The following is a 57,671-nucleotide window of genomic DNA, read 5'->3' on the forward strand; positions in this document are numbered from 1 at the left end:
AGTTTTCCCTGTGGGTTTACCGTCTGAAAATGCAATCCGCGCAATACGCCTCTGGCCGAACGGGAATGATTATCCTGTACAAAATCCAGGTCGATATCCAACATCTCCTGATAGCGTTTTTTCTCAAACGTTTCCAGAAAAAAGCCTCTGGCATCACCAAACACCTTGGGTTGGATAATTTTGACGCCCTGTATAGCGGTATCATGAACTTGCATATCATATCCCTGTCAACAACTGGGCCAGATACTGGCCATAATGGGTTTTAGCGAGATAACGGGCTTCATCCGCCACCTGTTCACGGGTCAGCCAGCCTTTGCGAAACGCAATTTCCTCAAGACAGGCGACCTTAAAACCCTGACGTTTCTCGATAGTACTGATGAACTGGGAGGCCTCCAGCAGGCTGTCATGGGTACCGGTATCCAGCCAGGCAAAACCACGCCCCAGTACTTCCACATTCAGCTTGCCCTGTTGCAGGTACATCTCATTAAGTGTGGTGATTTCCAGTTCGCCACGTGCAGAGGGTTTAACCTGCTTAGCCATTTCCACCACCTGATGGTCATAGAAATAGAGCCCGGTTACCGCCCAGTTAGACTTTGGCTTGCTGGGTTTTTCTTCCAGCGAAATGGCCTGTTTATTATCGTCAAACTCCACTACACCAAAACGTTCTGGGTCCATCACCTGGTAACCGAACACCGTCGCCCCGTCAGTACGGGCAGCGACGCTCTCCAGTTTCTTACCAAAGCTCTGCCCAAAGAAAATATTGTCACCCAGTACCAATGCGCAGGTATCACCGTCGATAAAGGTTTCGCCAATCAGAAACGCCTGTGCCAAACCGTCCGGTGACGGTTGCTCGGCATAGCAGAGATTCAACCCGAACCGGCTACCATTACCCAGTAACCGACGATACGCGGGCAGGTCCTCTGGCGTGGAAATGATCAGGATATCCCGAATGCCGGCCAACATCAGTACCGAAATCGGATAATAAATCATCGGCTTATCGTAGATGGGCAACAGTTGCTTCGATACCCCACGGGTAATCGGATAGAGTCGAGTGCCGGAACCGCCTGCCAGTACAATGCCTTTCATTGAACTTTCCTTAACTAGAATACGATTAAAGGGGTAAACCTAAACGTTCACCGGTATAGGAGCCATCCTTAACGCCGCGCCACCAGGTTTCGTTCGCCAGATACCACTCCACTGTCTTACGGATACCGGACTCAAAGGTTTCCTTTGGTTTCCAACCCAATTCCCGGTAGATCTTCGAAGCATCGATCGCGTAACGCAAATCGTGTCCCGGCCTGTCGGTCACATGGGTGATAAGCTCAGCGTAATGACGGATACCAGCCGGCTTCTCCGGTCTCAGCTCATCCAGCAACGCACAGATGGTTTGCACTACCTCAATATTTTTCCGCTCGTTATGACCGCCAATGTTGTACGTCTCCCCTACCTCTCCGGTAGTAACGACGGTATAGAGCGCCCGCGCGTGATCTTCGACGAACAACCAATCCCGAATCTGGTTGCCTTCGCCGTAAACCGGCAGCGGTTTACCTTCCAGCGCATTGAGGATCATCAGCGGGATAAGTTTTTCCGGGAAATGATACGGCCCATAGTTATTGGAACAATTGGTCACCAGCGTTGGTAAACCGTAGGTTCTTAGCCAGGCACGCACCAGATGATCGCTGGCGGCTTTGGAGGCGGAATACGGACTACTCGGTGCATACGGCGTGGTTTCTGTAAACAGATCATCAGTACCATGCAAATCGCCATACACCTCATCGGTCGAAATGTGATGGAAACGAAACGCGGCCTTGCGCGCTTGCGGTAACGCCGACCAGTACTGCCTCGCGGCTTCCAACAACGTATAGGTCCCAGTAATATTGGTTTCAATAAAGGCGGAAGGCCCATCGATAGAACGATCGACATGACTCTCCGCCGCCAGATGCATCACCGCATCCGGCTGAAAGGTCGTAAACACCCGATCCAGCGCAACCCGGTCACAGATGTTGACTTTCTCAAACAAAAAACGGGGATCGGCCGCCACCTCTTTCAACGATGCCAGATTACCGGCATAGGTCAGGCAATCGACCACTATGACCCGATCCTGCGTATGCTGAATGATGTGACGCACCACGGCTGAACCAATAAACCCAGCCCCACCCGTTACCAGAATATTCATGAATAGTGACCTTTCAGAAATGAGTTAATACGCGGATTTACCCACAAATCCTTTGAAAATTGTCAGAAAGATAATCTTGATATCCAGCCAGACACTCCAGTTTTCGATATAAAACAGATCGCATTCCACCCGTTTTTCCATCTTCTCCAACGTGTCGGTTTCACCACGCCAGCCGTTAATTTGCGCCCAACCGGTGATACCTGGCTTCATTTTGTGCCGCAGCATATAACCCTTGATAAGCTTGCGATACTGTTCATTGTGCGCCACCGCATGAGGTCGCGGCCCGACAATCGACATTTCGCCACGAATCACGTTGATAAACTGCGGCAGCTCATCCAGCGATGTGCGACGCAAAAAGGCACCTACCGGTGTAATGCGCTTATCTCCCTTACAAGCCTGAATAACCGTGTCGCCGTTTTCCATCACCGTCATACTGCGAAATTTCCACACTTCTATCGCTTTGCCGTCCATGCCGTAACGCGTCTGCCGGAATATCACCGGCCCTTTGGAGGTCAACTTGACCAACAACGCAATACCCAATAACAGCGGGGAAATAAGCACAATAATCATCGACGCGACCACGATGTCCTCCAACCGCTTGAGCAACCGGTTCACACCGCTCATCGGCGAGTCATACAGTGACACCACCGGAATGCCGTTGATGATGTCACTACGGGACTGCAGTACGTTGAACGCCAGAATATCTGGTACCAGCATCACCGTGCAGGTGGTATCCGTCAGCACTGACATCAGGTGGTTGATCAGGTCCGCTTCCTGTAACGAGAACGCGATATAGATCTTATCCAGATCCCCTTTACGCGCCCGCCTGACCAGTTCTTCCACATCCCCCAGACAGCGGATGCCATTGCGCTCATAACTGTACTGAAACTGGCTGCTTTCAGAAAAATAGCCGATGATGTTCAGTCCCAGCCAGGGTGCCTGTTTAATACTCTCCGCCAGATATACCCCAGCCGGTTGTGCGCCGATAAACGCCACATTGACCTTGTTGTAACCCAATTTTCGCAAATATTGTATCACGACCCGAATCAGGGTGCGTGATATCACAAATCCCGCCACGGTAAATAAAAACCAGACCGCATGAAAATGGTAACCAATATATTGATTAGGCACTAAGGATAGAATACCGGCACCAAATGTAATGCTAAGCCCCCAATTAATAATCAGCGTGCGGATCTCGGCATACAATGCTACCCCTCGCCATGAGCGATAAAAATGGGTAAAGCCCGCCAACAGTTGAAAAACGGAGAAGCTTATCAACGCAATCAAATACGACGCTGTTGATATTTCTTTTTTGGTTACCAGACATGCCAACACAACACTGATAAAGATTACAGCCATATCAGAAAAACGCTGTAATACCGACACCAGAGAAGGAATAGCATAAACCACATTTTCTTTTTTCCTGACCATAGTCGTTCACCTGTAGAAGTAGAAGTTATTGCCAGAATCTTTTATGCATACTCAGTTTGCTGATTAAGCCATGAGGTATTTTTTGATAATGCTGCCCTAACTTATATCCCACAATTTTCAGGGCATTGTGCACACAGGCACAAGGGATCCACAGATAATGATTTTTTTTCATCAGATAACGGAGCTCGGAAAAAATAAACCGCATCCCTTCGCCGCCAGCACCGCCAAACGCCTCCCTAATCCATTTTTCGTCACAGTGGAAAACACCAATATCGAAATAACGTTTAAATTCCTCTATCGGTGTATAATTATGCGAGTGCTTAACCGCCGCTTGTGCAACATACGCTACCCGATATCCCGCCAGTACCGCCTGCGCTGCCAGATACATATCCTCACTGAGAATCGTGTTAGACGGAAATCCCCCTAATTCATGGAATACCTTCACCCGGTAGGCGGCAAACGAGTTCGAACTGAACACCGTCTTGATGCCATGCTGCGCCTTATTCATCATCCCCATAATCTGACTGCGAGAACGGTAGTTAAAACCGCGCGCATGGCGGGCTAGCGGGTTGGCATCGTCATGTGGCAGCTGACGTCCATACGCCACGGCAACCCGCTCATCAGTGAATGCCGACACAATCTCACGAATAAAATAAGGCTGGGGAATCGCATCCTGGGTCAGGAACACCACCACATCACCGCCACTCATTTCCACACCGAGGTTACGTGTGCCACCGTGATTAAATTCGGCGGAGGTAATCGAGTGACAACGAAAACCATAGTGGGCAGCGACATCAAGCGAGTTGTCCCGTGATGACGAATCAATGACCAGCACCTGCTGAGGTGACAATTTTTCAGCGACCAGACAGGCATGCAGCGCCGCCGCACACTGCTCCCAGATACTGCCGCCGTTATATACCGGAACGACAAAGTTGACTTTCATATCGATTCTCTTGCACATCTGAATGGCACACAGGAATAGCGAAAACGCTATTGGTTTGGTTACACCGCACTGGGTCTCAATGCCCCAATACGCGCAACGTTTCAGATGCACACCGCTTCCAGGTCAGCGATCGCGCGAACGACTCACCCTTTTCCCGCATCCCCGTTGGCCCTTGACCGGTCACCAACTGGTGAATACCTTCGGCGATAGATTCCACCGACAATGGATCGACCAGGATCGCCCGTTTTTCACACAACTCTTTCATTGATGTGGTGTTACTGGTTAATACCGGCAGGCCATAGCACATGGCTTCAAGCGGTGGTAAACCAAAACCTTCGTACATCGAGGGATAGCAAAAACCGCGCGCGTGCTGATACAAACTCACCAGTGCTTCATCACTGACATGGCCGGTAAATACCACCGCCGGGTTGTCGGCCAACGCTTGCGTCCCGTCATCCTCAAAAACCCGTGAGACGCCTTTCTTACCCACAATTACCAGACGCATATCCGTGTGGCTTTCCTGCCTGAATCGTAGAAATGCCTTGATTAATCGGGGAATATTTTTCCGTGGTTCCAGTGACCCCACCGACAGCAAGTAATCACCATCCACCACCGGCAGACTTTTTCCCGTTTCACTACCGTCAGCCTCTGGCTGTAGCACATCCACGCCGTTATAAATCACCGACACCTTACTCGCCGGTACGCGTAAATGGTGGATGATGCGTTCTCGGGAAAATTCAGAGATAGTGATGATGTGTTCTACTTTTTTCGCCAGGCGCGGCTGCATGAATTGATACCAGGCCACAAATTTTCTATTCAGCCACTCCGGGTGATCAAAAGGCACGGTATCGTGGATAGTGACAATCTGATTTTTAATCAATAAAGGCCCGGTATTACAAGGAGACCATAATATCTCTCGTGAAGAGATATTCATTGGCAGAGAAAATTGCTCCCACAAATGTCCTTTCATACCATAAATAACCCTGTCAGGCTGTATTGACGCCACCCTGACACCCTCATTGGAAATATAATCAATAATCTTTCTGGTATAACGTTGCACGCCGGTAGTGTGCCCCAGTAAATTACGTGTATTCACATACATGAATGACATCCCCTTCCGGTTACACGGAAATAGTGAAACCGTTTAGATAAGATAGAATATTTTTGCTGGGTTCCCTACCCAAAGACAAGTGAGTTAATACATTGCTCGAGTTAACACATTGAACAAGTTAATACGTTATTCAAGTTAATACATTGATGTGTTTTATTTTTCACCTTTTGCGGGTGATAAATAATGCTGATGACATTCAGGCATCAGTATTTTCATATAAGCGCATTCAAATTCACCGGCAATTTTCTCTGGCGTGAAGGCATGCAATATTTCCGAACGGATCGGTTCGACATGTTTATTAATTACTGACTCGAGAGAGCTCTCTTCCATGAAATAAATATTCGGTAATAGGGTCGATAATTCACTGACCGCCCCCATACGGTTAGTCAGTACAATCTTTCCATAAAACACACTCTCTACCACTACCCGGCCGAAGGGTTCATGCCATTTTACCGGCAATACCACAATATCCACCTGTTGCATAAACGCTTCCAGGCTCACAAAGCCCAGTAACGTCACCCCGCTATCGCGAGCTTCCGCCACCAACGGATTACCGGGATTGATATGCCCAGCAGCACAAAAGGCATACTCCGGATAATGACGGTAATGGCGGGCCAGCAGGCAAAATTCGTCAAATCCCTTATCCTGCGCCAGCTTACCGATAAAACCGATACGCCAGCGTTTTCTGTTGTCTGCAACTACTACCGTGTTTGATTCAACATCCTCAACCGCAGGCAACACAATGTCATAAATGAACGACTGCGGTACGCCGGGGAAAAATCCTGCCCGATGGTGGCGTTCAAAAATAAACTGGCTAATGCCGACATACCCATCCACCAGTCGGCTATAGCGTCTTTTCAGCCAGGACAGCAGACGAATACTGGCAGCGTATGGATCCTGATTTCGCCCCCGACTAAACAACGTTGCGTTAGGATGAAACAGATAATAATCCCGACTGGTGTGCAGAATTTTTACCCCACAGGCTTTCGCCGCCGACCAGGCCGACACCGAAAATCCGGCAATATTGTTGGTGTGAACCAGATCCGGCGCAAAATCCCGAATGACCTCCATCACGGTGACTCGCATCGCACTGTTGTAGTGATCTTTCAGATGCCAGCGTATTTTCTGACAGAAAGACCTTTTTTCACCATCAAACGGCCAGTAATCGTTAGCTAACGGCACATAACACACAGCAACACCATTAATTACCGTTTCACTGCGCTGCTTTTCCGGCGTCAGACACAGCACTTGTACCTGGTGATGCCGTTGAACCAACGCTTCCGCCATTAACTGCACGGAAACTTCGGCTCCCCCTACCTTATAAGGGTGATATAACGTATTAATAATCAGAATTCGCATGGTGCGTTGTCCCTGGCAAATACGGAGTCGGCACAGACGATAGCCGTCTTCTCCGTGTTACATAAATGGTGTTAAGAATCAAATTGATAGCCAAACTAACCCAGAGCAAATAAAGCAATGCGCTAAAGACCACATTCTTGATTGCAGCACCATGACCGCCAGTGCAACGTTATGCGTTTTCTTTATTCATCATTTCATAGGCAAAAGCGAAACTGCCTTTGTCTATCAATATACGGCTGATTGATTCAGCTCACGTGAAACACACGGATACGTTGGATTGCGTTGTATTAAGCGGTTATCTCAGGCCCCCAGTACGTTGCGGTACGCCTGTTCATATTCCTGTGCAACCCGGCTGGGTGTGAAATGGGCCAGCATGTCAGGACAAAGCGGCTCAACATGCTTCACCACATCGTCCATCTGGGTCTCTTCCATAAAATAGATGTTCGGCAGCATAGCAGCCAGTTCACCCACAGCCCCCATCCGGTTGGTCAGGACTACCTTTCCATGGAATATGCTTTCTACTACCACGCGACCAAACGGTTCGTGCCATTTCACCGGTAACACCACCACATCGACCTGTTGCATAAAGTCTTCCAGATTGACAAAACCCAACAATGTCACCCCACACTGACGGGCCTCTTCCACCAGTGGATTATCCTGAGTGATGCGGCCTGCGGCGTAAAAGGCATAGCCGGGTCGATGACGGTAATGCCGGGCCAGCGCGCAAAAATCATCAAATCCTTTCTCCGCCGACAGTTTGCCGATAAAACCGATTCGCCTGACGTCCGTTTGCCCGGTACACTCCTGATTTTCGCCACCGCCCTTGACTGCCGGTACCGTGTTATAAATAAAGGCATGGTGAGCATGAGGGAAAAAACCGGCCTGACGATGCATCTCGCTAATAAACTGGCTGATGCCGACATAACCATCGACCTGACGACTCAATCGTTTTTTCATGACTGACATCAGGCGGATAGCTGGCGCATCAGGATCCTGGTTATGCCCTTCAGAAAACAGGGTGGCATTATGGTGAAACAAGTAATAATCCCGACTGGTGTGTAGAATTTTCACCCCGCAGGCTCTCGCCGCCGACCAGGCCGACACCGAAAACCCAGCAATATTGTTGGTGTGAACGATATCGGGCAAAAACGCCTGAATTTCACGCATGACCGCCCCGCGCATATCGCGGTTATAGTAGTCTTTCAGGTGCCAGCGTATCTTCTGAACGAAAGAGCGCTGTTGCCCGTCGAACGGCCAGTAATGATTTGCCAAAGGCAGATAGCACACCTCTACGTCATTGACTTTCTGCTCACTGCGCTGTGAGTCAGGCGTCAGGCATAACACCCGAACCTGATGGCCGCGTTGCACCAGCGCTTCAGCCAGCAACTTAACGGAAACCTCCGCGCCGCCCACTTTATAAGGATGATATAAGGTATTGATAATCATTATTTTCATATTGGCTGTCCTTATTCTAATCGTTTATACCCGCCCTAATTCCTGATGGCCGCCCTCGTTCCCCTTTATCCCTGACATAGCGTCAGGGGAACCACAGCCAGCTCCACATCCCTGCTACTTCTCTCTCTTTTTTTAGTGCTCCCGGCGCTTTCGGTGTGCCATCAGGACATACGCCTGACTACTTTTTATCTGAACCGTAAGAATACTGATAAGAATCATAACCATAGCTGTAATAACTTAATGCCCGGCGGATAACCGCATTCAGGATAACCCCCTTAATCGGTGCCCCATTCTGCTCAAAACGCCGGATGCTGATTTCCACTTCTTTTGGCGTATTCGTTTCAAAACGCGCCACCAGCAGCGAGGTCCCCGCCTGTCGGCTGATAATTGCTGCATCGGTCACCGCCAGAATGGGCGGTGTATCTAACAGCACGATGTCGAATTGCCGGGTCGCCCAGTTGATGAAGTCGGTAAAGTGACTGTGCATCAACAGTTCTGAAGGATTCGGCGGGATCTGACCGCGCGGAATAAAAAACAGGTTCTCCACCACCGTGGTACGCAGTGCTTGTTGCGCCTCGATCTGCCCGGACAAGATATCCGACAATCCACGTTCAGGCGTCGCCCCCAACAAGTGGTGGGCATACCCTTTGCGCATGTCACAATCGACGATCAATACTCGCTGGCCCGCCTGAGCGATCACCGCCCCCAGATTGGCACTGATAAAGGATTTACCGATCCCCGGGCTGGCACCTGAAATCATCAGCACATTGTTTTTCGCCTCCATCATGGCGAAGTGCAGGCTGGTGCGCAGACTACGAATCGCTTCGATCGCCAGATCGGCCGGATTGCCCACGGCTAACAGCGAATCAGAGCGGGCATTGCGTTTGCGGTTCTTGCCGACGAATTCCCGATCTTTCTTCTGTTGCCACTCCGACAGTGGCACACTGGCGTACACATTGATGCCAAGCTCTTCGAGTTGCTCCGGGCTTTCAATCCCGCGATGCAGCAACGTTTTCAGCAAGACGAACCCGATAGCCGCCACACCACCCAGCATTGCGGCCAGCACAATTACCAGCGTTTTCTTGGGTTTCACCGGTTTTAACTGCACCACCGCGGGGTCGATAATGCGCACGTTACCGACGGTGCTGGCTTTATTGATGCTCAGTTCCTGTTGCTTATTCATCAGCTGGACATACACTTCCTGCCCGACATTCACATCCCGCGTCAGACGGACAATTTCCTGCTGAGTTTTCGGCATGCTGCTAACGCGCCGATTCAGGCTGTCCCGCTCCTTTTCCAGCGTGACGCGTTTTTCCAGTAACGCCCGATAAGCCGGATGCTCACGGGTATACAATTTAGAAATTTCCGCTTCGCGGAACGTCAACTGATTGAGCTGAGACTCAACATCTACGATGGTATCCAGCACTGACTTGGCTTCCAGCGACAAATCCACCGAATCCTTCTGCTGACGGTACTTATTGAGTTTGTCTTCTGCTGTTTCCAGCGATGCCCGCACCAGTGGCAATTGTTCCTTCAAAAATGCCAGGCTTCTGGCCGCCTCTTCTGACTTGCGGTCCACATTCTGTTGCAGATAGTTATCACTGATACTGGTCAGCGTCTTCTTCACCAGTGCAGGGTCGCTGCCTTCCAGCGTTAACTGCAATACGCCGGTATCCTTCCCCTTATCCGCCACCGACAATTCCGCCAGAATGTCATTGATAGCCGTTAGCGTATTTTTTTTCCTGACGGTAAACACGGTTCCCGGTGGTGCGTCGGTACTACTCACCAGCAGACTAAAGCCATGCTGAGAGGCGACTTGGCCGATGTGGCCGGTAAAATCCGCCTCCTTACCGGCGCTAAAGCGATAAGTGCCGTTCTCCCCGATAGCCAGCGTCATTTTTTCATCCAGCCAGCTGTCCGGTACCGACAAGCGGGACACCACCACGCGAGCCGGTTCTTCATCTTTCAGGCGGGCGAGACCTTTGCCAAACAGCGGGAAGTACTGCTGCTCCACGTCGGTATCCAACCCCAAATCCTGTACGGTTTTCCCTACCACCATCCGGGAGCGGAGCAATTCGACTTCCGGCGCAGACTGCGGTTTGGTATCCGGCAACACTTTGGAAATATCGCTCATGAGCGAATCGCTGACGTTCTGTTCGACCTGTACCATCGCATCCGCCTGATACACCGGGGTTGCCAACAGCGCATACAAAATACCCAGCATGGTAAAGATGGTGGTGATACTGATAATGAGCCAGCGGTGATCCAGCACAGTGCCCAGTAAACGCCCTAGGTCAATTTCATCCGCCTTGTCCGCTTCAGCTGTTTTCACGGCAATTCTCTCTGACATCGTAATCCCTGACTGGTTAACGGCTCAGCGCCTGCGCCCACTTACGGGCAGATTGTTCAAGTTGGGTATACACAAACTCAAAGGCTTCCCGGCTCTTGCGGTACGGGTCGGTGATCTCCTGCTGGTTAAACCAGTGCCCGAACAACAACGTTTTCCCTCTGACCTCTGGGGCGAAACGGCACACGGCATCAACGTGCGCCTTTTCCATCACCAGAATCAGGTCGTAATGCCGACACAGCGACGAGGTCAACTGACGTGCGACATGTCCACCTAGCGATACACCGTGCTCAGCGGCGACCAGACTGGCCGTTTCATCGGCCGGTTTCCCTTCCATCGCCCGCCAGCCAGCGGAGGCCACGGTTTTCTCCGGCAAAGCCTGTTTGAGTAAACGCTCGCCGGTTGGTGAACGGCAGATATTGCCCTCGCAAATGACCAAAATGCGGTTAAACATCAACACCTCCCTCGGTAATTACGGCCAGGTACGAACGCGCAGACTGCCTTCGCTCAGGTCATTAAACCCACTGATAGTTGGTACCAGTTGCGAAATCAGGCGGTTCCAGCGTGCGACCGGCGCTGAGGTGACATACACCACGTCATAGGGTTGCAACGGGAATTCGGATCCCATCACCAGTGCGGTGGCGTCTTTGGTGTTGAGCTGATAAATGTTGGCCAGTTTTGGCCCTTGCGTACCGCGTAGCGGACGGATAACAAATATGCCGGTCGCATCGGCCACCAGTTGGTTTATCCCTTCTGCGCTACCCAGCGCTTCGGTCAGCGTCATGCCGCTGCGATCCATCTTCAGGGTCGATTGTTTATTCACTTCCCCCATCACGAAGACTTTCAGGTCATCGTTACGGGGTACAAACAGAATGTCGCCGGGGTACAACAGGCGATTCTGAGACAAATCCCCGTTTTGCATCAGCGCCTGTAGGGAAATCCGTTCATCCTTGCCGTTATGCGTCAGCACCAGGTTGCGCCAGTCAGCGAACTCGCTCAACCCACCGGCATTGTTGATGGCATCCAGAATCGTCAGCGGTACGTTGGTAATAGGTTGTTGCCCCGAGTGTTCCACTTCCCCTGTCACATAGGCTTTTTGTGAGCGGAATGCGGCGACGCTGACCTCTACCTGAGGTGACTCGATGTATTGCGCCAGACGGCGCATGATTTCATCGCGCACTTCGGTCAGGGTTTTATCCACGACACGCATCTTGCCGATATAGGGATAAAAAATGGTGCCGTCGGCATGAACCCAGTTACCGGTGTCGGCAGCCGTGCGGTAAGTCCCTGCCGGCGTGGTCAATTCCGGGTGATCCCACACAGTCACCATCAGTACATCACCGATACCGATGCGGTATTCGTAGCGTTTCAGTTCCGCCTCGAGCGACGGGTTATTCTGGGCAATCGCCGGTCGCAGGCGCATTTTGTCTATCAGCAATGGGGTGATAGGGTAAATGTTGACCAGCTTATTGATATTGAAATCATCATCCGGCTGTTCTATGACCTCTTTTCCACTGGTAGAAAGGTGCGTACCTGGCACCAGCGTACAACCCGCCAGGAATGTCGCCGACAACATCAGCGGTATAACTTTCAGTGTTGGTTTTAACATCCTTTATGCCATCGCTTTTTAGTAAAGTGAGAAACAAAAGAGCAGCATTGCTTGACCGATCCCGCTTCGGGCAACCAGACGCCTTTCGCTCATGCGTTGATCGGTAATGAATTGATGAGATGTATTTTCGCTCCTGTTCCAACGTCAAATTCTTATAGCCAGAGCCGCCGCCGCTATCGCAACGTGCTCAAAAAGAAAGCAAAACGGTGATGTCAGCGGATAAGCCGCTGAATGTCGGGCACGGCAACCCGAAGGACTCCCGGCGTGGGAAACCCGGTGGATAAAACGGCGGCATAACGCGGCGTTGTTATCCGAGCATTGTGTTTGAAAATCGTATTTGAAAAGTGAGGGAGCGCGCGGGCAACAGCCGGCTGGACACACATCGGCTGCGAGCCAGTCGACTGAAAACGAGCCGATTGAAAACGAATCAACTGAAAACAAGCCGTTTCATCAGGCCGCGCGGTTACATCGCTGTGGGCAGAACAAGGCGACGCGGACGCGAATAGTGCGCCGGTCAGGGGAAATGTCGCTGGTTGTGCCAGCGGTATAGGTTTTCGTGTCAGGGTAAACATGCTTACGCCATCGCCTTTCAGTCAAGTGAGTAACAGGCAGCCCACACGTCAGGATTCACGGTGGACCCATCGACCTTGTCGCCGTTTCGCTCATCACTAACCGGCAATCCGGTAGCTGAACGGTTTCAACGTCATGGAGGGCATGTTCTGAAACACCAGCGTACGCTTGTGGGAGAGCGGTTCAGGTACGCTACCGCCCTTGGCTTGTAGCTACCAACTCGCTGTCTCGATGTTGTTCCAGACTCGCCCAGCTATTGCTGTGACTCGTCATTAACTGACTCGTAAAAATGGCTTGCAAAAACATTAATGACACTAAAGTTTTGGATTAAATATTTTTAAAGTTGTGTCAATATCGCCACACCGGAGAGTAGTAAAAAATATTTGTTTATAACAAGACAAATATCTCCCTGATGTTTTTTTTCGGAAAAATACTAACATTCCATGCAATTTCTCTTATGACAGAAGATATTTTTATCCTTTAAAAACAAAGTTATAAATATATAGGAGACATCTTAATAAATATTTCATTTTCATATAATAATACCGTTAACACATTAGCGAACACCTGATGAGACCACCGATTGTGCTATTTTTCCGATGTTTTAGTGCATTCGGCATATAATGCATCCCCTTAATGAATAGATTATTTTTTGACCTGATCACTATTTTTTCTGTTTCTCAAAATGCATTGCAATCCATTCCATCTTGCTGAAAGTATTGTGATCACCCTCACAGGGGAGGAAGTGGGATAGCGTTGCCCGGCAATTTGATATCTATCAATCGAGATCGGTCGCGTTATGGTTGAGCGACGCAACGCCTGATACGCTATGCGCATGTAATTTGAAAAGGAAAAGGTGAACTCAGCCTATGGAATGGATCGTTGATCCGACAATGTGGGCCGGTCTGGCTACCCTGGTGGTGCTGGAACTGGTCCTGGGTATCGACAATCTGGTTTTCATCGCCATCCTGGCGGAGAAATTGCCGGAAAAATCACGCGATCGGGCGCGAGTTGTCGGATTATTGCTGGCTTTGTTGATGCGGTTCGTGCTGCTGTCCTCCATCTCCTGGCTGGTCTCGCTGACTCACCCATTGTTTAGCGTTCATGGGCATCCGTTTAGTGCGCGCGACCTGATTATGCTGGTTGGCGGCCTCTTTCTGCTGTTCAAAGCTACGATGGAGCTGAACGAGCGGCTGGAAGGCAAAGATCAGGCGCAGCAAACCCAACGTAAAGGGGCGCGCTTCTGGCCGGTGGTCGCTCAGATAGTGGTGCTGGACGCCGTATTCTCACTGGATTCGGTGATTACCGCCGTTGGGATGACAGATCACCTGCTTATAATGATGGCAGCAGTGACCATCGCCATCGGGCTGATGTTGCTGGCCAGCAAACCCCTGACTCGTTTCGTCAATGCACACCCCACCATCGTGATTCTGTGCCTGAGCTTTCTGCTGATGATAGGCTTCAGCCTGGTGGCGGACGCGTTTGGTTACCTGATTCCAAAAGGTTACCTTTACGCTGCCATTGGTTTCTCAGTGATGATCGAAATGCTCAACCAGCTGGCACAGTTCAACCGTCGGCGTTTTCTCTCTTCATCGACCCCATTGCGCCAACGCACCGCTGAGGCGGTACTGCGATTACTGCGCGGCGAACATGACGAGGCGGAGCGTGACAAACCCACCACCGAGCGAGTAGCGGATAACACCAGCAATGCCAGCCAGCCGGTGTTTAACCAGCAGGAACAGCGCATGATCGAGCGCGTACTCGGCATGTCGCAACGTTCTGTCAGCAGTATCATGACCATCCGCCATGATATCGAGCAGGTGGATATCAACAGCGATCCCGCCGATATCCCGACGTTGATGGAGAAAAACCAACACACGCGGCTGGTGATGTTCGACAGCCATGTGTCCAGTGAGCCGTTAGGTGTGGTGCACGTGATAGACCTGCTACGCCAGCAACTAAACGGCCAGGCATTGGATCTGCGGGCGCTGATCCGCCAGCCACTGGTATTTCCGGAACAACTATCGTTGCTGTCGGCGCTGGAACAATTCCGTGAGGCACACACACATTTCGCCTTTGTCGCTGATGAATTTGGGTCTATTGAAGGTGTTGTCACCCTGAGCGACGTCATGGAAACCATTGCCGGTAATCTGCCGCTGGAGGGGGAAGAGCTGGACGCCCGCCACGATATTCAAGAAAACGACGATGGTACGCTCATCGCCAACGGCTACCTGCCGGTCGAAGACCTACAGATGTACATCCCACTACAACTGAATGAAAAACGGGAATACCACACGCTGGCAGGTCTGTTGATGGAGTATGCACAGAAGATTCCCCAGGAAGGGGATGAAGTACATATCGACAATACCTTGTTCCGGGTACTGGCGGTAGAAAGTCATCGCATCATGAAGGTGCTGATTATCCCCGAAACTGACCCACAGCCGGATTATGAAGTGTAACTCACGCGACGGCTCAGTCGGTATGTCATAGCAACGGGGGTAATGACAACAAGAAAGGCGACCTGAGTCGCCTTTCTTGTTTCATCACATACTATTTTGTTGAAGATACCATTTCGCTGAAAACACGTATTTTCCGAAAATGATATTTCACCGAACCTGCCGCAGGCACATTACGGGTTTGTGGCAGGGGCCTTAGCGGCAGGTTGATTTTTCTCCGCCCAATCACTCAGGCGTTTTTTCATCTCATCCTGTAGCCGTTTACGCAGTACCTGGTCGACCTGCAACTGGTAGTTCAAATTACCGAATTCACCGTACAACCGGAATGGAATAGCGGTATCCTGCAATACCTGCACCCACTGGTCATCCCCTTTCCATCCCTGCTTCACCCGCACATTCATATTGATGTCACAGCGCTGGGCCGGTAAATCGAACTGACCATCACCCTCTAACGTCAGTGCTGCTGACTGCCCGGACAACGATTGCAAATTCAGTTTGCCCGCGTTAAGCGTTGCCTCACCACCCATCTGTTGGATATCGGTATAACGGCTATAGTCATCAGGGGCTTGAACGCTGTTGTTATTGCGCACGACCGCTTGCTGGATCAGTTGCTGGATGTTCAACCCGGAAAGCCGCAGTTGGTCAACCTGAACCGATGCAGAGCCCCGCCACTGAGAGATAAACGCCTGTCGCGACAGATCATTACCACTCAGCCGCCCTTGCAGGCTCAGTTTCCCATCCAGACCGTCAGGCAACTCAAACACCGGCAACAACGTAGCGAGCGGCAAAGCGGTCAGCGTTGGTTGAATAGAGACGACCGGAGAAGCGTACACATCCATAGTTCCCGGTATGGTAAAACGCCCCTCGCCAATCTGACCGCTAAAATCCGTCACGCTCACCTTGCCGCGCTGATTACTGCCTCTCAGCACAAACGCCTTAACCGTTATACCGCGGTAGACCAGGGTCGCTGCGTTCACTGCTACCCGCGCAATCGAATTACGCAAGCCTTGATAAGGTTCGGGCGGTTGGTCGTGCGAGAACACCGGTTGTGCGATGACCGCTTTGTCCCCACCGTCACCGGATGAGGTAGCATGCGCCAACCCCAGCAGGGCATCCAGATCCAATTTTTCTGACTGCAACGTCAGCACGTATTCCGGTACTGTGCCGAATGTCGCCGATAACGCCCCATTCAACTGGCTGTTATTGGCGCTAAGTGCGAATTGGTTGACGGTCAGTTTCTCTGGCTGGCGCTGATAGCTGCCGCGAATCGTCCCTTTCCCACTGATACCTTCTGCTGGCAAACCCGCGCCTTGCAACTGGTAACTGATGCTACTGACATCAGCTGCGACCTGTTGCGGGTAGTTTTGCATATCCAGTACAGCGTCGAGCGAAAACGACAAATCACGTTGATCGCGATTAAAACGGCTGGAAAGCGATACCTGCACCTGGCGGGACGCATCGCTGCGCATGGTCAGGTTAATGTCCCGAACATTCAGTGCCGGTGCGTTGCCACGCTGGAATACCAACACGCTATCGGCCACCTCAACCTGATTGATATCGAAATGCCACGGTGTATCGGCCTCCGGTGCCGATGGCCCCGTCGGCGCAATCGGTGCCGGGCTGGCAAGACGCGCTTCGCTATCCGGCGTCAAACGAATCACAGCGCCTTTCAGCATCACCTGTTTGACTTCCAGCTTGTGGGACAACAGCGGCCAGAGTTTCACATCCAGCCGCATGTTTTCGGCGTTGATCACCGGTGTGGCAGCACCCGGCGCACTGACCGACACATTACCGGACAGGATGCTCAGTTGCGGCCAGACGTGCCAGCGCAGCTCACCGTCCAGACTCAATCGATAACCGGTACGCATCTCGACCTGACGCACCATATAAGCCCGAAAATCGTTCGGGTTGATTAGCACCACCAACGCCGTCATGCCTGCGGCCAGCACCACCAGCAGGATCACCAGCGTGGTAAACAATCTTCTCATGCCATCCTCATTCGCTGTCGTACCTGGCCCAGCTAGTCTTTATCTATCCGGCTTGCTACTGCGCCCTGCTGGTCCTTGTATTTCGCGTCTTCACGGCGGTTATACGGCCGCGCCGCCGGGCCGGAGAGCGGTTCGAAACTCAATGCGCCGATAATCATTCCCGGGCGCAATGCCAGCGGCAGTTTACCCGAGTTATAGAACTCCAACACGATGCGTCCCTGCCAACCCGGATCGATACGATGAGCCGTCACATGCACCATCAACCCCAGACGGGCCAGCGAAGAACGACCATCCAACCACCCCACCAAATTATCGGGCAGTATCACCGACTCCAGCGTCACCGCCAGCGCCAGTTCACCTGGATGGAGGAAAAAGGCCTCGCCCTCCGCCAGATTGATTTCATCGCTCATGACGCGATCCAGCGCGGCGCTCACTTCATCCTTTGGCCCGCTCAGATCGATAAACGGTGCGGTATGACCGCTAAACACCCGGAACTGATTGCCTAATCGCACATCCACCGTCGCACCATTAATCCGTTCAATCGGGGGACGTGGTGTAATCACCAGACGGCCGTCATCCAGCCAGGCTTCAATGTCACGGTCGCACAGTCTCATCATCTTCTCCAGTCAGACTCTTGCAGGTGTTCAAACTGCCACAGCAGCGCCGGAAATACCACGCTGATCCCACCTGTTTTAAGGATTTTCTCAGCGAACAGCTTACTCAAAGAACTGGCTGATTTTCGCCTTCAGAATATCAATGGCGATACGGTTTTTGCCGCCACGCGGGACGATAATGTCCGCATACTGTTTGGACGGTTCGATAAATTGCAGGAACATCGGACGCACGGTTTTCTTGTATTGTTCCATGACCGAATCCATCGAGCGACCACGCTCGTTGACATCACGGCGCATACGACGCATCAGGCAAATATCCAGCGGGGTATCGACAAAAATGGAGAAATTCATTTCATTCCGCAGTCGCGCATCGGTCAACAGCAGAATACCTTCAAGAATAATCACCTTTTTCGGCGCCATCTGTAGCGTTTCCTGCAAACGCGTATGCTGCACATAGCTGTACTGCGGCAACGCGATCGGCTGACCGGCTTTGAGCATCTGCAAATGGTGCAACAACAGGCTGTGATCCATCGAACTCGGGTGGTCGTAGTTGGTTTTGACCCGTTCTTCCATGGTCAGGTGGGATTGATCCTTGTAATAGCTGTCTTCCGGAATAACGCCAATGTGTTCATCACCGACCTGATCGCGCAATTCACGATACAGCGTACTGGCAATAAGACTTTTTCCGGATGCGGACGCGCCGGCAATCCCGATGATGACACACTGGCGAGACTTATCAGTCATGGCAATAAAGACCTGATTAACAATAAAGAGGGAGGGGGACACACCGAACGGTTCTGGCGCGATTCGCACGAGAGCGTGCACCGAAGGATTACCATCAGCAACAGGCGTGGTTGATGCGCAACACAGTCAGGGGTGTCTGGACGCGGGCAATTATAGGGAGTTAGCACGATTCACGCCAGCATTACGCAGGCCGAGCGGCTGACAAAGGCATCATTCCCTGACGGATACCACACACTGGCATGACGGGCCTCCAATACCAAAGGCAATGACCAAAGGCAATGGATAACCCAAAGCAACGGATACCGCGCCTGCCACGGTATCCGCTTCATGAGGGTCAAACCGCGCGAAACGCGATTTCCGTCGGGATGACTTCCCCCTGCCAGTACAACTGTGCGGCTACCTGGCCTGCCAGTTCGCGGTACAACTGGGTAAACTCGCTGTCCGGCTTACTGACTACCGTCGGTTCGCCACGATCCAGGTCTTCACGCAATGAAATGTGCAGTGGCAACTGGCCCAGCAAGGCGCAGTGGTATTTTTCCGCCAGCTTTTGCGCACCGCCGGTACCAAAAATCGGCTCCAGATGACCGCAATTGCTGCAAATGTGCACACTCATGTTTTCCACGATACCTAATACCGGCACTTTCACTTTCTCAAACATCACGATGCCTTTCATGGCATCTACCAGTGCGATGTCTTGTGGCGTGGTGACCACCACCGCGCCGGTCACCGGCACGTTCTGCGCCAGTGTAAGTTGGATATCACCGGTACCCGGCGGCATGTCCAACACCAGATAATCCAGATCCGGCCACAGCGTATCCTGCAACAATTGCAGCAGCGCCTTACTGGCCATCGGCCCACGCCATACCATGGCGTTATCGTCCGTCACCAGATAGCCGATAGAGTTGGTGGCAAGCCCGTGCGCCATGATCGGTGCCATGTGCTGTCCATCCGGCGATGTCGGCCGCTCGCTGGCCGCCCCCAGCATGGTAGGAATCGACGGCCCATAAATATCCGCATCCAGAATGCCGACATTAGCCCCTTCGGCTGCCAGCGCCAGCGCCATATTCACCGCAGTACTGGACTTCCCGACACCGCCTTTACCGGAACTGACGGCGATAATATTTTTCACGCCTTTCACGCCAGCCTGATTGTTAACGCGACGCAACGTGGCGATGTTATGCGTCAGACGCCATTCCACTTCACGCGCGCCACACAAACGCAGCAATTCCTCACTGACGCTGTCTTTTAAATCGGCCAGCCCGCTCAGCCAGACGAACGGCATGGTCAGTTCGATATGCAACACATCGTCCAGCAACGCACAATGATGCAACGCATTGAGGGTGGTCAGGTTATTTTTCAGCGTCGGGTGCGAAAAGGAGGACAGTACGCCATTCACCATGGCGCGCAACATCTCGGGGTTTTGCGCGGGGAGTTTATCGTTCATCCCGGCTCCTTGAGTTTGAATTAAAGTCGTTAACAGCGGCCCTAGCATAACAGAACGCTTGCGCGTGGGTGTACCGCACACCGCTCGCAGAAATGGAAAAAATGGATGGAACAGCTTTCCGTGCACGTCCACACAGAGACTCTCTGTCGGTTTATTAACGGTTCTCTGTCGGTTTATTGAAGGGCAACGGATGGGTTTTGTTGCAGCCCATATCGCCGCAAGGTTTACGCATTACGACGCGATGGGGTAACATCAAGGCTCCTTCTTAATTTATTCACCAACCAACAAGCAAGTTCCCCACTATGACTCAAGTCGCAAATAAAATTTTGGTAACGTGCGCGCTGCCTTATGCTAACGGCCCGATCCACCTTGGCCACATGCTCGAACACATTCAGGCGGACATTTGGGTCCGTTACCAGCGAATGCGCGGCAGTCAGGTCCACTTTATTTGTGCGGACGACGCCCACGGCACACCGATCATGCTCAAAGCACAGCAGATGGGTGTAGCGCCTGAGCAGATGATTGCGACGGTGAGTCAGGAACACCAGCAGGATTTCGCCGGGTTTAACATCAGTTACGACAACTATCACTCTACGCACAGCGAAGAAAACCGCGAGCTGTCCGGGTTGATTTACCGTCGGCTGAAGGAGAACGGTTTTATCAAAAACCGCACCATTTCCCAGTTGTTCGACCCGGAAAAAAGCATGTTCCTGCCGGATCGCTTTGTAAAAGGCACCTGCCCGAAATGCAAGGCACCGGATCAGTACGGCGATAACTGCGAGGTGTGCGGCGCAACTTACAGCCCCACGGAGTTGATCGACCCGAAATCCGCTGTGTCGGGTGCAACACCGGTGATGCGCGAATCCGAACACTTCTTTTTCGACTTACCGGCATTCAGCGACATGCTGCAAAGCTGGACCCGCTCCGGCGCGTTGCAGGAACAGGTCGCCAACAAGATGCAGGAGTGGTTCGACGCCGGGCTGCAACAGTGGGATATTACCCGCGACGCCCCTTATTTCGGTTTCGAAGTACCGGATGCACCGGGCAAATATTTTTACGTCTGGCTGGATGCGCCAATCGGGTACATGGGGTCATTCAAAAACCTGTGTGATAAACGCGGCGACCTCAGCTTTGACGAATTCTGGCGTAAAGATGCCAGCGCCGAGCTGTACCACTTTATCGGCAAAGACATCGTTTATTTCCACAGCCTGTTCTGGCCAGCCATGCTGGAAGGCAGTGGTTTCCGCAAGCCGACCAACCTGTTTGTACACGGGTATGTGACCGTCAACGGTGCCAAGATGTCCAAATCACGCGGCACCTTCATCAAGGCTGACACCTACCTCAAGCATCTGGATGCCGACTGTCTGCGTTATTACTACGCGGCCAAACTGTCGTCGCGTATTGATGACATCGACCTCAATCTGGAAGACTTTGTACAGCGCGTAAACGCCGATATCGTCAACAAAGTGGTCAACCTGGCATCACGTAACGCCGGTTTTATCAACAAACGCTTTGATGGCCAACTGGCGGATAGTCTGGCTGACCCGGAGCTGTATCAAACCTTTATCGACGCCGCACAAACCATCGCCGAAGCCTATAGCAGCCGTGAATCCGGCAAAGCGGTTCGCGAAATTATGGCGTTAGCAGACCTCGCCAACCGCTATGTGGACGAGCAGGCCCCTTGGGTGGTTGCTAAACAGGAAGGCCGTGATGCCGACCTGCAGGCCATTTGTTCTATGGGTATCAACCTGTTCCGCGTGCTGATGACGTACCTGAAACCGGTACTACCGTCACTGGCAGAACGCGCTGAAGCCTTCCTGCAAACCGAGCTGAGCTGGGATTCACTGTCGCAACCGCTGACCAATCATCGGGTCGGTACGTTTAAAGCGTTGTTCAACCGCATCGACATCGCGCAGGTGCAAGGCATGGTCGACGCGTCCAAAGAGGAAGCCGCAGCGGCAGCCAAACCGGCGTCTGGCCCGTTGGCCGACAATCCGATTCAAGACACCATCGACTTTGCTGACTTCGATAAAGTCGACATGCGCGTTGCCTTGATCCAGAAAGCCGAACTGGTAGACGGTTCAGACAAGCTACTGCGGTTGACGTTGGATCTGGGCGGTCAGACCCGCCAGGTGTTCTCCGGTATCCGTGCTGCCTACCCGGAGCCCTCTGCGCTGGAAGGTCGTCTGACTGTGCTGGTCGCCAATCTGGCACCGCGTAAAATGCGCTTTGGCGTTTCCGAAGGCATGGTGATGGCCGCAGGCCCCGGCGGGAAAGACATCTTCCTGTTAAGCCCCGACAGCGGTGCCCAGCCAGGCATGCAAATCAAGTAAGCTCACTTGCATCAGGCCGCGTCGTCGGCCTGATGTCTCTTCCCTACCTCGCCTTATTTCACATCCGTTGTTAACACCTCCGACCTATCGCTATTTCAGATAAACGGCATAGCGCTTTCACCGTGGGCATGATAAACAGTGTCTCGGCGTGATTATCACTTCACGCACATAGCAGTATGCACGAGTGGCCCGTTCTTTCACACACCCTGTGATGGCCGCACCGTCATACCCACCGTCGATCATGGAGGAATATCGAATGTCTCGTATCACCCCGTTGCTGCTGAGCGCAGCCCTGCTTGTCACCGCCGCACCAGCCATGGCATCCAAATCATTGAAGAGTGCCAGCGATGTCATCACCGCCCTGAATCAGGGGCGCAGTGTTAACGTCACTATCGATTTATCCGCTTGCACGCCTCAGGATGGCACCCCAGTCAGTAAAACGCGTGGTGGTCTGCATATCAGCGCTTATCGTCTGATTGATAACGGTACGCTGTCATTTAGCGATGAGCACTTTACTGTCGCCAATGACGGCACGCCGATTCAGCAGTTCATGCGTTATCAGGTTCAGCCGGATAATACCGTGCGTTTCACCACCTACATGTTTAACCTGCCGGGCCTGCAGCAGCGCGGCAATACCCTGAGTTACCAGTGCAAACTGGGTCAGGACATCGGCTTCTTCGTGCAATAAGCCTTGCCAGACATACCCGGCAGACCGGGTATGTCTTTTCCCTCATTGATATTCCCCTCAACCAAGCTCGCCCTCTTGAACAAAACAAAAAGTTATAAGGTAAGCGCAAAAGGCATAATTCCCCCCCTTTGCACACCGCCAGGTTACCCGCTATGATTCCTCATCACTAAAATAGACATCCAGACATAAAGATATCTATAAGATATCCATAAATAGCAAACTTGCTTCACAACACCGAGGATTGAACATGAAGAAATTCCCTGTCGCACTGTTGGCCCTGAGCCTGACGGCTTCTTTCTCCACGCTGGCTGCAGAAACCCCCGCCACCGCCGCCCCGGTTCCTGCCGCCATCGCCAACCATCAGGGGCCGGTACGCATCGCCGTCATCCGCAACCTCGGTTCAGATGACAACACCACTCAGTTCGTTTCCGGCGTGCTGGAAGAAGGCAAAAAGCTGGGTTTTAAAATCAGCACCTTTCTGAGCAACGGTGACGACGCTAAATTTCAGGATTTCGTGAACCAGGCCATCAGCCAGAAATACGACGGCATCATTCTGTCGCAAGGCCGTGCGCCCTACTCCACCGATCTTATTCAGCGCATCGTCGACAGCGGCATCAAAGTGGCCGTGTTTGACACGGCTGTTGATCGCACTATTCCCGGCGTGACGGTCAGCCAACAGGATGACGCCTCGCTGGCTAACGAATCCCTCGGCCAGTTGGTAAAAGACTTCAACGGCAAAGCTAACATCATCAAGCTGTGGGTGGCCGGTTTCCCGCCGATGGAACGCCGTCAGACGGCCTACCAACAAATTCTGAAAGACAACCCCGGTATTAAAGAGCTGGAGTCCATCGGCGCGGTGTCTTCCGACGTACAAGGTGATACCGCCAATAAAGTCGGCGCAATTCTGGCGAAATACCCGAAAGGTAAGATTGACGCTATCTGGGGTGCGTGGGATGCCTTCAGTCAGGGTGCATACAAAGCGCTTAAAGAAAACGGCCGTACCGAAATCAAACTCTATAGCATCGACATTTCCAATCAGGATTTGCAACTGATGCGCGAAGCCAATAGCCCGTGGAAAGTCAGTGTCGCGGTAGACCCGAAACTGATCGGTAAGGTCAACCTGCGTCTGGTCGCCAACAAGATTGCCGGTGAACCGACACCCGCCACCTACCAATTCCGTGCCGCCAGTATTCCGCAGGCGCTGTTGGTCAGTCAGCCTGGGCCGGTCAACGTGGCTGGGCTGGCAAAAATCATCCCAGGATGGGGCCAGACCAATGACTTTATTGCGCCGTGGTTTGCTACACTGGAAGCCAAAAGCAAATAAAGGTCTGTCATAACGGAGGCTTATATGGCATCAGCGCCCCTGCCCATGCCGGAATACAGCCGCAATATGCGGCTGATTGGACACAGCGATCAGGGCGGGCGCCCTGATGGCGTACAGGTCATGGTGCATCGCGGTTACGCCTATATCGGACACATGGTGTCGCAGGGCGTATCCATTGTCGATGTGCGTGACCCGAAGAATCCCAAACCAGCCGGTTTTATCACCGCACCACCGGGTACCTGGAACATCCATCTGCAAACCCATGATGACCTGCTGTTGGTGGTCAACGCGCGCGACCTGTTCGCCGACGCCCGCTTCGCAGAAGAAAAGGTCTACTACACCCGCTCGGTGGCAGAGACCGTCAGCAGCGGCCAGCAGGATAAACACTGGAGCGCCGGACTACGGATATTCGATATTTCTACCCCCGACCAACCGCGTGAAATCAGCTTCCTGCCGCTTGATGGTATCGGCATTCATCGTATCTGGTACGTGGGCGGACGCTGGGCGTATGTTTCAGCCCTGCTGGACGGCTACAGCGACTACATCTTTCTGACCATTGATCTCGCTGACCCGCGCAAACCGGAAGTAGCCGGTCGTTACTGGCTACCCGGCATGCACACGGCTGGCGGTGAAACACCGAGCTGGCCAGAAGGCAAACGCTACGCGCTGCACCACGCCATTGTCAGCGGCGACACCGCCTACGGCAGCTGGCGTGATGGTGGCTTGACACTGCTGGACGTCAGTGACCGTACCCAGCCGAAACTCATCAGCCATCGCAACTGGAGCCCACCGTTCGGCGGCGGTACCCACACGGCGTTGCCATTGCCGGATCGCGACCTGCTGATCGTGCTGGACGAAGCGGTGCTGGATAATCAGGAAGACGGAGAGAAACTGATTTGGGTGTTCGATATCCGCGAGCCAGCTAACCCGGTCAGCATCGCCACCTTCCCGCAGCCCAGTGAAACCGATTATGTGAAGAAAGGGGCACACTTCGGCCCGCACAATCTGCATGAAAACCGACCGGGTAGCTTCATCAGCTCAACACTGATTTTCGCCACCTATCAGAACGCCGGCGTGCGCGCTTACGACATCAGCAATCCATACCGGCCAAAAGAAACCGGTGCGCTGGTGCCTGCCGCACCTGAACGTATGATCGATAAACGCCCTGGGCGGCCACAGGTGATCCAGTCTTGTGACGTGTTCGTTGACGCGCAAGGGATTATCTACAGCACCGATTACAACGCCGGATTATCGATCATCGAATACCGCGGCTGAGCCACCGGGCGAATACGCGCTGCCTTACGGCAGCGCGTGATACAAACCTTGCTTGTCAGTGATTAGTCCAACGCCAGTACTGACACCCACATCGGCCCTTGTCCCACCGCGTAACGCGCCAGCGGCGTCAGGTTACCGTTGTCCGGCTGAATGCCGTAAACCTCAATATGGTGAGATTTCTGACCGGCGGCGATCAGGAACTGGCCGTTATGATCGATGTTAAAACCGCGCGGTTGCGTTTGCGTCGGCTGGTGCCCGGTCAGGGTCAATGTCCCGTCTTGCGCGGATACATCGAAAATGGAAATCAGGCTGGCGGTACGATCCGTCGTATACAGATGACGGCCATCCGGCGTGATGTGGATATCCGCCGCCCAGCAGGTGCCGGTGAAATCGGCTGGCATGGCATTCAGCGTCTGGATCCGTTTGCCTTCGCCCTGCGCATCCAGCTCGAACACATCCACCGAGCTGTTCAGTTCATTAATGCAATAGGTGAAACGGTTATTCGGGTGATACGCCATATGACGCGGCCCGGCACCAGCGGCGGCACGCTGCTCCGCAGGCTGGTGATCGCTCAGACGGCCATCGCTGCCGACATCATACAATCTGATGCGATCCTCTTTCAGACAAGGGGCCCACAATACGTGATTCGCCGGGTCGATGTTGGTCGAATGGCATCCTTCCAACCCGTCGAGCTGCTGGCAGGGTTCCTGTACCACACCATCATCGCCGATGGGGCTGACGCTAACACACGCATTGCTGTAAGAAGCGCTGAACAAGAAACGTCCGGCGTGATCGGTCGACAAGTGGGTTGGGCTGCCCGGTAACGATGCCACACCGGCTTCGGTCAGTTTGCCTTGCCCATCAATCCGGTAGCTGATGACCCGAAATTCAGGACGCACACCGACATACAGATGGCGCTTATCCGGCGCGATAACCATCGGTTGCACCTGTCCGGGGACATCAACCACCTGTAACAAGCTCAGCGCCCCGCTGGCGGCGAGCTGCCAGACATGAATCTGCTGACTTTCCGGACTGGCGATATAAACCACTTGCTGCATTCGATTCTCCTTGTTGGCACCGATGAGGCGGCAGGTGCGCCTCGTTACGCTCAGGCTAGGCTTTCATTTTTCTGTACTGACTTCCAAAGTCAGTACAGAAAAAGGCTCTGTCGCTGCAGAGGGCATCCAGTGTACCATCCCAAAGAAGTGAACCCGATAACCTGTTGAGAATACCATGACCTATCGCATCATTGCCCTCGATCTGGACGGCACACTGTTAACGCAAAAGAAAACGATTTTACCTGAATCCTTACAGGCGCTGGCACAGGCCCGGCAGGCCGGTATCAAGGTTATTATCGTGACCGGTCGCCACCACTCGGCTATCCACCCGTTTTATCAGGCGCTGGCACTGGATACCCCCGTTATCTGCTGCAACGGCACCTACCTTTACGATTACCAAACCGGGCAGACCCACGACGCCAACCCGCTCACACCGGCACAGGCCAAAAGCGTGCTGCAAGGCTTGCAGCAATTCGCCATTCACGGCCTGATGTACGCCGACGACGCGATGCTCTACCAGCACATTACCGGCCACATCACCCGCACCCAGACCTGGGCGGAAAAGCTTCCCGAATCTCAGCGGCCCGTGTTTCGCCAGGTCGATGACCTGATGACCGCCACTGACCGCAGCCGCTCTATCTGGAAATTCGCCACCCACCATACCGATACCGCTGTATTGAATGACTTCGCTAAACAGGTTGAAGAAGAGTTAGGTCTGGCTTGCGAGTGGTCATGGATGGATCAGGTGGATATTGCCCAAACCGGTAACAGCAAGGGCCGTTTACTGCAACGCTGGGTGGAATCGCAAGGGTTCAGCATGAACGACGTCGTCGCGTTTGGCGATAATTTCAATGATATTAGTATGTTGTCTGCTGTTGGACTGGGTGTCGCGATGGGTAACAGCGCCGACGACGTCAAAGCTCATGCCGATCTGGTGATTGATCATCATGAAAAACCCGGCATTGCAGAGGTTATCCGCAGTCGGGTACTGGCCTGACACCATCACGGCCCACCCACGTACAGGTAGGTGGTGTGGTGCCGTGACCGTCACAAACACACTCATGGCGTGATCGACACGCTCTTAACCTGAGCGTACAGGCGCTGCCCAGCCGTCAGCGCCAGTTCATCACGCGCCCAGGGCGTGATGCGGGCCCACAGAATGTGCCCACCGAGATCCAGCTTAACTTCCACCTGTTCGCCGACCTCAATGCATTCCACCACACGAGCCAACAGCACATTACGAATGCTGCTGACAGCGGGTCGTTGCGTCACCAGCGACACATCAGCCGCATTGATGCGAATGCGCAGCTCATCGCCCTGCGGTGCATCAACACGCCCCACCCACAGCGGCTGTTCACCCAGTGACAGCGCCGTCATCGCGTAATGCGGATGATGCTCCATCACCGTCACCTTCAGAATGCTGCTCTGCTCTTCTCGCGGTAACCAGGCGCGCAAGGCGTTACTGGCCCATACCTCCTCCAGCGAGCCTTGCGCCTTCACCTGCCCTTTATCCAATACCAACACCCTATCCGCCAGCCGCACCACTTCTTCCAGACTGTGGCTGACATACAGAATCGGTGTATTGACCTCACGGGCCAGGCGCTCCAGATACGGCAACAGTTCGCGTTTACGCGGTGCATCCAGAGATGCCAATGGTTCGTCCATCAGCAGCAATTCCGGTGCAGTCAGTAACGCGCGACCGATAGCCACCCGCTGTTTCTCACCGCCGGACAAGGTCATCGGGTAGCGTTTGAGCAAGTGCCCGATACCGAGCAACTGCACGATATCGTCAAACTGCGCCTGCATCGAGGCGGCCATCCCGTAACGTAAATTCCCCAACACCCGGTAATGCGGGAAGAGCCGAGCATCCTGAAACACATAACCAATACGACGCTTTTCCGGCGGCAAGAACACCCTTTGTGCGCTGTCTGACAGCACCCGATCATTAAGCTGAATAAGCCCGCTATCCGGCCGGGTCAGGCCGACAATGGCATTAATCAGCGAGGTTTTCCCGGCCCCCGAGACACCGAATACAGCGGTAATACCACTGGCGGGAAGCTGGGCGGCGACACGGAGCGTCAGGTCTCCCAATTGCTGAGTAAAATCCAGTTGCAGCATTATCCCCCCAACCGTTTACGGCTCCAGCGGGTGAGCCATTCCGACAACAACAGTGACACCAGCGACAACCCAATGGCGATAACGCACAACCGGGCGGCCTGCATTTCCGCCCCCGGCGTTTCAATCAACGTATACATGGCATTGGGAATGGTACGGGTTTCGCCCGGAATATTAGACACAAAGGTGATGGTGGCACCGAACTCCCCCAGCGAACGCGCGAACGCCAGTACGGTGCCGACAATGATCCCCGGCGACGTCAGCGGCAGCGTGATGGTGAAAAAAACGCGCCAGCGCCCGGCACCCAACGTTCGCGCCGCCAGCTCCAGCCGGGTATCCACCGCTTCCAGCGCCAGCCGAATGGCGCGCACCATCAACGGAAATGCTACAACCGCCGACGCCAGCGCCGCGCCATGCCAGCTAAAACTGAAGCTAAAGCCAAACCAGTGGTAAAGCCAGCCGCCTACCACGCCTTTGCGCCCCATGACAATCAGCAGCAAATAGCCGATCACCACCGGCGGCAGCACCAGCGGCAGGTGGATCACGCTATCCAGCAACGATTTTCCGACAAAGCGGCAACGCGCCAACACCCAGGCGGCCAGAATGCCTAACGGCAAACTGCAACTGACCGCCACCAGCGAAACCTTCAGGCTCAGCGAAACCGCCTGCCATTCATAATCACTGAGCAGCATTAACCGGCGTAAATCCGTATTGTTTAAACACGACAGCGGCCTGCGGCGTTTTCAGGTAATCAAAGAAGGCATTGACCGTCGGCGTGTTATGCCCTTTCACGATAGCCATCGGGTATTCCACCGGTTTGTGGGTGTTATCCGGGAAGATGCCGACCACTTTCACTTTGGTACTGGCAACCGCGTCCGAGCCGTACACTATCCCCAGCGGTGCTTCTTCACGTTCAACCAACACCATAGCGGCACGTACGTCATTGGCGCGGGCCATCAGCGGTGACAAGGTGTCCCAGGCGTTCAGCTTCTGTAAGGCTTCTTTGGCGTAGATACCGGCCGGTACATGGTCCGGGTCGCCGACAGACAAACGACCGCCTTTCAGCAGCGCTTTCCAGTCGGTTTTCTCGTCTATTTTAAAACCTTTTGTTTCAGCGGATTTAGGCGCAATCACCACCAGTTGATTGCCCAACAGTGTGTAGCGGGTATCGTTTTCAACCAACTGCTTACCCTGGGCATAATCCATCCACTGCTGATCAGCGGAAATGAACAGATCCGCGGGCGCGCCCTGTTCAATCTGACGTGCCAGCGTTGATGACGACGCATAGGATGCAACGATAGAAACCTGTTTTTCCTTTTGGTATTGCGCAGCGATATCCTGCAAGGCGTTGGTCAACGAGGCCGCAGCAAACACCGTCACCTTCTCCTGCGCCAGTGCACTATTCGCACTCATACCCAGTGTCAACGCGGCGGCGGTCAGCCAATAAGTCCATTGCTGTTTCATATTATCTCCAGAGATTACCGTTATGTAGTGAATCACATAACGATAAATACCGAATCTTAGCCGCGTTGTCATTGTTCTTAAGCAAAAAAAATCCGGCCAAGGCCGGATTCTTTAAAACAGGAACGCAGGGAACGGATTATTTGCGCGCCACAGAGGACTCGCGGTGGCCGATGGCGGAAAACAGGTTGAACACTTCGCCCAGCCCATAAATAGCCCCCAGAATCAGTGCCATCATGACCGGCACCATGCACACCGCAAACAGCAGGCTTTTCAGCAATTCCAACATATCGACCTCATCTTTCACCGTCGCTGGCCGTTGTACCACCAGCATCTGATTAACTCAGGATAGACTATTCTAACCTCATTGCTGTCGATGAGTTTACCTGAATCGCCGGAATTAGAGCGGCCATTTGTGCGGTTTGCCTGTTTGACGCAAAACGATGACAATACAAATGATTAGCCGCCCAGATACGGATGTGACCATGCAAGCAGAAATTCTTCTTACCTTAAAACTTCAGCAACGGCTCTTTGCCGACCCGCGTCGCATCGCTCTGCTCAAGCAGGTGCAACAGACCGGCTCCATCAGCCAGGGCGCGCGCCTGGCTGATATCAGCTACAAAAGCGCCTGGGATGCGATTAACGAAATGAACCAGCTCTCGGAGCAGACCATCGTTGAGCGTACCACCGGCGGCAAAGGGGGTGGCGGCGCGGTGCTGACACGTTACGGTGAACGGCTGCTGCAACTCTATGACCTGTTAGGACAGATTCAACAAAAAGCGTTCGATGTGCTACAGGATGACACCCTGCCGCTGGACAGTCTGTTGGCGGCTATCGCCCGTTTTTCACTGCAAACCAGCGCCCGCAATCAGTTTTTCGGCACCGTTCTGGAACGCGATCAGCAGCAGGTTCAGCAGCATCTGTCTATTCTGCTGGCCGATGGTCATACCCGTATTCAGGCCGCCCTGACCCAGCAGAGTGCCGACAGGCTGCAACTCACCGGTGGTAAAGACGTGCTGGCGTTAATAAAAGCGCCGTGGGTGACCATTACCCCGCAAATCGCCTCAACCCCCGGGCACGACAATGTGTTGCCAGGCCGCATCAGCCACTTGCAACCCGGCCAGACACAAAGCGAAGTGCTGGTGACACTGGAAGGCGGCGAGGTCGTCTGCGCCACCTTATCCAACGATGAAGTGACACGGCAAGGTCTTCAACCGGAGATGGCGGTCTATGCCAGTTTTAATGCCGACCAGGTGATTATCGCTACCCTGTGTTAACACCTCTGACACCACGCCGCTTGACAAGACGCTAGCTTCCCTTTACCCGTAAAGGGTCTGTCATTTCGTAAAGGGAATCATCATGTCATTGCTGCACATCCATCAGGCACAGTTCCGGTTAAGTGATACCCGAATGATGCGTCTGGATGAACTTACGTTGCATCAGGAACAGTGCTGGGCGTTTGTCGGCGCTAACGGTAGTGGAAAATCGGCGCTGGCGCGCGCACTCAGTGGTGAACTGCTGTTGCTGTCAGGGCAACGTCAGTGCGACTTTCAACGTGTGGCGCGCCTGTCATTCGAACAGTTGCAACAGTTGGTATCGCAGGAATGGCTGCGCAACAACACCGATATGCTCAGTGTCGACGAAGACGATACCGGGCGTACCACCGCCGAAGTCATTCAGGACAGCGTGCGCGATGTCGAGCGCTGCAACCAACTGGCGACACAATTCGGCATCGCCCATTTATTACCACGTCGCTTCAAATACCTCTCTACCGGTGAAACCCGTAAAACCATGCTGTGTCAGGCATTAATGGCACAGCCGGACCTGTTAATTCTGGATGAACCGTTCGACGGGCTGGATGTGGCCTCACGCACACAGTTGACCGATTTGTTAGCGTCGCTGGCGGCCCAAGGGCAGGCACTGGTGTTGATTCTCAACCGCTTTGAAGATATTCCGGCTTTTATCGGGCAGGTCGGCGTGCTGGCGGATTGTACGCTGACGCGCCAGGGTGCTCGCGAAACGGTGTTGTCCGATGTGCTGATATCGCAACTGGCGCACAGCGAAACACTGGCCGCTACTGCGTTGCCAGAAGCGGAAGACCCGACTCAGCGGCCGGCGTTGCCGCCGGATCAACCCCGCATTCGGCTATTGCACGGTGTGGTGAGCTATAACGATCGCCGCATACTGGACGATTTAAGCTGGGAAGTGTTGCCCGGCCAGCACTGGCAGATAGTCGGCCCGAATGGCGCGGGTAAATCCACCCTGCTCAGCTTAATCACCGGTGATCACCCACAGGGCTACAGCAATGACCTGACGCTATTTGGCCGTCGGCGCGGTAGCGGCGAAACCATCTGGGACATCAAACGCCACATCGGCTACGTCAGCAGTAGTCTGCATCTGGAGTATCGCGTCAGCACCAGCCTGCGCAACGTTATTCTCTCCGGGTTCTTCGACTCCATCGGCATTTATCAGGCGGTATCGGACCGCCAGCGTTTTCTGGTCGCCGAATGGCTGTCGCTGCTCGGCCTGCCGGACAGTGTGGCTGATGCGCCATTCCAGTCGCTGTCCTGGGGGCAACAGCGGTTGGCATTGATTGTGCGGGCACTGGTCAAACACCCGGCCTTGTTGATCCTTGATGAGCCGTTACAAGGGCTAGACCCGCTCAACCGTCAGCTCATTCGCCGCTGGCTGGATATCCTGATCGGTCAGGGACAAACCCAATTACTGTTTGTTTCCCACCATGCGGAAGATGCGCCGAACTGCATCACTCACCGTCTGACCTTCGTACCCGATGGCGATGGCTACCGTTACCTGACAGAAAGCTGCTGATCTTGCACACACGGTTTCGCAGTAAGCGAAACCGTCATCTCACAGGCAATAATAAGCACATTAGTGATAACGCTACCACACCAGTTGCAATCTATTTTCATCTGAACGCACATCGCGCTATGCTGCTCTTTCATCATCCTGGGAAGAGGTGGGTTATGAACCAACAGCCCTAATATCGCTATTTACGGCGTTGATCACCTTTTTCCTGCCACGGTCATGCTATTTTTCCACTCAGTTTTCTGCAACAGAGGTCATTATGAAAGTATTGGTTACAGGTGGTAGCGGTTACATAGGAAGCCATACTTGTGTACAACTGATCGCCGCCGGTCATCAGCCGGTTATTCTCGACAACCTGTGCAACAGCAAAGCCAGCGTGGCGCAGGCGATTACCCACGTCAGCGGGCAGACGCCGGTGTTTTATCAGGGCGATATTCGCGATCGCGACCTGTTGCAGACGATTTTTTCTGAGCACGATATCGGCGCGGTGATCCATTTCGCCGGTCTCAAAGCGGTGGGCGAATCAGTACGTGAACCCATCAGCTATTACGATAACAACGTCTACGGCACGCTGACGCTGGTGGAAGCCATGAAGCATGCCGGTGTTAAAACGCTGATTTTCAGCTCGTCGGCTACCGTATACGGCGACCAGCCGCAAATCCCCTATCAGGAAAGTTTCCCCACCGGTACCCCCGCCAGCCCTTATGGCCGCAGCAAACTGATGGTAGAGCAGATCCTGCAGGATTTGCAGCGTGCGGAACCGGACTGGAGCGTGGTGCTGTTGCGCTACTTCAACCCGGTGGGCGCACATCCGTCAGGTGAAATGGGTGAAGACCCACAGGGCGTGCCTAATAACCTGATGCCCTACATTGCTCAGGTAGCGGTAGGCCGTCGTGAGTCGCTGGCGATTTTCGGCAATGACTATCAGACCGTTGATGGTACCGGCGTGCGCGACTACATCCACGTGGTAGACCTGGCAGACGGCCATGTCGCTGCCATGAATACGCTACACGGGAAAGCAGGCGTACACATTTATAACCTTGGCGCTGGCGTGGGTTACAGCGTACTGCAAGTGGTGGAAGCCTTCAGTCGCGCCTGCGGCAAGCCGTTGCCCTACCATTTTGCACCACGTCGTGACGGCGACCTGCCTGCCTACTGGGCCGATGCAGAAAAAGCCGCACGCGAGCTTAACTGGCGCGTCAGCCGGACACTGGATGAAATGGCGGCCGATACCTGGCGCTGGCAATCCCTCCATCCAAACGGTTTTTCAGACTGATAACAGTTTTCAGACTGATAACAGTGTCCTGATAACAGATAGCAGCGTCGCCCTGTTTTGCAGTGCGTGTTTTGTGCACAAGTCGCTGTGAAATCACTGTGTTGATGACGAACATTTTTCGATGAGAAAGTAAGGTATCCGAATGGTGTATTTTGATCCCGTTGAACATCCGCATCGTCGCTACAACCCACTGACCGGGCAGTGGGTGCTGGTGTCGCCACACCGAGCCAAACGTCCGTGGCAGGGGCAACAGGAGAGCGTGTCATCCGACCCGCTGCCGTCACACGATGCCACCTGTTTTCTTTGCCCCGGCAACGTGCGGGTCACCGGCGATACCAACCCTGACTATCCGGGTACCTTTGTGTTCACCAACGATTTTGCCGCGCTGATGGCAGACACACCACCCGCCCCGGAAAGCAACGACCCGCTGATGCGCTGCCAAAGTGCGCGCGGCACCAGCCGGGTCATCTGTTTTTCACCAGACCACAGTAAAACCCTGCCGGAACTGCCGCTCAGCGCACTCGAACAGGTGGTCGCAACCTGGCAACAACAGAGCGCCGAACTGGGGCAAACCTACCCGTGGGTACAGGTGTTTGAAAACAAGGGCGCAGCGATGGGATGTTCTAACCCACATCCGCACGGCCAGATCTGGGCCAACGATTTCCTGCCCAACGAAGCGGAACGGGAAGACCGGCTGCAACGTGACTATTTCCATCAGCACGGTTCTCCCCTGCTGGTCGATTACCTGCAACGCGAATTGCAGGACGGCGCACGCCATGTGGTGGAAACCGAACACTGGCTGGCGGTAGTCCCCTACTGGGCAGCCTGGCCTTTCGAAACCCTGTTACTGCCCAAAGCTCACACCTTGCGCCTGCCGGACATCACCCCAGCACAGCGCCAGGATTTGGCACTGGCGTTAAAGCAGTTGACCAGCCGTTACGACAACCTGTTCCAGACCTCATTCCCGTATTCCATGGGCTGGCACGGCGCGCCCTTTACTGACGGTGACCATCAACACTGGCAGTTGCACGCCCATTTTTATCCACCGCTGCTGCGCTCCGCCACGGTGCGTAAATTCATGGTGGGGTATGAAATGCTGGCAGAAACCCAGCGTGATTTAACCGCCGAGCAGGCGGCTGAACGGCTGCGCGCCGTTAGCGACATTCATTACCGTGACAGTAGTCACCTTCGTGATTCAGGAGTTCAGGCATGACCTTATCAGCACGCACCCAGTCGGTTTTCCAGCAACAGTTCGGTTACCCGGCAACCCTTACCGTTCAAGCGCCGGGACGGGTCAACCTGATAGGTGAGCACACCGACTATAATGACGGCTTTGTGCTGCCTTGTGCCATCAACTATTCCACCACTATCAGCGCCGCCCCACGTGACGACCGGCAAATCCGGGTCATCGCGGTGGACTACGACAACCAGCAAGATAGCTTTTCGCTCGATGCGCCGATCGACCACCACCCGCAGTGGCAGTGGGCAAACTATGTACGCGGCGTCATCAAGCACCTGAAAACCCGTAGCGATGCCTTTGGCGGAGCAGATCTGGTGATAAGCGGCAATGTGCCGCAGGGCGCTGGCCTGAGTTCGTCAGCGTCTCTGGAAGTCGCGGTCGGTAAAGCCATTCAGGCGTTATACCAGTTGCCATTGGACAATGTGGCGCTGGCACTCAACGGCCAGGAGGCGGAAAACCAGTTCGTCGGCTGTAACTGCGGCATCATGGATCAGATGATTTCAGCCCAGGGCCAACGTAACCACGCGTTACTGATCGACTGCCGTTCGCTGGAAACCCGTGCGGTATCGATGCCGGACAACGTGGCGGTGATGATAATCAACTCCAACGTCAAACGTGGTCTGGTAGACAGCGAGTACAACACGCGTCGCCAGCAGTGTGAAGCCGCCGCACGCTACTTTCAGGTTAAAGCGCTGCGTGACGTCAGCGAGGCCGATTTCGCGGCCAAAGCAGCCGGTCTGGATGACGTGGTAGCACGTCGCGCACGCCATATCATTACCGAAAATGCCCGTACGCTGGCGGCAGCCGATGCACTGACGCGGGGCGACCTGCGCCAGATGGGCGAACTGATGGCCGCGTCTCATGCCTCGATGCGGGATGACTTCGAAATTACGGTGCCGCCTATCGACACACTGGTGGAGATAGTCAAAGCCGTGATCGGCGATGAAGGTGGGGTTCGCATGACAGGCGGTGGATTTGGTGGCTGTATCGTGGCGTTGATCCCACAACAGCAAGTAACAGCGGTGCAAAATGCCGTGATGCGGGAGTATCCGGCAAAAACCGGATTACAACCGACCTGTTACGTTTGCCAAGCCTCGTCAGGAGCCGGTTATGTCGAATGACCCAGTTGAACCACGAGCGCCACACACGGCGCTCGCCCCAGATGGTCAGCCATTTCAGCTGACCATACTGCAAAACCGCCACGGTACGCGGGTAACGCTGATGGACTGGGGAGCCACCTGGCTCTCTTGTCAGTTACCGTTGCCCGACGGAACCGTGCGAGAAGTGCTGTTGGGCTGTGCGCCTGAGCAATACCCCCATCAGTCTGCCTATCTGGGCGCATCGGTGGGGCGTTACGCTAACCGCATCGCCAACGCGACCTTGCATCAAGGCGATACCGCTATTCACCTGCTGGCTAATCAGGGCGAGCACCAGTTACATGGCGGGCCGGACGGTTTTCATGCTCGCCGCTGGCAAGTCGTGGAACAACGTGACGATCAGGTCACTTACCAGCTGTTTTCACCGGATGGTGACCAGGGCTTCCCCGGTGCGCTGACCGCACGGGTCAGTTATCAACTCACCGATCAAAACGCACTGGATATTGAGTATCAGGCCGAGGTCGATCAATCCTGCCCGGTATGCCTGACTAATCATGCTTATTTCAACCTCGACGGCGAACCAACCGATGCGCGTCACCATCAGTTGCAACTGATGGCGGATTACTATCTGCCGGTCAATCAGGATGGCATCCCCGGTGATGCGTTGCGGGAAGTGGCCCACAGCAGCTTCGATTTTCGTCAGCGCAAAACCTTACTGCAGGACTTCCTGTCCGATGCCGACCAGCAGGCGGTTCAAGGTTATGACCACGCCTTTTTGCTGCACCGTACCGGTGGCTCCAGTGAAAGTCCGGCCGCTAACCTGTGGTCAGCAGACGGCAAGGTGCAGATGCAGGTGTACACCAGCGCACCGGCGCTACAGCTCTACAGCGGTAACTTTCTGGCGGGTACGCCCTCACGCGACGGGTCGCCTTATGCCAACTACGCCGGGCTGGCGCTGGAAAGCGAATTTCTGCCAGACAGCCCCAATCACCCCAACTGGCCGCAGCCTGACTGCTGGCTGAAACCGGGCAAGCGCTACCGCTCACTGACCCGTTACGCGTTTATCGTCACGCCAGCGGACTGACATACACCAGAGAGCCAGCACCGCTGGCTCTTTACAAATCTGTGCAAATTCCTGCTTGTCCGACGTAGAGAGCGCCTTTTACACTGGCTGCACTTGTTATCAGGACATTTCTTCATGACAGCCTCGCGCCCTCATCCACTCAGCTTGCGACATCTGCGCTATAAAAGCAGATGGGGCTGGATGTTGGCATTATGCTGGCTCTTGCTGAACACTCAGTTGGCTATCGCCAGCCACCGTTGCGATATCCCCCTCATCGCGGCGGCACCCGTAAATGTTCAGCATGATACCCATCGCATGCAGCCGGACGCCGTCATGCCTGACATGTCGGCCGTGTATGATGTTCAAACGACAGCGAGCGTCGGCCCACTGTGTGAAAAACATTGTCAGCCTGACACCGCCAGCCAGGATTTACCGTCGTTATCGTTACTGGCATTGCCAGTCAGCAGTGAACTGTTGCCCGTACAACCACCGCAACCTGTCACTGTCGGCAGTAACCGCTGGTTTACACCACCTGTCGCCGGTCCACCCGCCGAAATCCGTTTTTGCCGATTCAGAGAATAGCTTCCGCGATAAACAACTTCTGTGCGTTTTCACGCAATGACTTGTTATTTATCGTATTTATGGAGCTATTATCATGCGTACACTTTCTATTGCCATTGCAGCCTTACTCTTCTCTGCCCCTTTATTGGCTGAACAGCCCCAGACCCATTCTATGACCGGTGAGATGAACGGCATGTCTCACTCGATGACTGACAGCATGCAGCATAGCGATATGCAGCATAACACTATGTCTATGTCACCTGCCCCGACCGAATCCGCAACGATCTACCATGCCACCGGCATCGTCAAACAATGGAACGCCGACAGCGTTACGCTGGCGCATGAAGCCATTCCCGCATTGCGCTGGCCAGCGATGACCATGACCTTTCGTCTGCCTGTAAACGATAATCTGACGCCGCTGCAACCGGGCAGTTCAGTCCGTTTCAGCTTCGTGCAACGTGCGGACGGCTACACCCTGACCGACATCAAACCGCAGCAAAACTGACCGGAGACCACCATGCACATACGCACGCTCCGCGCTTCGCGCGCGTGGCTGGCGATGTTGTTGTGGCTGCCTGCCGCGTCATTCGCGGCTGCACTGGATCTGGATGGCGCACTGCAGGCGGCGGAACACTATTCCGCCGACCTGTCTGCCAACCAGCACCAGATGGGCGCGCTGCAAAACATGGCCGACTCCGCCACACAACTGCCGGACCCACAACTGAAATACGGCATCGAAAACGTACCGATTGGTGGCAATAACACCCGTCGCCTGACACGCGAAGGCATGACCATGCAACGCATCGGCATCATGCAAACCTATGTCAGCGCCACCAAACGCGAACGTAAAGCGCAAACCATTCTGGCCCAGGCCGACGCGGTACGCAGCAACAGTGACACCCTGCGCGCTCAGTTGCAGCGTGATACGGCCCAGGCCTGGCTGGAACTGGCGCTGACTCGCCAGACACGGCAAGACATCGTCGCACTGGTACAGGAAAGTCAGCGTCAGATTGCCATTCAAAAAACCAGCGTGGCTGCGGGTGGGGAATCCGCCCGTGTGCTGGATGCCCGTCTGACGCTTTCGGCGATGCAAGACCGGCTGGCAGATGCCGAGCGGGATGTCGCCATCGCGCAGGCCCGACTCACCCGGCTGACCGGCATCAGCGACGTCACCACACAAGGGCCATTACCTCGCTTCGAGCGCCTGCCTGCCGAACCGGCAGTCTTGTACGCTGCTATCGCGCAGCACCCGGAGATAACCCAGGCCGAACAGGAAACCCGTCTGGCACAGGCCCGGGCGGCGCAATCTGCGGTAGCGGCCATTCCGGATGTCGGCGTCGAAGTGTATTACGGTCGGCGCGGTAACAATTTCGACGATATGGCTGGCATCGAAATCAGCATGGATTTGCCACTGTTCCAGTCCAGCAGGCAGAACAAAGATCACGCCGCCGATGTGGCGCTCAGTATGGAGGCACGCGACCGGGTCACCCTCGTCCAGCGAGAACACCGGGCGCAACTCGACACACTGCTGGCACAGTATCAGGCCGCCCAGTCCCGCTGGCATCGCCAAAACGACGAGGTGCTACCGTTGCAGCAACAGCGCATCCGGCTGCTGCAAAGCCAGTATCAGAGCGGCAACAGCGATCTGACCAGCATACTGGAGGCCCGCCGCGCACTGCTGGATAGCCGTATCGCCGCGCAAAACGCTGCCCGTGACATGGCAGCACTGTGGACCACCCTCCGTTACCTGACGCCACAAGGAACCGCCGCAAAATGAACCGTACTTTTACTGTCAGTCTGATTGCCATAACGCTGGTGGCGGCCACAGCCGGTTACTCCGTGGGTTACTACCGCGGTGGCAGTAGCACCACCGCGATAGCAAATCATGCCGCCACCGCCACACCCGAGGCCAACAACGGGCGTCAGGTTCTCTATTGGTACGACCCGATGGTGCCGGATAAACGCTTCAGTCAACCCGGCAAATCCCCCTTTATGGATATGCCGTTAGTACCGCGCTACGCCGATGAGGTGCAGGATAACGGCGGCGTAATGGTCAGCCCACGCCAGCAACAAAACCTCGGTGTACGCACCGCTCGGGTTGAACGCCGTGAACTACGACCTCAGGCAGTTGGTTATGGCACCGTGACGTTAAACGAACGCACACTACGCACCGTGGTCGCCCCCAGTGGCGGCGTGGTGGAACAGCTTAACGTCAGTGCAGTGCAACAGCCGGTACAGAAAGGCGAAACGCTGGCGGTGCTGTGGAACCCAAGCTGGGCAGCCGCTCAGCAGGAGTATCTGGCGGTGCGCCAGTTGGGGGACACCGGGCTCAGTCAGGCAGCACGACAAAAGCTAGCCTTGATGTTCATGCCGGAAAGCGTCATCCGGCAGGTTGAGCGTAGTAGTAAACCGCAACCACGTCTGACGATTACTGCACCGGAGAGCGGCTACATCAATCGGCTTGATGTGCGCAGCGGCAGCCAGTTAACACCGGCACAGCCGTTGTTTGAGCTGGCCAGTCTCGACCCGGTTTGGGTTGAAGTGGAGTATCCGGCCACACAGGCGTCAGCGTTGCATATCGGTGACGAGATGCTCGCCAGCAGCGACAGTTGGCCGGGCGAAACCTTTCGTGGACGCATCGCCGAATTGTTGCCGCAACTCGACACAGCCACCCGCACGCTGAAAGCCCGCGTTGTCCTGGACAACCGCCAGCAACGCCTCAAACCCGGTATGTACCTGACAGTTCGACTGGCTACCGGCACAGCTCGGCAGACACTGATGGTTCCGCAACAAGCACTGTTGGTCAGCAGCCGTCAGAACCGGGTACTGCTGAGCGACGGTCAGGGCTATTTCACCCCACGTCCGGTTGAGGTAGGCCTTATTCAGGACGGCTGGGCAGAAATCCGCTCCGGCCTCGCCAACGGCGATAATGTCGTGATTTCCGGCCAGTTCCTGATCGATTCCGAAGCCAGCCTGCGCAGTGCACTAGGCGCGTTTAGTGATAGCTCACCAGACCAACCTACGCCGCCTGCGGCCCCAGCCACCAGTGACTACCAGACCCGAGGGGTCATCAAAGCCATCAAGGGTAAACAGGTCACCCTTGCCCACGACGCCATACCAGCGCTCAACTGGCCGCCGATGATCATGGATTTCACCTTCGATGGTAATGCGCTACCCGCTACTCTGCAGCCCGGCATGACGGTGACATTCCGTTTTCGACTGGATGATAACGGTGCACACCTGCTGGCTATCCAGCCTGTTGATACGGCAGTTCACGGAGGCCACCTATGATCGCCTCAGTGATTCGCTGGTCGATAAAAAACCGCTTTCTGGTGCTGATCGCCACCCTGATGATGGCGGCGTGGGGCGTCATTTCACTGCAAAAAACACCGTTGGATGCACTGCCTGACCTCTCCGATGTACAGGTGATTATCCGGGTCAGTTATCCCGGTAAAGCGCCACAGGTGGTGGAAAATCAGGTCACCTACCCGCTAACGACCACCATGCTGTCGGTACCCGGTGCGAAAACTGTACGCGGCTTTTCAATGTTCGGCGACGCGTATGTTTACGTTTTGTTCGAGGATGGCACCGACCCTTACTGGGCGCGTTCCCGCGTACTGGAATACCTGAGTCAGGTGCAATCTACCCTGCCCGCCGAGGCGAAAGCCTCGCTGGGGCCAGACGCCACCGGGGTCGGTTGGATCTACGAATACGCGCTGGTTGATCGCAGCGGCCAACACAGTCTGGCTGATTTGCGCGCCATCCAGGACTGGCTACTGAAATATGAACTGAAAACCGTGCCCAACGTGGCGGAGGTCGCCAGCATCGGCGGTATGGTTCGTCAGTATCAGGTGGTGCTGAACCCGGAACGACTGCGCGCGCTTAACGTCACACACCAGCAGGTGATCGATGCGCTGCGGGCCGCTAATCAGGAAAGCGGCGGGTCCGTTATCGAGCTGGGCGAAGCCGAGTACATGGTCAGAACGTCCGGGTACCTGCTAAAAGCGAAAGACTTTCTCAACGTACCGGTAGGTCGGCGAGACGGCACTCCAATACTCTTGCAGGATGTCGCCACCTTACGACAAGGCCCGGAAATGCGCCGTGGCATTGCCGAGCTTAATGGCGAAGGTGAAGTCGCGGGCGGTGTGATTGTGATGCGCTCGGGTAAAAATGCACTGGAAACACTGCGCGCTGTTCATGCCCGCTTACAACAGATTCGACAAAACCTGCCCGCTGGCGTCGAGATAGTCACCACGTATGATCGCTCGCCGCTGATCGAACGCGCTATCACCACCCTCAGCCACAAATTGTTGGAAGAGTTTGTGGTGGTCGCATTGGTGTGTTCGTTGTTCCTGTTTCACTTCCGCTCTTCGCTGGTGGCGATCATCAGCCTGCCGCTGGGGATTCTGGGTGCGTTCATCATCATGCGCTACCAGGGGATCAACGCCAACATCATGTCGTTAGGCGGCATAGCTATCGCCATCGGTGCCATGGTCGATGCCGCGATTGTGATGATCGAGAATATGCACAAGGTGGTCGAACAGTGGCGACACCAGCACCCGGACACCGAACCGGATAGCGCCACCTGGTGGCAACTCGCAACACAAGCCGCGACAGAGGTCGGGCCCGCGCTATTTTGCAGCCTGTTAATCATCACCTTGTCGTTTATCCCGGTGTTTTCACTGGAAGCCCAGGAAGGCCGCCTGTTTTCGCCGCTGGCGTTCACCAAAACGTATGCAATGGCAGTGTCAGCCGGGCTTGGTATCACCCTGGTGCCGGTGTTGATGGGGTATTTCGTACGCGGTCGAATCCCTGATGAGCAGGCTAATCCTCTCAATCGCTGGCTGATAGCGTTGTATCAACCGGTATTGCAGCAGGTACTACGTTTTCCCCAAACCACCCTGGCGGTTTCGCTGGCACTGCTGGTACTGACGTTGTATCCGCTTTCTCGTCTCGGCAGTGAATTTATGCCGCCGTTGGACGAAGGTGACCTGCTGTACATGCCCTCCACCCTGCCCGGTATTTCACCACGCGAAGCAGCCCGGTTACTGCAACAAACCGACAGGCTGATTAAAACCGTACCGGAGGTGGATAGCGTGTTCGGCAAAGCTGGTCGTGCTGACAGCGCCACCGACCCGGCACCGCTGACCATGCTGGAAACCACCGTCCGTTTGAAACCGCGCGAGCAGTGGCGACCCGGTATGACCATGGACAAACTGGTAGCCGAGCTGGATCGCACCGTCAGCCTTCCCGGCATTGCGAATGTGTGGGTACCGCCCATTCGCAACCGACTCGACATGCTGGCAACGGGCATTAAAAGCCCGGTCGGCATCAAGGTCAACGGAGACGACTTGCATGCGATAGAGCAGGTAGCCGCGCAGATAGAGCAGGTTGTGAAACGTGTACCCGGCGTAACATCGGCACTGGCAGAACGCGTGGCGGGCGGGCGCTACATTGATATCGACATCGACCGGCGACGGGCTGCCCGCTACGGTGTATCGGTACAGGAATTACAGTCGATGGTCGCGACACTGATCGGTGGGGAAAATATTGGCGAAACGCTGGAAGGCCGCCAGCGTTACCCTATCAACGTGCGTTACCCACGAGAAATCCGCGACTCACTCGAGGCGGTAAAAAATCTGCCGGTGGTAACGCAAAGCGGCGCTCGATTGGTTCTCTCCGAACTGGCTGACATACGTGTCAGCGAAGGACCACCGATGTTAAAAAGCGAAAACGGCCGGTTGTCCGACTGGATTTATGTCGACCTGCGCGGACGCGACCTGAAATCCGCAGTGGAGGAGATGCAGCGCCAGGTGGCGCAGCAGGTCTCATTGCCACAGGGCATTTCACTCAGTTGGTCCGGTCAATTCGAGTATCTGGAGCGTGCCACCGAGACCATGAAGCTGGTGATCCCCTTCACTCTGCTGATTATTTTTATCCTGTTGTTCGTGACTTTCGGCCAGATCAAAGACGCGTTGCTGATTATGGGTACACTACCCTTTGCGCTGATCGGCGGTGTCTGGCTGTTGTATCTGCTCGGCTATAATTTATCTGTTGCCGGTGCGGTAGGATTTATTGCGCTGGCTGGGGTAGCAGCGGAGTTCGGGGTGATCATGCTGTTGTACCTGAACCACGCGGTGGAAAAACATCGCCTGCCGGGGCAGACGCTGAGCAACGCGCAGTTGATGGCCGCTATCCGTGAAGGCGCGGTATTGCGTGTACGTCCGAAAATGATGACGGTTGCCACCATCATGGCCGGGCTGTTGCCCATCATGTGGGGCGGCGGCACCGGTTCGGAAATCATGCAGCGCATTGCCGCACCGATGATAGGTGGCATGGTCAGCGCACCGCTGCTGTCGATGCTGGTGATTCCGGCGCTGTTTTTGTTGCTCCACCGCAATAGGGTGGAGAAATAGACAAGCTGAAACGATAAAGCCGTTTGTTTTATCGCCATTGTGGCGGCATATAAATCAGGCGGCTGGGTGACTAGCGATTGCCGATAACCGCTCTCCGGCCCTATAATGAGCGTAGTTATCATAGAAATCTTAGTATATGAAGGAGTTAAGCTATGGCTGTAACTAAGCTGGTACTGGTGCGACATGGTGAGAGCCAGTGGAACAACGAAAACCGCTTCACCGGCTGGATGGATGTTGATCTGTCCGAGAAAGGCGTCAATGAAGCCAAACAAGCAGGTAAACTGCTGAAAGAAGAAGGTTTCAGCTTTGATTTTGCCTACACCTCTGTGCTGAAACGTGCCATTCACACGCTGTGGAACGTGCTGGACGAGTTGGATCAGGCATGGCTGCCAGTAGAAAAATGCTGGAAACTGAACGAACGTCACTACGGTGCGTTGCAGGGCCTGAACAAGGCAGAAACCGCTGAGAAATACGGTGACGAGCAGGTTAAACTGTGGCGTCGCGGTTTTGCGGTCACTCCGCCGGAACTGACTCGTGACGACGAACGTTTCCCGGGCCACGACCCGCGTTACGCGTCGCTGAGCGACAAAGAGCTGCCGCTGACCGAAAGCCTGGCGCTGACCATCGAACGCGTGGTGCCGTACTGGAATGAAAACATTCTGCCGCGTATCAAAAAAGGCGAGCGCGTGATCATCGCTGCACACGGCAACTCCCTGCGTGCACTGGTGAAATATCTGGATAACATGAGCGAAGAAGAAATTCTGGAGCTGAATATCCCGACTGCCGTACCGCTGGTTTACGAATTCGACGAAAACTTCAAGCCGATCAAACGCTACTACCTGGGCAACGCCGACGAAATCGCTGCGAAAGCAGCCGCCGTCGCTAATCAGGGTAAAGCGAAGTAATTCGTCTGATACACGTGATGTAAAAAGCAAAAACCCGGTTAAAACCGGGTTTTTTTATAGTCAGGATAAAGGCTGTCAGCCGCGACGCTGACGTACCGCCGCCGCCAACTGGCGCAGCAGGCTATCGGTATCATCCCAGCCGATGCAGGCATCGGTGACACTCTTGCCATAAACCAGCGGTTCGCCGCTTTCAAGATTCTGGTTACCTTCCACCAGATGGCTTTCCACCATGACGCCCATGATAGCTTTCTCACCACCTGCTACCTGACGGCATACGTCTTCGCACACGTCCATCTGCTTTTTGAACTGCTTGCAGCTGTTAGCGTGGCTGAAATCGATCATCACCTGTGCTGGCAGGCCCGCTTTTTCCAGACCCACTTTCACCGCCTGCACATGCTCTTCGCTGTAGTTAGGCGCTTTACCGCCACGAAGAATGATATGGCAGTCGTGGTTACCGCTGGTATTGACGATCGCCGAATGGCCCCACTTGGTTACCGACAGGAAACAGTGCGGTGCACGAGCGGCATTAATAGCGTCAATCGCGACCTTGATAGTGCCATCGGTACCGTTCTTGAAACCCACCGGGCAGGACAGCCCGGATGCCAGCTCACGGTGCACCTGAGATTCCGTCGTCCGGGCGCCGATAGCCCCCCAACTCATCAAATCAGCCACATACTGCGGCGTGATCATATCCAGAAACTCACCCGCAGCCGGTAAACCGGTGTCGTTGATCTCTAACAGTAACTGACGGGCGATGCGCAGGCCATCGTTGATCTGGAAGCTGTTATCCATGTGCGGATCGTTGATCAGCCCTTTCCAACCCACCGTCGTACGCGGCTTTTCAAAATAGACGCGCATCACGACTTCTAAATCACCACGCAATTCTTCACGCAGTTTCAGCAATCGCGCCGCGTACTCTTTAGCCGCTTTCGGATCATGGATGGAACAAGGCCCAATCACCACCAGCAGGCGATCATCATTGCCTTTCAGGATTTTATGAATAGCATTGCGGGCATTAAATACAGTTTGTGCTGCACGCTCAGTGGCTGGAAATTTCTCCAACAGTGCAACGGGGGGAAGTAGTTCTTTAATTTCTTTAATTCTCAAATCATCATTCTGGTAATTCATAATGGGTCCATGTCTCCATAGCAACAGACGATCATCCCCTGTCGACCCGGAGTAAAAACGAAAAAAATAATAACGTCGCCATTCATATTGCAGGCTGGCGAATAGAAGTCAAGCAGCTCACACCTGGCGCAAATAATACTCACCGGTATTCAACCACGGTAACGACCACTATTCACTGTGCGTGAGAAAAATACTGAGTGCAGGTCAACCACCGACTTCAGACACAGAACCGGACAGGACATGCGAGCGGGTGCTCGCATGCCTGATGTCAGCTATAACGCGCGGGCAAGCGGCTGCGAGTGATTATCGCGGGCACCTTTTATCCATAGCCAGGTGCCGTTCAGCGCAATCAGCGTCAGCACCATATACTGCAGTGACATGGCGTACACCCCCTGATAAGCGAAAATCACCACGCTGATAATGTCGATGACGACCCACAACAGCCAGTTTTCAACATACTTGCGGGTCATCAACAACATAGCCGCCACCGACAATACCGTCATGGCTGAATCCCAGAAAGGAAACGCGTCCGGCTGCAACGTCGGCATCGACACATCCATACCCACGCCCTGCATTGCCGCCACCGCAATACGACTCAGCAGGAAGAAGAATGGGTCGATATACCGAGACATCAGTACAATCGCAACCACACACGCCATGCTCCACCACAGGGCCTGCCGACGCGATAACCAACGAACCTGTAACGCCGCCTCCTTGTCCTGCGTCGTTCTGCTCCAGGCATACCAGCCGTAGACATTGGCGGCGAGAAAGAAAATCTGCAACAACAGGCTGGCGTATAGCTGAATCTGGAAGAAGATCAATGCAAACAGCGACACATTGACCAGCCCAAACAAGTAATTGCTGGTCTTTTCCAGACTCGCCAGCCAGATACATACCAGACCGGATAACGTCCCCAACGCTTCAACCCATGACAGGTCATAACCGTTAGCCCCTAACGGGATGTGAACCAGAATATTGCTGGTACTAAAAAAATCCATCTTTACTCCTGAATGATAATGACTATGACCTGAGTGTAGCCGCAAACTCCAGCATCCGATTCAGTGGCACCAAGGCACGCTCACGGATAGCGCCATCCACCTCAATACTATGATGGGATGCCTGAGGCTGTTCCAGGGCCGTTGCAATCGCCTCAAGCCCATTCATCGCCATCCACGGGCAATGTGCACAACTGCGGCAGGTAGCCCCTTCACCCGCGGTGGGCGCTTCCAGCAGCACCTTTTCCGGGCACGCCTGCTGCATCTTGTAAAAGATGCCGCGATCGGTCGCGACAATCAGTTCTGGATGAGGCAACCGCTTTGCCGCCTGAATCAGTTGACTGGTCGACCCTACGGCATCCGCCATCTCAACGACGCTTTGAGGTGATTCCGGATGAACCAACACCGCCGCCTGTGGATACAGCGCCTTCATTCGCTTTAACGACTGCGTTTTGAATTCATCATGCACAACGCAAGCGCCCTGCCAGCACAGCACATCCGCTCCCGTTTGCTTTTGCACATAGTGCCCAAGATGGCGATCCGGTGCCCAGATGATCTTTTCACCTAAACTATCCAGATGTTCGATAAGTTCCACCGCAATACTGGACGTCACTACCCAATCTGCCCGGGCTTTTACCGCCGCCGACGTATTGGCATACACCACCACCGTGCGATCAGGGTGGCTATCGCAAAAAGCGCTGAAGGCTTCGACCGGGCACCCTAAATCCAGCGAGCACTCCGCTTCGAGCGTTGGCATCAGTACGGTTTTTTCCGGGCTGAGTATCTTTGCCGTTTCCCCCATAAACCGCACACCCGCGACGACCAGCGTAGTAGCAGGATGAGTACGGCCAAACCGGGCCATTTCCAGTGAGTCGGCAACACAACCACCGGTTTCTTCGGCCAGTGACTGAATCTCTGGATCGGTGTAATAGTGCGCCACCAGCACGGCGTTGCGTGCTTGTAGTTGGTGTTTAATCCGGTAGCGATACTGTTGCTTTTCCTCTTCGGATAGCCGTCTGGGTTTGGCGGGAAAAGGGTAATCAATAGCAGATGGTTCAAAAAACAGGCTCATCATGGGATTCCGTGCAGTTGCAGGCGTTAAGGCGACGTCATTTACGAGAAACGTGTTTTATATACTAAACAAAATATCGCAATAACATCATAAAGTCTGCTTTTTCTTCACTAAGAAATTTCAGAAATGCCAGATGTGTTTAATTTATTAAAAAGATAGATCCGTTGATGCACAAGGCGGCCAGAAAGACCGCCCGGTAGCCATCAGGAAAAGAAGCGGTGCCAGTATAAGGAGAAAGGAATAATCAGCACCAACGCTGGCAGGAAGTTAACCACCGCAAAGGTTTTTATCTGCGCAATGCGCAATCCGACAGCCATCATCACAATGCCGCCACACGCTGCGAAATCGCCCATCGTGATCTCGTTCATAAACGGCATGATAAGCCTGGCGGAGAAAAATAGCAGCGCCTGTACCAGTACCTGAGGAATGGCTATCGACATCACCGCCACCCCTAGCGTAATCGCAAAAATCAGTGCCGTGAAAATATCGAGCGCCGACTTAATGATTAATAGCTGGTAGTCACCGGTCAGCCCTTCCGTCATGGCACCGACCACACCGGTTCCACTGGCACAGAACAATACAATCAAGGCGGTAAAATTTTGGGTATACACATCCTGAGGTAACTTGTGCTCTGGCGATGGCACAAACCGGCTCAACAGGCGCTCTATCATTATCGCCCCTTTCTGCACACCGGCTTCAAGACGCAGCAACTCGCCAATCCCCACCCCCAGAATAATCGCCAGCGCCACTGCCGGGAGCTGGTGAACCTTGACCACCAGCGTTACGCCCATGGCAATCGATACCATCGCAAATGCGGGCGGTAACCCATCACGCATACGTTGAGGAATAAAACGGCGCAACGCCACACCCAATGCGCCACCAATCAAAATAGCCGCGCCATTGATAACCGGACCAATCATCATCAATTATCTCTTAAGGCGTATCCTTCTACGCACAGGACTATAAAGGAATATCGCCAGCCGTCAAAAAAGAAGCCATTACTATACGCCAAATGCTACGGTGTGATTGAACTGGGTTGAAGCAAAAAGAGATATAACAAAAGCCAGCGAGAGCATCAGGGATGGGTGATGTAGAACCTGAACGCAGCTTCTCACCTGCACGACAGCGTTATGTCTGAAATACACAGTGAGCGAATTAGAATAAGGTGATTTATTTAGCGGTGGTGGGTCGTGCAGGATGACTCGGCCTGTGGCCTTGCCCTTCGGGCCAGCGCGATGCGCTGTTGTCTCGCTTCGCTCGACTCGAACCTGAACGCAGCTTCTCACCTGCACGACAGCGTTATATCTGAAATACAGAGAGCAAATTAGAATGAGGTGGTTTATTTAGCGGTGGTGGGTCGTGCAGGATGACTCGGCCTGTGGCCTCGCCCTTCGGGCCAGCGCGATGCGCTGTTGTCTCGCTTCGCTCGACTCGAACCTGAACGCAGCTTCTCACCTGCACGACGGCGTTATATCTGAAATACAGAGAACGAATTAGAAAGAGGTGATTTATTTAGCGGTGGTGGGTCGTGCAGGATTCGAACCTGCGACCAATTGATTAAAAGTCAACTGCTCTACCGACTGAGCTAACGACCCGCTACGAGATATGCTACACAGAGATTGTTTGGTGGGTCGTGCAGGATTCGAACCTGCGACCAATTGATTAAAAGTCAACTGCTCTACCGACTGAGCTAACGACCCAAACATTCGGCTGCTTTTAGCGATTCAGCATCGCCTTGGCAACGGCGGCATATATTACTAATATAATTTTTCTGTGCAACACATTTTCAGAAAAAAAAGCTCAACTGCTTATACCTTGAACTCTCCAGCGCAAAAACCACGCATATCGCGCAGTTTTTGTGCCAGAAAGGAAATCACAAACTATCCAAACGCTTCTGAGCTTGTTTTGCACCATCAGTATTGGGGTAGTTCTTTATCACCTGTTGGTAGACTGCCTTGGCTTTATCAGTCTGACCTTTTTCCTGCATGATGAGGCCAACTTTGAACATGGCTTCCGGTGCTTTCGGTGATTTAGGGTAGTTTTTGACAACATTAGCGAAGTAATACGCCGAGTCGTCTTTTTTACCCTTGTTGTAGAACAACTGTCCTAACCAGTAATTCGCATTCGGCTGGTAGGTTGAATCAGGATATCGCTTCACGAAATTCTGAAACGCCGCAATCGCCTGATCATACTGTTTCTTTTCCAGCACCAATGAGGCAGCGGCATTGTAATCGGTATTCGCATCACCCGTCATAGCAGGTGCTGCGGAACTCGTACCGGTATTACTTGCGGCTCCCGCATCGCTGGCTGCCGCTGGTGCAGACGCCGCAGCATTAGCTGCCGATGAGGCACCAGAAGAGGCTTGACCACCGCTTTGAGAACCCAGGCTGTCAATTTGCTGATAGATCTGCTTTTGACGCTCAACGACCTGATTCAGCTGATATTGATTTTCCTGAATTTGGCCGCGCAAGCCATCGATATCGCGCTGAGTGTCGGCGAGTTGTTGCTGAAGTTGGGTTAATAACTGACTATGAGCGTTGGAGATACGCTCCAGCTGAGTGACTCGATCTTCTACCGAGCCTGAGCCGACATTACTGATTGGCGCCTGGGCAGTAGCGGCCCAAGGGGCCGCTACGCCAACCAGTAACGACAGACTCAACATGTGATGTCTGAAGTTACTGCTCATGCGATTCTCTTAGTATACCAGAACGGCACGACGGTTCTTGGACCATGCAGCTTCGTCATGACCCAGAACAGCAGGTTTCTCTTTACCGTAAGAAACCACGGAGATCTGATCGGCAGACACGCCTTTACCCTGCAGATACATCTGCACAGCGTTAGCACGACGCTCGCCCAGAGCGATGTTGTATTCCGGCGTACCACGTTCGTCCGCATGACCTTCGATAGTCACTTTGTAAGACGGGTTGCTACGCAGGAAAGCAGCGTGGGCATCCAGCATCTGAGCGAAGTCAGGACGAATGTCATATTTGTCCAGATCGAAGTAAACGATATTGTTGCGCTGCAGTTCCTGCATCTGCAGACGAGCCTGCTCAGCAGAAGACATGTTACCGCCATTTTCCATACCAGCGCCGCCGTTCAGGGAGGACTGGTCATTGTTAGCGTGTTTGTTGGAGCTACATGCGGCAACAGCCAGCACCGGCAGAGCCAACATCAGGCCTTTCAGCACTTTATTGAATTGCATTTCTATGTCCTTTAAATAGGTTATTGTACATATTTTTGATTACATATACGGCGACCAGGTAGGGAATCTCACCTGACCATCGGTTGCCGGAAGACGCGCTTTAAAACGCCCGTCGGTCGAAACCAGTTGCAACACGGAACCCAAGCCCTGTTTGGAACTGTAGATTACCATGGTGCCATTGGGTGCGATACTCGGCGTTTCATCCAGGAACGTGTCCGTTAACACTTGAACGCCACCCGTTACCAGATCCTGTTTGGCGATATGCTGAGCGCCACCATTGGAGCTGACCATCACCAGGAATTTACCATCGCTGCTGATTTCAGCATCCTGGTTTTGAGCGCCTTCCCAGGTCAGACGCTGAGGAGCACCACCGTTGATACCGATTTTATAAATCTGGGGACGACCAGCCTGGTCAGAAGTATAGGCCAGCGTTTGGCTATCAGGGAACCAGGTCGGTTCAGTATTATTACTGCGACCATCAGTTACCTGAGAAATCTGGCCAGAGCCCAGATTCATCACATACAAATTCAGGCTACCACTTTTGGACAGCGCAAAAGCAAGTTTAGACCCATCTGGTGAGAATGCCGGCGCACCATTGTGACGAGGGAAAGACGCAATTTGTCTGATATCGCCATTGGCCAGTGTCTGTACCACCAGCGCAGAACGGCCACTCTCGAATGTCACATAAGCCAGTTTGCCGCCATCCGGCGACCAGGCTGGTGACATCAACGGTTCTGGCGAGCGGTGAACCACGAACTGGTTGTAACCGTCGTAATCCGCTACACGCAATTCATACGGATACTGGCCGCCATTGGTTTGCACCACATAAGCGATACGAGTACGGAAAGCACCCTTGATACCTGTCAGCTTCTCGAAGACTTCATCACTGGCGGTATGGGCGGCATAACGCAGCCACTGCTTGGTTACTTTGAACTGGTTCTGCGCCAGCACGCTGCCTGCACTGCCGGAAGTGTCTACCAGTTGATAGGAAACCAGATAGCCATCCGCTGTTGGCTGAACCTGCCCGACGACTACCGCGTCAATACCCAGAGCGGTCCAGGCGGACGGCGTCACTTCAGCCGCGGTACCCGGCTGTTGTGGCATACGGCTGGGATCGATAGGGTTGAATTTACCGCTGTTACGCAAATCTGCAGCAACAATGCTGCCGATCTCTTCAGGAACTGCGCCGCCCGTCGATTTAAACGGAACCACGCCGATCGGCCGCGCAGAGTCGACCCCCTGAGTAATTTCAATACGGACTTCTGCATGCAACACAGCCGTCCACAGCATCAGAAAACTCAATGCAATTTTTAATGCCTGCTTCATCTCATCTCCCTTATCCCGGCTCCAGAGCCTACGATAACCTGGCAGCGTTTAACAAACCCATATCAACAAACACGATGTGCACGGTGACCAGTGAAGTCATAGTCGTAAACTCCGCCAACTGGCAACCGGATCACTGCGGTTTAAAGTCTATCGGTGCGTTCTTGAAAGCCTCATATACATCAGAGGTGGGTGGCTTCGGTATCCGAGCCTGCTTGGCCGCAGCAATTGCAGCCTGACACAATGCCGGATCGCCGCCCTCACTCTTCACATCGATTAGCAGGCCATCAGGCGCCAGTCGGATGCGTAACGTACAGGTGCGTCCTTTGTAGGACTCCCAGTCATAAAACTTGCTCTGAATCGCGGTGCGAACCTGGCTTCCGTAACTATCCAGCGCAGCGCCTGATGCCCCGCTCTTCTTATTATTCCCTGCCCCGGCCGGTGCATTACTACCGGCTGCATTACCACCACCTTTTGGCGCATTCTTCGATGAAGCCAGACCACCCAGCAGGTCGTCAACCTCACCCGCCTGTTTAGCAGCCGCAGCGGCAGCTTTTTTCTTGTCGTCTGCCGCTTTCTTGGCAGCAGCAGCGGCCTCAGCTTTCTTAGCCGCTTCAGCCGCGGCTTTTTCCTTAGCTGCCTCTGCCGCCTTAGCTTTGGCATCGTCTTCCGCTTTCTGCTTAGCCTCAGCAGCCGCTTTAGCTTTAGCGTCTTCTTCAGCTTTCTTCTTGGCTTCAGCTGCAGCAGCCGCTGCCTTGGCTTTTGCTTCTTCTTCCGCTTTCTTCTTCGCGTCAGCAGCAGCCTGTTTTTTGGCTTCGTCTTCCGCCTGCTTCTTCGCTGCGGCGGCAGCCTTAGCCTGCTGTTCGGCTTCTGCTTTAGCCTTCGCGGCCGCTGCTTCGGCTTGTTTTTGCTGTTCCTTCGCTTTCTGGGCGGCTTCTTCCGCCTGCTTTTGCTGTTGCGCCTGTTCCTGCGCTTGTTGTTTCGCTTCTTCTTGTGCCTGCAGGCGCTCTTTTTCCAGTTCTTTTAGCCGCTGTTGTTCGGCAGCCTGTTTCGCCTGCAACTCTTCAGCCTGCTGATCTGCCTGTTTTTTACGCAGCTGCTCAGCGCGGCGGGCGTCACTCTGCTGTTGTTGCTGACGATTGTATTGATCGACCACTGCACTGGGGTCAACCATCACCGCGTCAATGGATGAACCGCCACCACCACCGCTGGCGTCATCCATCTTCTGGTTCAGTGAACTCAGAATCAGCAACGCAATCAGAATAACGTGCAAAACGACCGAGATTATGACGGCTCGCTTTAGCTTATCGTTTCGTTCGTTTGCCTTTAACACAAAGGATTCCCAAAAACAGTTTTGCCAGACAAATGATGTCTATCCTTCTCAGAAGTCATCATTCACGGACTCGCCGGTCAAATCGGCTGCGTCATCAACCCGACAGATTTGACACCGGCCTGATGCAACAAATTCAGCGCCTTGATGATCTCATCATAAGGAACATCTTTGGCACCCCCGATCAGAAAGACCGTTTTCGGGTTTGCGGTCAGGCGAGACTGAGCTTCAGCCACCACCTGCTCCGCAGGCAATTGATTCATACGGTTATGATCAACGACCAGACTGTATTGTCCTACACCGGATACCTCGACAATCACCGGCGGATTATCGTTGCTGGATACGGTCTTGGATTCGGTTGCATCCGGCAGATCCACTTCCACGCTCTGAGTGATGATTGGCGCAGTTGCCATGAAGATCAACAACAGCACCAACAACACGTCCAGCAAAGGAACAATATTAATCTCGGATTTCAGCGACCGGCGGCCGCTACGCGCACGAGCCATATCACCTCCTGATTAACGGTTGCCTTCGCTGGAGAAAGCCTGACGGTGCAGGATAGCAATAAACTCTTCCATGAAGTTGTCGTAATTCTGTTCCAGTTTATTCACACGCTGGTTCAGGCGGTTATATGCCATAACGGCCGGGATTGCGGCGAACAGACCGATAGCGGTAGCAATTAGTGCTTCAGCGATACCTGGTGCCACCATCTGTAATGTCGCCTGCTTCACCGCACCCAGCGCGATGAACGCATGCATAATCCCCCACACGGTACCGAACAAACCGATATACGGACTGATAGACCCGACGGTGCCGAGAAAAGGAATATGGGTTTCCAGTGTTTCCAGCTCACGGTTCAAGGAAATGCGCATGGCACGGGACGCACCTTCCACCACCGCTTCCGGTGCATGGCTATTGGCCCGATGTAACCGCGCAAACTCCTTGAAGCCCGCATAAAAAATTTGCTCAGTGCCTGTCAGATTCTCACGACGAGTCTGACTTTCCTGATAAAGGCGAGACAGCTCAATACCCGACCAGAACTTGTCTTCAAACGCTTCGGCGTCACGCGTCGCAGCATTCAGAATACGGGTACGCTGAATGATAATCGCCCAAGAGGCAATGGAAAAACCGATTAAAATTAACATGATAAGTTTAACCAGAAGGCTAGCCTTCAGGAACAAATCAAGAATATTCATGTCAGTCACTGCTTAAACTCCGCGACAATAGACTTAGGAAGCGCAACCGGCTTCATTTGAAATGGATCGATACATGCGACTAAAACCTCGGCATGGCTCAGCAGGGTGCCATACGAGTCAAGAATGCGCTGTGCGAATGTCAGGGAAGCGCCGCGTATCGTAACGATTTCGCTTTGCACTTCCAGTAAATCGTCAAGACGCGCCGGGGCAAGATACTCAATCGTCATTTTACGTACAGCAAAGGCAATATGTTCATTCATGAGTACGCGCTGATGAAAATCGTGCGCGCGCAACATTTCAGTTCTGGCTCGTTCATAGAAGGCCACATAACGCGCGTGATAAACCAAACCACCTGCATCTGTATCTTCATAGTAGACACGCACTGGCCAGCGGAACACTTTATTACTCACTCTACATCCCGGTAATGCGATAAACCCCGCTACTATACGCAAGAGGGATAAAGTTGGGAATGGGTTCTATGTACAGGAAGGTAAATAATTATGGGTTGCGGACAACCCATAACCAAAAGGAATGAAAAGCTATCCTACAGGAAGTAGTAATACAATCCTGCGGCCAGGATCACAAAGGCTGGAAGGGGGGAAAGGAAGGCTCGCCAGCGCATTCTCTGCGGACGAAACCCTACGCCATGCACGACACCCGTACACACCGCCCAAATCAGCACGATTCCCTGCCAGACTGCCAGCGAGCTGGTGCGAGCGGCAAAACGCGCAGGCTCCCAGAAAACACATCCAGCCAGTAATAACGCCATGATCAGGGAAAGGGCCCGTAACGGGCCCTTATCCATACAGCAGTAAAGACGATCAATAACCATCATTACAGTTTATCTTTATTCGTCTTGGTTGCTTCGCTCTGTTCCAGTGCCAGAGCAGTAATCACGCCCAGCGAACAAGCAAGAAGCGTTCCCAATATCCAGGCAAAATACCACATAAATCAGGCTCCTTACTTAGTACAACGAATGAGAATTCTGCTCGATATGCTCTTTAGTGATGCGTCCGAACATCTTGTAGTAACACCAAATGGTGTAAGACAGCACGATCGGGACGAAGATAATCGCCACCACAGTCATCACTCGAAGCGTCAGCAAGCTGGAGGTTGCATCCCACATGGTCAGACTGACATTAGGTACGGTCACTGACGGCATGATGAACGGGAACATGGCAATACCAGCAGTCAGGATCACGCAGGCGATACTCAGGGAGGAGAACAAAAATGCCATCGCTCCCTTGCCTGCCCGCGCCATGAGTGCAGTCACCAGCGGCAACACCACACCGAGCAGCGGAATAGCCCACAGCACAGGATGGCTATTGTAGTTGACCAACCAGGCACCAGCCTGACGAGCTACTTCTTTATGCAGCGGGTTAGACTCGCCAGCCGTATTAATGACTGACGTTAGTACATAACCATCAATGCCATAAACAACCCATACACCCGCCAGAGCAAACGTCACCGTCAGCGCCAACGAAGCGAACTGAGCGACTTTTTTGGCACGGAACAGCAGGTCGCCGGAAGTACGCATCAC

Annotated in this window: 52 protein-coding genes, 2 tRNA genes and 2 other RNA genes (2 of these 56 cut by a window edge); 18 read left to right on the top strand and 38 right to left on the bottom strand. The window is 53.8% G+C overall.

Annotated elements, in window-relative coordinates:
- The 11 genes from rfbC to LF929_RS14065 form a co-directional block, all read right to left on the bottom strand.
- A protein-coding gene (gene rfbC / locus LF929_RS14015; protein ID WP_038903820.1) for a dTDP-4-dehydrorhamnose 3,5-epimerase crosses the window boundary here: on the bottom strand, nt 1-215 show its beginning. 322 nt of this gene lie to the left of the window's left edge; only the first 215 of its 537 coding nucleotides appear in the window; the start codon lies at nt 213-215; its stop codon lies beyond the left edge, outside the window.
- Between the two features lies 1 nt (nt 216).
- Nucleotides 217-1,086, bottom strand: a complete 870-nt coding sequence (gene rfbA / locus LF929_RS14020; protein ID WP_038903819.1) for a glucose-1-phosphate thymidylyltransferase RfbA — start codon at nt 1,084-1,086, stop codon at nt 217-219.
- Nucleotides 1,087-1,111: 25 nt separating this feature from the next.
- Entirely contained in the window at nt 1,112-2,176 is a 1,065-nt protein-coding gene (gene rffG, locus LF929_RS14025) for a dTDP-glucose 4,6-dehydratase (protein WP_038903818.1), read from the bottom strand.
- Nucleotides 2,177-2,200: 24 nt separating this feature from the next.
- Complete coding sequence (wcaJ, locus tag LF929_RS14030; RefSeq protein WP_038903817.1) at nt 2,201-3,607, bottom strand: undecaprenyl-phosphate glucose phosphotransferase; 1,407 nt, start codon at nt 3,605-3,607, stop codon at nt 2,201-2,203.
- Nucleotides 3,608-3,632: 25 nt separating this feature from the next.
- Nucleotides 3,633-4,550 (bottom strand): glycosyltransferase family 2 protein, encoded by a 918-nt coding sequence (locus tag LF929_RS14035; protein WP_210175341.1) that lies wholly within the window; start codon nt 4,548-4,550, stop codon nt 3,633-3,635.
- Between the two features lie 76 nt (nt 4,551-4,626).
- The gene (locus tag LF929_RS14040; protein ID WP_226093492.1) at nt 4,627-5,430 is read right to left on the bottom strand and encodes a glycosyltransferase family 1 protein; all 804 of its coding nucleotides are present in this window, start codon (nt 5,428-5,430) and stop codon (nt 4,627-4,629) included.
- 384 nt (nt 5,431-5,814) lie between these two features.
- A complete protein-coding gene (locus LF929_RS14045; protein ID WP_210175339.1) occupies nt 5,815-7,020 on the bottom strand; it encodes a glycosyltransferase in 1,206 nt (401 codons plus the stop codon).
- A gap of 300 nt (nt 7,021-7,320) precedes the next feature.
- Nucleotides 7,321-8,475: a glycosyltransferase family 4 protein gene (locus LF929_RS14050; RefSeq protein ID WP_210177364.1), complete on the bottom strand. Its 1,155-nt coding sequence runs from the start codon at nt 8,473-8,475 to the stop codon at nt 7,321-7,323.
- A gap of 178 nt (nt 8,476-8,653) precedes the next feature.
- Nucleotides 8,654-10,825: a tyrosine-protein kinase Wzc gene (wzc, locus tag LF929_RS14055; protein WP_038907421.1), complete on the bottom strand. Its 2,172-nt coding sequence runs from the start codon at nt 10,823-10,825 to the stop codon at nt 8,654-8,656.
- Nucleotides 10,826-10,841: 16 nt separating this feature from the next.
- On the bottom strand, nt 10,842-11,276 hold the full coding sequence (locus LF929_RS14060) for a protein-tyrosine-phosphatase (RefSeq protein ID WP_019845466.1): 435 nt from the start codon (nt 11,274-11,276) through the stop codon (nt 10,842-10,844).
- A gap of 18 nt (nt 11,277-11,294) precedes the next feature.
- On the bottom strand, nt 11,295-12,431 hold the full coding sequence (locus tag LF929_RS14065; protein WP_038903810.1) for a polysaccharide export protein: 1,137 nt from the start codon (nt 12,429-12,431) through the stop codon (nt 11,295-11,297).
- A 1,439-nt stretch (nt 12,432-13,870) separates the two neighbouring features.
- Here LF929_RS14065 and LF929_RS14070 point away from each other — a divergent pair.
- Nucleotides 13,871-15,460, top strand: a complete 1,590-nt coding sequence (locus LF929_RS14070; protein ID WP_038903809.1) for a TerC family protein — start codon at nt 13,871-13,873, stop codon at nt 15,458-15,460.
- A gap of 170 nt (nt 15,461-15,630) precedes the next feature.
- On the opposite strand, the gene asmA is transcribed toward LF929_RS14070, so the two are convergent.
- The 4 genes from asmA to apbC all read right to left on the bottom strand — a co-directional run bounded on the left by asmA (nt 15,631) and on the right by apbC (nt 20,247).
- Nucleotides 15,631-17,445 carry an outer membrane assembly protein AsmA gene (asmA, locus tag LF929_RS14075; RefSeq protein ID WP_226093493.1) on the bottom strand — a complete coding sequence of 605 codons (1,815 nt, stop codon included), beginning with the start codon at nt 17,443-17,445 and terminating at the stop codon, nt 15,631-15,633.
- A gap of 32 nt (nt 17,446-17,477) precedes the next feature.
- On the bottom strand, nt 17,478-18,059 hold the full coding sequence (gene dcd / locus LF929_RS14080; RefSeq protein WP_016941903.1) for a dCTP deaminase: 582 nt from the start codon (nt 18,057-18,059) through the stop codon (nt 17,478-17,480).
- A gap of 102 nt (nt 18,060-18,161) precedes the next feature.
- Entirely contained in the window at nt 18,162-18,803 is a 642-nt protein-coding gene (gene udk, locus LF929_RS14085) for a uridine kinase (protein WP_029456405.1), read from the bottom strand.
- Between the two features lie 334 nt (nt 18,804-19,137).
- On the bottom strand, nt 19,138-20,247 hold the full coding sequence (gene apbC, locus LF929_RS14090) for an iron-sulfur cluster carrier protein ApbC (protein WP_012883950.1): 1,110 nt from the start codon (nt 20,245-20,247) through the stop codon (nt 19,138-19,140).
- A gap of 302 nt (nt 20,248-20,549) precedes the next feature.
- Here apbC and metG point away from each other — a divergent pair, with 302 nt between their 5' ends.
- The 4 genes from metG to LF929_RS14110 all read left to right on the top strand — a co-directional run bounded on the left by metG (nt 20,550) and on the right by LF929_RS14110 (nt 25,867).
- Nucleotides 20,550-22,580: a methionine--tRNA ligase gene (gene metG, locus LF929_RS14095; protein ID WP_226093494.1), complete on the top strand. Its 2,031-nt coding sequence runs from the start codon at nt 20,550-20,552 to the stop codon at nt 22,578-22,580.
- Nucleotides 22,581-22,836: 256 nt separating this feature from the next.
- Entirely contained in the window at nt 22,837-23,268 is a 432-nt protein-coding gene (locus LF929_RS14100; protein ID WP_016941907.1) for a VirK family protein, read from the top strand.
- 247 nt (nt 23,269-23,515) lie between these two features.
- Nucleotides 23,516-24,592 (top strand): sugar ABC transporter substrate-binding protein, encoded by a 1,077-nt coding sequence (locus LF929_RS14105; RefSeq protein ID WP_016941908.1) that lies wholly within the window; start codon nt 23,516-23,518, stop codon nt 24,590-24,592.
- 24 nt (nt 24,593-24,616) lie between these two features.
- A complete protein-coding gene (locus LF929_RS14110; RefSeq protein ID WP_226093495.1) occupies nt 24,617-25,867 on the top strand; it encodes an LVIVD repeat-containing protein in 1,251 nt (416 codons plus the stop codon).
- Between the two features lie 62 nt (nt 25,868-25,929).
- On the opposite strand, the gene pgl is transcribed toward LF929_RS14110, so the two are convergent.
- The gene (pgl, locus tag LF929_RS14115) at nt 25,930-26,925 is read right to left on the bottom strand and encodes a 6-phosphogluconolactonase (RefSeq protein ID WP_226093496.1); all 996 of its coding nucleotides are present in this window, start codon (nt 26,923-26,925) and stop codon (nt 25,930-25,932) included.
- A 175-nt stretch (nt 26,926-27,100) separates the two neighbouring features.
- On the opposite strand from pgl, the gene LF929_RS14120 reads away from it, so the two are divergent.
- Nucleotides 27,101-27,922 carry a pyridoxal phosphatase gene (locus LF929_RS14120; RefSeq protein ID WP_226093497.1) on the top strand — a complete coding sequence of 274 codons (822 nt, stop codon included), beginning with the start codon at nt 27,101-27,103 and terminating at the stop codon, nt 27,920-27,922.
- 62 nt (nt 27,923-27,984) lie between these two features.
- On the opposite strand, the gene modC is transcribed toward LF929_RS14120, so the two are convergent.
- The 4 genes from modC to LF929_RS14140 form a co-directional block, all read right to left on the bottom strand.
- Nucleotides 27,985-29,043: a molybdenum ABC transporter ATP-binding protein ModC gene (modC, locus tag LF929_RS14125; RefSeq protein WP_038907411.1), complete on the bottom strand. Its 1,059-nt coding sequence runs from the start codon at nt 29,041-29,043 to the stop codon at nt 27,985-27,987.
- Entirely contained in the window at nt 29,043-29,732 is a 690-nt protein-coding gene (modB, locus tag LF929_RS14130) for a molybdate ABC transporter permease subunit (RefSeq protein ID WP_038903803.1), read from the bottom strand. Before modB ends, modC begins: the two co-directional genes overlap by 1 nt.
- Complete coding sequence (gene modA / locus LF929_RS14135; protein WP_038903802.1) at nt 29,719-30,504, bottom strand: molybdate ABC transporter substrate-binding protein; 786 nt, start codon at nt 30,502-30,504, stop codon at nt 29,719-29,721. The genes modB and modA overlap by 14 nt, the downstream gene beginning before the upstream one ends.
- A gap of 136 nt (nt 30,505-30,640) precedes the next feature.
- Complete coding sequence (locus tag LF929_RS14140; RefSeq protein WP_013317050.1) at nt 30,641-30,790, bottom strand: AcrZ family multidrug efflux pump-associated protein; 150 nt, start codon at nt 30,788-30,790, stop codon at nt 30,641-30,643.
- 196 nt (nt 30,791-30,986) lie between these two features.
- Between LF929_RS14140 and modE the strand changes: the two genes are divergently transcribed.
- The 12 genes from modE to gpmA all read left to right on the top strand — a co-directional run bounded on the left by modE (nt 30,987) and on the right by gpmA (nt 45,885).
- Nucleotides 30,987-31,778 (top strand): molybdenum-dependent transcriptional regulator, encoded by a 792-nt coding sequence (gene modE / locus LF929_RS14145; protein WP_210175330.1) that lies wholly within the window; start codon nt 30,987-30,989, stop codon nt 31,776-31,778.
- 82 nt (nt 31,779-31,860) lie between these two features.
- Nucleotides 31,861-33,330 (top strand): molybdate ABC transporter ATP-binding protein ModF, encoded by a 1,470-nt coding sequence (modF, locus tag LF929_RS14150; protein WP_038907410.1) that lies wholly within the window; start codon nt 31,861-31,863, stop codon nt 33,328-33,330.
- 256 nt (nt 33,331-33,586) lie between these two features.
- A complete protein-coding gene (gene galE, locus LF929_RS14155) occupies nt 33,587-34,603 on the top strand; it encodes a UDP-glucose 4-epimerase GalE (protein ID WP_038907409.1) in 1,017 nt (338 codons plus the stop codon).
- A 142-nt stretch (nt 34,604-34,745) separates the two neighbouring features.
- The gene (gene galT, locus LF929_RS14160) at nt 34,746-35,816 is read left to right on the top strand and encodes a galactose-1-phosphate uridylyltransferase (protein ID WP_012883935.1); all 1,071 of its coding nucleotides are present in this window, start codon (nt 34,746-34,748) and stop codon (nt 35,814-35,816) included.
- Entirely contained in the window at nt 35,813-36,964 is a 1,152-nt protein-coding gene (gene galK / locus LF929_RS14165; RefSeq protein ID WP_168365229.1) for a galactokinase, read from the top strand. The genes galT and galK overlap by 4 nt, the downstream gene beginning before the upstream one ends.
- A complete protein-coding gene (gene galM, locus LF929_RS14170; RefSeq protein ID WP_038926064.1) occupies nt 36,954-38,024 on the top strand; it encodes a galactose-1-epimerase in 1,071 nt (356 codons plus the stop codon). Before galK ends, galM begins: the two co-directional genes overlap by 11 nt.
- A gap of 180 nt (nt 38,025-38,204) precedes the next feature.
- Entirely contained in the window at nt 38,205-38,585 is a 381-nt protein-coding gene (locus LF929_RS14175) for a hypothetical protein (protein ID WP_368678947.1), read from the top strand.
- Nucleotides 38,586-38,658: 73 nt separating this feature from the next.
- On the top strand, nt 38,659-39,069 hold the full coding sequence (locus LF929_RS14180) for a copper-binding protein (RefSeq protein ID WP_210175325.1): 411 nt from the start codon (nt 38,659-38,661) through the stop codon (nt 39,067-39,069).
- Nucleotides 39,070-39,081: 12 nt separating this feature from the next.
- Nucleotides 39,082-40,341, top strand: coding sequence for a TolC family protein (locus tag LF929_RS14185; RefSeq protein WP_226093499.1), 1,260 nt, complete (start codon nt 39,082-39,084; stop codon nt 40,339-40,341).
- Nucleotides 40,338-41,855: an efflux RND transporter periplasmic adaptor subunit gene (locus tag LF929_RS14190; RefSeq protein WP_226093500.1), complete on the top strand. Its 1,518-nt coding sequence runs from the start codon at nt 40,338-40,340 to the stop codon at nt 41,853-41,855. The genes LF929_RS14185 and LF929_RS14190 overlap by 4 nt, the downstream gene beginning before the upstream one ends.
- Nucleotides 41,852-44,980 carry an efflux RND transporter permease subunit gene (locus LF929_RS14195; RefSeq protein ID WP_226093501.1) on the top strand — a complete coding sequence of 1,043 codons (3,129 nt, stop codon included), beginning with the start codon at nt 41,852-41,854 and terminating at the stop codon, nt 44,978-44,980. Before LF929_RS14190 ends, LF929_RS14195 begins: the two co-directional genes overlap by 4 nt.
- 152 nt (nt 44,981-45,132) lie before the next feature.
- The gene (gene gpmA, locus LF929_RS14200; protein ID WP_019845445.1) at nt 45,133-45,885 is read left to right on the top strand and encodes a 2,3-diphosphoglycerate-dependent phosphoglycerate mutase; all 753 of its coding nucleotides are present in this window, start codon (nt 45,133-45,135) and stop codon (nt 45,883-45,885) included.
- A gap of 75 nt (nt 45,886-45,960) precedes the next feature.
- On the opposite strand, the gene aroG is transcribed toward gpmA, so the two are convergent.
- The 18 genes from aroG to cydB all read right to left on the bottom strand — a co-directional run.
- Nucleotides 45,961-47,013 (bottom strand): 3-deoxy-7-phosphoheptulonate synthase AroG, encoded by a 1,053-nt coding sequence (aroG, locus tag LF929_RS14205; protein WP_019845444.1) that lies wholly within the window; start codon nt 47,011-47,013, stop codon nt 45,961-45,963.
- A 272-nt stretch (nt 47,014-47,285) separates the two neighbouring features.
- Nucleotides 47,286-48,011 carry a nicotinamide riboside transporter PnuC gene (gene pnuC / locus LF929_RS14210; RefSeq protein ID WP_038907398.1) on the bottom strand — a complete coding sequence of 242 codons (726 nt, stop codon included), beginning with the start codon at nt 48,009-48,011 and terminating at the stop codon, nt 47,286-47,288.
- Nucleotides 48,012-48,033: 22 nt separating this feature from the next.
- Nucleotides 48,034-49,080, bottom strand: a complete 1,047-nt coding sequence (gene nadA / locus LF929_RS14215; RefSeq protein WP_226093504.1) for a quinolinate synthase NadA — start codon at nt 49,078-49,080, stop codon at nt 48,034-48,036.
- Nucleotides 49,081-49,283: 203 nt separating this feature from the next.
- Nucleotides 49,284-50,000: a DUF554 domain-containing protein gene (locus tag LF929_RS14220; RefSeq protein ID WP_026357984.1), complete on the bottom strand. Its 717-nt coding sequence runs from the start codon at nt 49,998-50,000 to the stop codon at nt 49,284-49,286.
- A 261-nt stretch (nt 50,001-50,261) separates the two neighbouring features.
- Nucleotides 50,262-50,386, bottom strand: a non-coding RNA gene (locus LF929_RS14225) — RtT sRNA.
- Nucleotides 50,387-50,430: 44 nt separating this feature from the next.
- A non-coding RNA gene (locus tag LF929_RS14230) (RtT sRNA) lies at nt 50,431-50,555 on the bottom strand.
- A 44-nt stretch (nt 50,556-50,599) separates the two neighbouring features.
- Nucleotides 50,600-50,675: transfer RNA gene (locus LF929_RS14235), tRNA-Lys, on the bottom strand.
- Nucleotides 50,676-50,704: 29 nt separating this feature from the next.
- Nucleotides 50,705-50,780, bottom strand: a tRNA-Lys gene (locus tag LF929_RS14240).
- A gap of 173 nt (nt 50,781-50,953) precedes the next feature.
- Nucleotides 50,954-51,766 (bottom strand): cell division protein CpoB, encoded by an 813-nt coding sequence (cpoB, locus tag LF929_RS14245; RefSeq protein WP_038907396.1) that lies wholly within the window; start codon nt 51,764-51,766, stop codon nt 50,954-50,956.
- 9 nt (nt 51,767-51,775) lie between these two features.
- On the bottom strand, nt 51,776-52,282 hold the full coding sequence (gene pal, locus LF929_RS14250; RefSeq protein WP_016941932.1) for a peptidoglycan-associated lipoprotein Pal: 507 nt from the start codon (nt 52,280-52,282) through the stop codon (nt 51,776-51,778).
- Nucleotides 52,283-52,321: 39 nt separating this feature from the next.
- A complete protein-coding gene (gene tolB, locus LF929_RS14255) occupies nt 52,322-53,608 on the bottom strand; it encodes a Tol-Pal system beta propeller repeat protein TolB (RefSeq protein WP_226092591.1) in 1,287 nt (428 codons plus the stop codon).
- Nucleotides 53,609-53,738: 130 nt separating this feature from the next.
- Nucleotides 53,739-54,938 (bottom strand): cell envelope integrity protein TolA, encoded by a 1,200-nt coding sequence (tolA, locus tag LF929_RS14260; protein ID WP_016941934.1) that lies wholly within the window; start codon nt 54,936-54,938, stop codon nt 53,739-53,741.
- A 77-nt stretch (nt 54,939-55,015) separates the two neighbouring features.
- A complete protein-coding gene (tolR, locus tag LF929_RS14265; protein ID WP_012883918.1) occupies nt 55,016-55,441 on the bottom strand; it encodes a colicin uptake protein TolR in 426 nt (141 codons plus the stop codon).
- Nucleotides 55,442-55,453: 12 nt separating this feature from the next.
- On the bottom strand, nt 55,454-56,140 hold the full coding sequence (gene tolQ / locus LF929_RS14270; RefSeq protein ID WP_012770580.1) for a Tol-Pal system protein TolQ: 687 nt from the start codon (nt 56,138-56,140) through the stop codon (nt 55,454-55,456).
- Nucleotides 56,137-56,541 carry a tol-pal system-associated acyl-CoA thioesterase gene (gene ybgC, locus LF929_RS14275; RefSeq protein WP_226092592.1) on the bottom strand — a complete coding sequence of 135 codons (405 nt, stop codon included), beginning with the start codon at nt 56,539-56,541 and terminating at the stop codon, nt 56,137-56,139. Before ybgC ends, tolQ begins: the two co-directional genes overlap by 4 nt.
- A gap of 134 nt (nt 56,542-56,675) precedes the next feature.
- The gene (ybgE, locus tag LF929_RS14280) at nt 56,676-56,966 is read right to left on the bottom strand and encodes a cyd operon protein YbgE (protein WP_226092593.1); all 291 of its coding nucleotides are present in this window, start codon (nt 56,964-56,966) and stop codon (nt 56,676-56,678) included.
- Entirely contained in the window at nt 56,966-57,079 is a 114-nt protein-coding gene (cydX, locus tag LF929_RS14285; RefSeq protein WP_012883915.1) for a cytochrome bd-I oxidase subunit CydX, read from the bottom strand. Before cydX ends, ybgE begins: the two co-directional genes overlap by 1 nt.
- Before the next feature lie 16 nt (nt 57,080-57,095).
- A protein-coding gene (cydB, locus tag LF929_RS14290) for a cytochrome d ubiquinol oxidase subunit II (protein ID WP_012883914.1) crosses the window boundary here: on the bottom strand, nt 57,096-57,671 show its 3' portion. The gene runs 564 nt beyond the window's last position; only the last 576 of its 1,140 coding nucleotides appear in the window; its start codon lies off the right edge, out of view; its stop codon occupies nt 57,096-57,098.

The sequence above is a fragment of the Dickeya oryzae genome, assembly GCF_020406815.2.
Classification (GTDB): Bacteria; Pseudomonadota; Gammaproteobacteria; order Enterobacterales; family Enterobacteriaceae; genus Dickeya; species Dickeya oryzae.

Excerpts from the sequence above, each read along its gene's own strand:
- LF929_RS14120 (WP_226093497.1), top strand. The coding sequence starts at position 27,101 with ATGACCTATCGCATCATTGCCCTCGATCTGGACGGCACACTGTTAACG.
- pal (WP_016941932.1), bottom strand. The coding sequence starts at position 52,282 with ATGCAATTCAATAAAGTGCTGAAAGGCCTGATGTTGGCTCTGCCGGTG.
- LF929_RS14180 (WP_210175325.1), top strand. The coding sequence starts at position 38,659 with ATGCGTACACTTTCTATTGCCATTGCAGCCTTACTCTTCTCTGCCCCT.
- nadA (WP_226093504.1), bottom strand. The coding sequence starts at position 49,080 with ATGAGCCTGTTTTTTGAACCATCTGCTATTGATTACCCTTTTCCCGCC.
- LF929_RS14220 (WP_026357984.1), bottom strand. The coding sequence starts at position 50,000 with ATGATTGGTCCGGTTATCAATGGCGCGGCTATTTTGATTGGTGGCGCA.
- wcaJ (WP_038903817.1), bottom strand. The coding sequence starts at position 3,607 with ATGGTCAGGAAAAAAGAAAATGTGGTTTATGCTATTCCTTCTCTGGTG.
- aroG (WP_019845444.1), bottom strand. The coding sequence starts at position 47,013 with ATGAATTACCAGAATGATGATTTGAGAATTAAAGAAATTAAAGAACTA.
- wzc (WP_038907421.1), bottom strand. The coding sequence starts at position 10,825 with ATGTCAGAGAGAATTGCCGTGAAAACAGCTGAAGCGGACAAGGCGGAT.
- ybgE (WP_226092593.1), bottom strand. The coding sequence starts at position 56,966 with ATGATGGTTATTGATCGTCTTTACTGCTGTATGGATAAGGGCCCGTTA.
- apbC (WP_012883950.1), bottom strand. The coding sequence starts at position 20,247 with ATGAACGATAAACTCCCCGCGCAAAACCCCGAGATGTTGCGCGCCATG.
- pgl (WP_226093496.1), bottom strand. The coding sequence starts at position 26,925 with ATGCAGCAAGTGGTTTATATCGCCAGTCCGGAAAGTCAGCAGATTCAT.
- LF929_RS14065 (WP_038903810.1), bottom strand. The coding sequence starts at position 12,431 with ATGTTAAAACCAACACTGAAAGTTATACCGCTGATGTTGTCGGCGACA.
- modB (WP_038903803.1), bottom strand. The coding sequence starts at position 29,732 with ATGCTGCTCAGTGATTATGAATGGCAGGCGGTTTCGCTGAGCCTGAAG.
- LF929_RS14060 (WP_019845466.1), bottom strand. The coding sequence starts at position 11,276 with ATGTTTAACCGCATTTTGGTCATTTGCGAGGGCAATATCTGCCGTTCA.
- LF929_RS14045 (WP_210175339.1), bottom strand. The coding sequence starts at position 7,020 with ATGCGAATTCTGATTATTAATACGTTATATCACCCTTATAAGGTAGGG.
- galE (WP_038907409.1), top strand. The coding sequence starts at position 33,587 with ATGAAAGTATTGGTTACAGGTGGTAGCGGTTACATAGGAAGCCATACT.
- tolB (WP_226092591.1), bottom strand. The coding sequence starts at position 53,608 with ATGAAGCAGGCATTAAAAATTGCATTGAGTTTTCTGATGCTGTGGACG.
- modC (WP_038907411.1), bottom strand. The coding sequence starts at position 29,043 with ATGCTGCAACTGGATTTTACTCAGCAATTGGGAGACCTGACGCTCCGT.
- LF929_RS14190 (WP_226093500.1), top strand. The coding sequence starts at position 40,338 with ATGAACCGTACTTTTACTGTCAGTCTGATTGCCATAACGCTGGTGGCG.
- asmA (WP_226093493.1), bottom strand. The coding sequence starts at position 17,445 with ATGAGAAGATTGTTTACCACGCTGGTGATCCTGCTGGTGGTGCTGGCC.
- pnuC (WP_038907398.1), bottom strand. The coding sequence starts at position 48,011 with ATGGATTTTTTTAGTACCAGCAATATTCTGGTTCACATCCCGTTAGGG.
- tolR (WP_012883918.1), bottom strand. The coding sequence starts at position 55,441 with ATGGCTCGTGCGCGTAGCGGCCGCCGGTCGCTGAAATCCGAGATTAAT.
- rffG (WP_038903818.1), bottom strand. The coding sequence starts at position 2,176 with ATGAATATTCTGGTAACGGGTGGGGCTGGGTTTATTGGTTCAGCCGTG.
- galK (WP_168365229.1), top strand. The coding sequence starts at position 35,813 with ATGACCTTATCAGCACGCACCCAGTCGGTTTTCCAGCAACAGTTCGGT.
- cpoB (WP_038907396.1), bottom strand. The coding sequence starts at position 51,766 with ATGAGCAGTAACTTCAGACATCACATGTTGAGTCTGTCGTTACTGGTT.
- galT (WP_012883935.1), top strand. The coding sequence starts at position 34,746 with ATGGTGTATTTTGATCCCGTTGAACATCCGCATCGTCGCTACAACCCA.
- gpmA (WP_019845445.1), top strand. The coding sequence starts at position 45,133 with ATGGCTGTAACTAAGCTGGTACTGGTGCGACATGGTGAGAGCCAGTGG.
- metG (WP_226093494.1), top strand. The coding sequence starts at position 20,550 with ATGACTCAAGTCGCAAATAAAATTTTGGTAACGTGCGCGCTGCCTTAT.
- LF929_RS14140 (WP_013317050.1), bottom strand. The coding sequence starts at position 30,790 with ATGTTGGAATTGCTGAAAAGCCTGCTGTTTGCGGTGTGCATGGTGCCG.
- LF929_RS14175 (WP_368678947.1), top strand. The coding sequence starts at position 38,205 with ATGTTGGCATTATGCTGGCTCTTGCTGAACACTCAGTTGGCTATCGCC.
- LF929_RS14070 (WP_038903809.1), top strand. The coding sequence starts at position 13,871 with ATGGAATGGATCGTTGATCCGACAATGTGGGCCGGTCTGGCTACCCTG.
- modA (WP_038903802.1), bottom strand. The coding sequence starts at position 30,504 with ATGAAACAGCAATGGACTTATTGGCTGACCGCCGCCGCGTTGACACTG.
- galM (WP_038926064.1), top strand. The coding sequence starts at position 36,954 with ATGTCGAATGACCCAGTTGAACCACGAGCGCCACACACGGCGCTCGCC.
- udk (WP_029456405.1), bottom strand. The coding sequence starts at position 18,803 with ATGACTGATAAGTCTCGCCAGTGTGTCATCATCGGGATTGCCGGCGCG.
- LF929_RS14105 (WP_016941908.1), top strand. The coding sequence starts at position 23,516 with ATGAAGAAATTCCCTGTCGCACTGTTGGCCCTGAGCCTGACGGCTTCT.
- modF (WP_038907410.1), top strand. The coding sequence starts at position 31,861 with ATGTCATTGCTGCACATCCATCAGGCACAGTTCCGGTTAAGTGATACC.
- LF929_RS14050 (WP_210177364.1), bottom strand. The coding sequence starts at position 8,475 with ATGAAAATAATGATTATCAATACCTTATATCATCCTTATAAAGTGGGC.
- LF929_RS14195 (WP_226093501.1), top strand. The coding sequence starts at position 41,852 with ATGATCGCCTCAGTGATTCGCTGGTCGATAAAAAACCGCTTTCTGGTG.
- LF929_RS14185 (WP_226093499.1), top strand. The coding sequence starts at position 39,082 with ATGCACATACGCACGCTCCGCGCTTCGCGCGCGTGGCTGGCGATGTTG.
- dcd (WP_016941903.1), bottom strand. The coding sequence starts at position 18,059 with ATGAGACTGTGCGACCGTGACATTGAAGCCTGGCTGGATGACGGCCGT.
- rfbA (WP_038903819.1), bottom strand. The coding sequence starts at position 1,086 with ATGAAAGGCATTGTACTGGCAGGCGGTTCCGGCACTCGACTCTATCCG.
- LF929_RS14110 (WP_226093495.1), top strand. The coding sequence starts at position 24,617 with ATGGCATCAGCGCCCCTGCCCATGCCGGAATACAGCCGCAATATGCGG.
- modE (WP_210175330.1), top strand. The coding sequence starts at position 30,987 with ATGCAAGCAGAAATTCTTCTTACCTTAAAACTTCAGCAACGGCTCTTT.
- LF929_RS14035 (WP_210175341.1), bottom strand. The coding sequence starts at position 4,550 with ATGAAAGTCAACTTTGTCGTTCCGGTATATAACGGCGGCAGTATCTGG.
- LF929_RS14100 (WP_016941907.1), top strand. The coding sequence starts at position 22,837 with ATGTCTCGTATCACCCCGTTGCTGCTGAGCGCAGCCCTGCTTGTCACC.
- cydX (WP_012883915.1), bottom strand. The coding sequence starts at position 57,079 with ATGTGGTATTTTGCCTGGATATTGGGAACGCTTCTTGCTTGTTCGCTG.